We start from the raw sequence: 55,081 nt of genomic DNA on the forward strand, positions 1-55,081 counted from the left end.
AACGGACGCTTGTGCCGGGTAGTGACGTCAGGCAGGCGCGAAGACGGCGGTATCCGGACCTGCCGCAAGGTGCGCCATGACGGGCTGGCAAGCACGTGCTTCCACGTCATGGACGCGGGTTCAGGCGGAAATGGCGCACCCGACAAGATTCGAACTTGTGACCTCTGCCTTCGGAGGGCAAAGGTATAGGAATTTTGGCTTCCAGCGTGCGCTAGTGATATCCTGTCTTTTTCATTATATAACAATGAGATGATGTGTTAGTGCTTTGATATCGAGTGCGATTGAGTTAGACGGACTTTGCTCTTGTGATTGGGATATGATTGGGATAATTCCAATCGGAGTGACTTTTGCCCGCTGCGCCCCTTGGGTGCCTTCAAGCCTCCCGGAGCACGTTCCGATGCCCAGACAAGCCTCCCGTAAAGCCAAGCTGACCAAGACCTACATTGAGAGCCTTAAGCCTGAGGTGAAGCGCTATCGGGTGTTGGACACCGTCCAGCCCGGCTTCTGTGTTTTTGTGGCGAAGACCGGCAGATGCACCTTTGCCGTTCGCTATGTGACCGCAGAGGGCAAGAACTCTGACAAAGTGCTGGGCGACTACCCGTCCCTGCTCCCGGACAGGGCAAGGGAGCTCGCCGCAGAGGCCCGCACGGACGTAAGGGCGAAGGGCGCAGACCCCGTCATTCAAGCGCGTTCCAAGCGCAAGGAAGGCACGGAGCGCCGCCAGCGGACACTGGAAGCCCTCGTCGAGGTATACCTGAAGGACGCAGAAGCTCGTGGCAAGAAGCGGCCCAGCACCCTCGCCAAGGAGCGGGCGCACCTCAATAAGAACATCCTGCCCCGGCTGGGCAACCTCCCGGTGGACAAGATCACCGCCATGGACGTCACGGAGGCGCTGGCGGATATCAAGGCCTCAGCCGCCAGACGGGGTAGCGGCGACGGCAACGCAGCAGCGAATGACTGCAGGAAATACCTGATGCTCATCCTAAAGTTTGGGGGCAAGCGTGGTTGGTTGGCTGCCAACCCGGTAGTGGACGTTGAGAAATACCCGGAGAAGCCCCGGACGCGGATAGCCACCGATGCGGAGCTGCGGGCCTTGTGGAACCAATGGGAGGCTCAGAAGGCACCCAAAAGCTCCTCAAAGCGTCTGGCAGGCGAGGGCGAAGCGCGGGGTAAGGGTTGGGTCTCGGCCAGTGCGCTTCAGTTCCTGACGCTTACCCTGCAGCGGGGCGAGGAAGTGGCCAGCATGCGCTGGAGTGAAGTCGACTTCGAGGCGCGCCGGTGGACCATACCGGCTGAGCGCAAGAAGGAAAACCGCAGCGCGATTGTGCCGCTGTCCCCTCAGGCCTTGGCGATCCTCGAGTATGCACGTGAAGTCAACAAGGATGAGGAGGGGCCTTTCATGGGCAGGGCGGGGGAAGCTGGCCAAGACACAATTGAACGGGACAGCATGACCCAAGCCTTCGAACGCGCCTGCATCAAGCTGGGTATTGAAGGCCTCAAAGCCCATGACATGCGCCGCACGGGGCGCACCCGGCTGACGGATGGCGAGCGGCTGGGTTTCCCGATCCACGTTGGAGAGGTCGTCCTGAACCACAAGCACGGCGATAGTCTGGTGCGAAACTACGACATTAACGCCTACCTCCCGGAGAAGCGCGCCGCTCTAGAGGCTTGGGCAGCCTATGTGGAGCGCGTGGCCAGAGGCGAGCCGGGCGTGGTGCGGCCTGAGGGGAACGTTGTGGCTCTTAGCAAAGCGAAGATGCACGTTTAACTATTCAAGCTCTTGATGCCCCCGCGCCGTTCACCTGCTCGGCCTGACAGACCCGCCGCCGCAGACCGCAAGAGCGCGGCTTCTGGATCGGCTGAACGTCGCCGCAGCCGCGCTGACGGACGAGGAACGGCGAACCATCGTCACCCAGACCGAGGCGCTCGCAATTCAGCGCCCGAAGAAAACTGGCAAGAAAATCGCTCCAATTTCAGGGGTCTAGGCTTTCCGTTCCGAAGGCCAAACCGTCGCCGCACCGAAATTAATGGGGGCAAGCTACTCCGCTGCTTTCGCGGCCTGTGCCATCAGCTTCATGCGGGCGTGCTCTATGCGATGGCAGGTTGGGCAAAGCAGGGCGAAATCTCTGACGGTCGTGTATCTGACACCTTCCTCTAGGGGGTGCTTGTGATGCACGTCGATCAGGCTACGCGGTCGAACACCGCTACCGGGAAAGCAACGGGCGGGGTCAAAACCGCAAGCATCGCAGATCAGCGTTTCGGCTCTAATTCTGTCTCGAACAAACCGATCTGCAAGCCATGCGGCGCGTTTCCTCACTTTTGCCTTTCGCTCTTCGGTCATGCCTTCAAGGGCATTGCCCGCCATGTCCCTTTCGATCTCACGCTCGGTTCGCTTCGGAATATCGCTCAGTTCGGCGTTCTGAAACTCGTCCTCGATGGCAATCCAAGCATTACTAGCGGCCACAGGCTCAAGGTCCAGATCGGCAAGCGAGGCCCGTTCGGCGTCATTGAGCGGGCGAAGGGTGGCTGAGGAATGGGCGAACAGGCGTCGATAACCCTCTTCGCCCAGAACGTCCTTGGCCTTTGGCTGGCCAACGATCCGGTAAGTCTCGACGATGGGGAAGGCCACGGACCAGCGCCACCGATTTTGCCCCCGCGCCCACATGTCTTGCAGCCGCTGATACTCGGCCGGGCCAAGGATCGTGGCTAGCGACCGGGATGAATATCTCAGCTTGTGCACTGCAATGAAGCGGCCAGCTTGCTCCTTGTGGGTTTGCCGTTCAGCCAAATAGTCGGGGTCGTTTTCAAATCCGGGGTTCGGTTTCTCGTGCGTTTTGACGATGTATTCGATGATGTAGCCGTCATCCGCCTGCCGCTGGATGGTCTTGGCGCACTTGTTGCGCGTATCCTGACTGTCAGTCCCGGGCGTGAAGCCGATCCAAGTTGTCGCTGCCAGCCAGTCGGCCTTGGCGGCTTTGATCGGCGCAGGCAGGTCTTTGACCTTGATCGTCTTCGCCACTGATTACCTCACACAATTCAGGAAACGCATAACAACGCGATATGCGGGCTCGTATGCCCTGAAAGCACGTTCGTCCGGCTGTAATTCGCCGTGAAGCAAGGAGTTTCGCAGCGCGTAGATCACCTCGATAAGGCCAAAGAACAACTCCTCCTTAGTGCAGCGAAACTCAAACTCACCTGCTACAATCGGGGGCTCGTCCCCCACGAATAGGTTGCTCAAGGGGCGAGGGCAGCAGTCTTGATAGAGGCCGCGCAGGTGCGCCTGCATAGTTGCAGAAAGAGCGGTGAATTCCGGATGTGCGACAAGGTTCGCTTCGTCATAGTCTGCCTGAGGAATTGTCGCCGTAACATGACCAGCTCGATTGGTTACCGTCGAAAGCCACTGTCCGTTCTGCCTGTCCACAGTGAAGGTGATCGAACGGCTGACCGCTGATTGTGGGAGTTGGACGCGCGGTCGAATAGCAACCGAAGTGAAGGTTATGCGCTCCAAAACGTCATTTTCGCGAACGACCTCGATCTGGTAGTTCTCGAGAAAGCGGTGCAGTTCAGCGATCATCAGCTTCAGTTCCAGCGCCTCCTCGCTGTCTGGACGCGGGCGGCCATCTGGTCTGTTTTCGCGAGGACGCAAGAGCGGAATAATCTCTGCTCGAACCGGATTGACCCGAGTTTTCACAAACTCCAGCCCCTCTCGATCCCGCCGAGTGCCTGCCTCTTCGCGAAACCATGCATTGAACGCGGCCCAGGCCTTAACGAAGGGGCCGATGTAGTCGATCTCCGCCCGCTCTTTCCAAAGCCGGGCGTTGTTGGGCAGGCGGGCCATCAGATCGCCTCCTCTGCTTGGTCAAGGTAGGCCATGGCGGCGGGTTCCCCGTCTTCAATCGCAATCTCGACGGCGCGTTTTGCCGCCTCCAACAGGCTGGCAGCACGGGCCTTTGCCGCCTTCGCTGCAATCACGTTCTGCGTCACCTGATCGGCCACAGCGTCCGGGATATGGGGCAGCGGCAGGTTGAAGATGTCGGCGTCGGTGATGGCCGGATACATGCTGGCGCTGGCGAACAGGTCCAGAAGTTCGCAGATCACCGGCAGGCGCAGGTAGGTCAGCAGAACCTCGGGCGCTATGTCGCGGGGCGTCACCACGACGAACCCAGACGAGCAGACGTAACCATCCTGCTCCGGAGTGATCTGGGCCGACAGGCGGCGGATCGGGCGCACGGTGGAGGTGATGATATCCCCCGCCCGCACATGCCATGTGGCGCGGCTGGGCGCGCCTTCCGAGGTAAGGCGGGTGCTGGTAGCCGCCCCGGCCCCGTCGATATCGCTGATCTCAATATAGTCGAAGGCAGCGCAGGCATCGGGGCGGAACTTCTCGCGCCGGGGGGCCGCCACGTCTGCGATTGTGCGCCCGTCCACGGCCAGCAGGTCAAGCAGGGCCTGAATGCGTGGGGCGAAAAAGCGGGCATCGAACCGGCCCGAGGCGAAGACATCCGACGCACGGGCGGTGTAGGCGAGCGGTTCCGGCGGGGTCCAGTTGGCAAGGCCGAGGAACCCCAAGAGGCTTTGCTCTGCCTCCGAAGCATTACTACGGGCTTGTCTCCGCTGAGACAGTGCCTGTTTCACTGTGCTCTTGATGCGCGACTGGAGCGCATCGCTCAAAATCGGGATGGGGATTTCACGAACCTTGGCGAGCGACATTCCCTGTTGGACCATTCCCGAAGAGTGCCGCGCAATGTGATCTTGGCCAAACTTGCTGTTCAGGTAGGTCAAGACGAATTGCGGCAGCAGGCCACTGCCCTCGGAGAGTGAAATTCGAGCGACATCTTGGTCTATGATCGAGGGGAGGGCTTCATCTGTGACGATCGCGCAGTTTCCGACAGTCCCTCTGGTCGAGAGGATCAGATCGTCATTTTCCAAAAATGACCGCTTATTTGCTTCGACAACCCAATCCGCCACGGTTTCCGCAGGTGAGCGATCAGCAAACCACGATCCGGCGCATTTTGCGGTCAACATTGCCGTTGGGGCATGTTCATCAACTTCGTGGTAGCCATGAGGCCCGTCAGTGACGAAGGCGGCCTTGCCAACGCGCTTTAGCTGATGTCGGTGTAGGGCTTGGTCTTCTGCGATGTATGCCTTTTGGAAGAACTGTGCATCAAAGCGCAGGTCTTGGGGCAATTCGATTGAGGAAACGACGGCGGCTTCAAGCCCCTCCAACAGACCGCTCAAGCGGCCTTGGTTGAAGGGGCGTCCCGAAAAAAACTGAAGCCTTCCTTGCGGGCGAACTCCTCGAAGGCCTCCGCGATCCCGTCCTCAGTTTGTCCATCGTGGTTGAAGAGGTCATGCGACACAACGAAATGGCCGTGTGTGTCGCGCATGAAGGTGCCGTCCGGGCTCTTGCGATAGACCTTGCGCCCTGAGTTATCGACGCTTTCCACCTGTTGCGTGGCAAAGAAGATGTCGTAGTCCTCGACTTTCGGGCACAGCGGCCCCTTGGCCGGATCGTCATTCCACTTCTGCACCAGCAAGACGCTGGTCTTGGTGCCGGTGTGCGGCTTGAAGGTGTTCGGGTGCAGCCCCACCACGGCAAGGATGCGGCAGCGTTCCATGATGAACTCACGTAGCCGCTTGTCTGACGAGTTGTTGAACCGCCCCTGCGGCAGGACAACGGCCATCCGACCGCCGGGTTTGAGAAAATCCAGATTGCGTTCAATGAACAGCAAGTCGCGTGCGACGGCTTTTTCCAGTTTGCCGTTCGTCTTGTGCGCGAGCTCATAGGGCGACAGCATGTCTGATTGCTTGATGTCGCCCGCAAAGGGCGGGTTTGCCATCAGCACATCGAAGCTAAAGCTGCGGTAGTCGGTCTGCCGAGTGCTCTCACGATGTTTGCGCAACCGTCGCCAGCCGTCGCCGTAAGTATCGAGCCATTCGTTCTGCTTGGCAGTCTCGTCCCACTTCGTCCAGTCGAGCGTATTGAGGTGCAGGACGTTGGTTTCGCCGTCGCCCGCGATCAGGTTCAGGCAGCGCGAGACCCGGACACTTTTCTCGTCAAAGTCGACGGCAAATACATTGTCGCGCACATAGTCGATGCAGCGCGGCGGTTTGGCGTCCATGGTGAACAGGTGGCTTTCCTCAAGCCCCAGCGCTCGAATGATCTGTCGCCAGACATGAAACATGCTGTGCACCGTGAACCCCGCCGAGCCGCAGGCGGTGTCGATCACCGTCTCGCCCTCTTGCGGGTTCATCATCTTGACGCACATATCGATCACCCAGCGCGGGGTGAAATACTGGCCCTTTTCGCCCTTTGAGGATTTGGACACCAGGTATTCAAAGGCGTCGTCGATCACGTCGAGGTTCGAATTGAACAGCTTCCATTCCTCTAGCGAACCGACACAAACTTGCAGATGGTCCGGCGACAGCCGGATGCGTTCATCTTCAAGAAACACGCCCGGCCACTTCTTCTTGGCCTCATCGAATAGGTTCTGGATCGCTGCCTTCAGTTGCGCCGCTGTGTTCTGGTTGCGGAACCGCAGGGCATTGCCCAGCCGGTGCGAGGTCATCTCGTCATAGAGCTTGGTGAAGATCAGCTTGAAGACTTCCTCGAAAACATCGACCCCGGCATTGGCCAGAACCTCGTCTTCCATATCCTCGATCAGGTCGCGCAGGGAGCGGGCAAACTTGCCCTCTTTCACCCGCTCCTCCTCAAGGTCGATCAGGGTCTGAATGGTCCACGGCTGATCCACGACCTGTTCGATGGTCTGGTCTGCGCGGGGCAGCTCGTGGATCGGCATGAAGTAGTTGGGGTTCTTGCGGTGCCAGACCTCGGCAAGAATGCCGTCACTCCAGAGTGCAAGAGGTGCGCCGGTAGCATGGGCGTAGGACCGGAGCTGCTCCTTGCCGTCTTTAAGCTTCTTCTGCTTCACCTCGATGATGATATAGGGCACGGTTGAACGATGTTCATCGAACACTACGATGTCAGCACGCTTCGAGGTGTCACGCCCGAAGGTTATTGGATACTCGACCGCTATCCTTGAGCGCCCGTAGCCGAGCTTGTCGATGAGCCGGTTGAGCCATAACTGACGCACTCGCTCCTCGGGCTTGAGCTGGACCTCCTTGCCGCGAACCCTGCACTCGATGACATCCACGGATTTGCCGCGAATTTCCTTCCTCTGGGCTCGACTATCGAGTGCGTCGTTCTCAGCCTCCGAAAAGAGAACAAATTCGTTGAACTCCGCTGCAGGCTTCTTCATCGCTGCCATCTTTTCCCCGTTTCAAACTCTAGAGCCCGGCCTCAACTCGCCATCGTAGCAAGCGGTTTGTTGGCCGCCTCGGCGCTTGAGTAACTGTCTCGTTTCGCGGGCAGGCTAGGGCGCGTTGCCGCGCCGCTCAACGATTAACGGCGCTAGCTGGCTAACTCGCTTCACCGGGCCGGGGTGGGCTGCGGAACGAATGCGCCGAAAGGGACCGTTGGTGCAGAGAACTTGCCTGCCGGTCTCCCCAGCCGCGAGTGCGTGGCGGAGCGAAACCGTCAGATAGTAGCGTTAGTGCAGAAGTATCTGCTTGTGTCCCTGCCGTGACGGCTGGGGCGTCTTGACCCTTCGCGGGGTGTAGCGCCTGACGGGGCGCAAGGGAACCTCAAGGCCCCCATCGGTTCGCCCGGTGGGGGTCTTGGCGTTTCTGAAGGCCACCGCGAGGGAAAACTTCAACCCGCGAACGAGAGCACAGACATGACCGATGCCTTGAACACACCGACCGACCTTGTCAGGGGCCAGGAAGCCAAAATCCCGCTTGATTGGATAGTCGCGGACCCGTCCATATCGGCGAGGAGTAAGGGTCTAAACCCTCAGCACCTCGGGGACCTTGTTGAGGCCCGGAAGAACGAAAAGCCATGGCCGCCTCTGAGCGTGGCGCTTGTGGGCGGCGAGGTGATCCTGATTGATGGATACCATCGCCATGCCGCCGCCTTGGAAGCAGAGGGAGCGAACGAGGATGAAGTGATCCTCAACGCGCTGGTGCATGTGACCGTTCACCCCGAAGCCGACACCTTGGAGGCCGCCCGCTACGCCGCGTGGCAACTCAACCGTGAAACCAAGCTGCCCCTGACGAAGGCAGAGCGGCAAGAGGAAGGCATCCGCCGATACTTCGCTGCGAACCAGCACAGGCTTGGCGACAGGCAGAGGGGAAACCCCAAGGCCATCCGGCAGATAGCGAGAGAGCTCGACCTCCCATATTCAACGTGCCGCAGGCTCATAAAGACGCTCGAGGCGGGCCGGTATTGGAAAATGATGCAGGACGACGCCCCCGAGGCCAAGAACACCGACGCGCCGGGCCGACATTGGCGGGCCAAGCGGAAGGCAGCAATCACGGAGGCGTCACGCATAATCGCCGCACTTGGCCGAAAGGAGCCGGAGCACGCTCGCGCTGCCCTTGAGCAGGCTTGGAGCCGTCTCCCGCCTGCCCCCCGAGGTGCCGCAGGGGAGACCCTTGGCGAATACGCTACGCGGCGGGAGGCGGACCCCTACGGTTTCCTCAACTAGGAGGCAGTCTGGGGAGCCGAACGTCCAGCTATAGCGGCGCTTCAGGCCCGGAAGTGGTTCATTTGGATCACCCTATAATCAAGGAGACGTGCGCCGCCGCGTTGGCATAGGCGATAAGGCGGGGGTGGTGCGCAACGGGAACCGGCTGAGAAACCAGAAGCGGACCCCAACATCGCCTTACGGTGAAGGGGTCCAAAACTGGCAAAAAAATGTGAGGCCCCCTGCAAGAGAGGGGCGGCTTCAATTACCCCCCATGGGGGTGCCAGCGCGGCGGTCATCGCCAAGGAAACCCGCGCCTTCTTCTCGATGCGCTTAGGCGCGGGGGCGATGGCTGTTTGGCACCCCGAGCCGCCGCCCTTCCTGCTTGTGGCTGCGCACCGGCCAAACAACAGGGCTCAATAGCCCTCTTCCAATATCAATCTTCGTGAGCCCGCCCGGTAATGCCGTGGCGGGTTTCTCGCGTTCAAGAGAGACAGACCATGCACCAACAGATCAACACGCCCCGCAAGGCTGCCCCAGCGGCCCCTGAGCCGTTCGTGGGTATCGAGGCGGTGGCAGAGTTCCTAGACGTTACCACCGCTGCGCTGCGCAAGTGGCGGGATCGAGGAGAGATGCCTTTCCCGTCCTATGCCATTGGCCGTCGGATCAAGTTCCGCCTGTCAGAGGTGGAGGCCTATGCGCTGGCCAGAGCGCACCGCAACGCCCCTGAGGCCCGCCGATTGGGATGGTCCTGAGTTCCTTCGGGATTGGGATATGATTGGGATAATTCGAAAACAGGCCTTTGATCGGCCCTTTCAAAATCACCTAACCTATTGAAAATAAATGGCGCACCCGACAAGATTCGAACTTGTGACCTCTGCCTTCGGAGGGCAGCGCTCTATCCAGCTGAGCTACGGGTGCGTCGAACCGCTCTCTTACAGGGCCGGGCGGGACTATTCAATGGACAGACGCCGCACAAGGCGCCGGGTATTCTGCCCGCGTTTGCAGCAGGGGTGTGTCTGCCGCCCATGACGGGCGGTGATCGCGCTTCCCTGCCTTGCCCCGACCGCCTATATCGGATCCATCATGGATACAGCCGAGCTCATCTTGCTGGCCGCCGCAGGCCTTGTCCTGCTGGCCATTGCAGGGGCTGCCGCCACGCGGCAGGCCGGGGCTCCGCTATTGCTGATCTTCCTGGTCATCGGAATGCTGGCAGGAGAGGAGGGGCCGGGCGGCATTGCCTTCCATGCCCACGATACGGCCTATCTCTTTGGCTCGCTGGCCCTTGCGCTGATCCTGTTTGATGGCGGCCTGGGCACCAAGCTGCGCCGGCTGCGCAGCGTGCTGCGCCCCGCGCTCAGCCTTGCCACGCTGGGCGTCATCATCACCGCAGGCATCACCGCTCTTGCGGCCAAATACCTGTTCGGGCTGGGCTGGGTCGAAGCAGCCCTGATGGGCGCTATTGTTTCCTCGACAGATGCCGCAGCCGTGCTGATGCTGATCGCGGGCAAGGACATCAAGGCGCGCCCGCGGGTCGCCACCACGCTGGAAGCGGAGTCCGGCTTTAACGACCCCATGGCCGTGATTCTTGTGGTCACTTTCGTGGCCTGGCTGACCGGGCAGGGCATTCCTGATCCCCTGATTGCAACCCTGTCGATCGTCTGGGCGATTGTGGCGGGCGGTGCAATTGGCTGGTTCGGCGGCCGCCTGATCGCCTATGTCGAGCGCAAGATCGGCCTGCCCATCGGGCTTTATCCCATCTTCGCTTCGGCCGGTGCGGTCTTCCTGTTTGCCTTTGCCGAAGTGGTTGGCGGTTCGGGCTTTCTGGCGGCCTATCTCGCTGGCGTGGCGATGGCCTCTGCGCCCAAGCGCCGCGCGGCGGAAGCCACGGCGCGCTTTTCCGACGGGCTCGCCTGGATCGCCCAGATCGGCCTGTTCCTGATGCTGGGGCTGCTGGTCACGCCCAGCCACGCCGCAGAGGTGGCGCTGCCCGCCCTCGGGCTTGCCTTTGTGCTCATTCTCATTGCGCGCCCGGTGGCAGTGCTTGTTTGTCTCGCGCCGGAGCGTTTCAGGATCAATGAGCGCGCCTTTATCGGCTGGATGGGCCTGCGCGGGGCGGTGCCCATCTTTCTTGGTGCCTTTCCGGTTCTGGCCGGGGTGGAAAACGCGAACCTGTACTTTTCCGCCGCCTTCGCGGTGGTTATTGCCTCTCTGGTCATCCAGGGCTGGACGGCCGGCCCGGTGGCGCGCCTGTTTAACGTGGCGCCGCCACTGGAGCGCGGCGGCAATCTGGCCAATGCCGGCATGATCGCGGCTGTGGCCATCGGGTTCACGCTGGCAAGCGCGCTGGTTTCGTTTGGCGCCAATGAGCGCGATGCGGGCCGCGAAGCCATTTCGCCGTTAAACATGCGCGAGCTGCTGGCCGTTCTGGGCCCGGACGGCTCCATGCGTGCGGTACGGCTGGAAAGCTTCCCGTCGGACTGGGACGCGATGGATCCGGCCGAGCGCCGCGAGACGTTCGGCCGGATTGCCGCCGGACTGGTGGCCGCCCAGAACGAGCGCATCATGGAAGAGCGCGAGCAATTACTGGTCATGCGTGCGCAGGAGGAGGCAGGCATCCCCTTGAGCCTGCCCCAGCAGGCCCGGCGCGATACGCTGGCACGGCGCTATGGCGGGCGGTATGACGACCTCGACGATCTGCTGGCGCGCGTCGATATTGTTCCGCCCTCTCTGGGCGCGGCCCAAGCCGCGCTCGCCACGGGTTGGGGCTCCAGCGCGGCGGCTCTCGAACGCAATGCGCTCTACGGCCGCACACCGCGCGAGGGCCGTTTCTCCAGCCTCACCAGCGCGGCAGCAGATTATGTTGACGTCTTCAACACGCACCGCGACTTCGCCAGCTTTCGCGCCGAACGTGCCCGGCTGCGCGAGCAGGGCGATCTGCTTGTTGGCCCGGCCCTGGTGGGCCAGATCGGCCCCTATGCAGAGAGCGGAGATGCGTACGCGGCGCAGGTCCGTGCTGTCATGAACAGTGGCGGCCTGACACGCTTTGATCCGGCCCGGGATGCAGGCTTCATCGAGGAAAGCTAGGGCGGCTCGCGCTAGGTTATCACGCGGGCGAGAATGAAACCGGCCAGCCCGCCCGCAATGATCAGCCCCCACAACCACCAGCGTACGCCCGGCTTGCGGGCCGGTTCGCTGTCGAGTTCCTCATCGGCGAACTCGTGGGCGATGTCAGGCATTGTCCAGGCCAGATAGGCGGTGGGCAGCGTGAAGCAGTAAAGCAGCACTCCCCAGAAGACCGTGTTCCAGTGGCTGTAGGTGGACGGCGCCCACAAGGCCAGACGCGTGTCATCATTGGCAACAGCGAGGTAGAAAATGAAAGCGGCCACCAGCCCTGTCAGCACGTGATAGGCAAACGCATAGGCTTTCTGGCGCAGATCGCGTTCCAGATCGTCCAGCTCGCACACCTGCTCGCCGATAATGCGCTGCATGTAGGATGGCGCAATGTAGAAGAAGGCGAGGACAGCCATCGCGATGATGCCAAGCCCGGCCATGGAAACCGCAAAGCTGGGCGAACCCGCCCCGGCCAGCGGAGCGTTCAGCATGACCAGGCCGCCAAGCGGATAGCCAAAGAGCGTGAGGCTTGTGGCCAGGCGCATCGCATTGCGGCTGCGCCGGGGAGTCTTGCCGTTGGCCGTACGCATATAGAAGGACATGTCACTGATCCCGTTGGTTCGCGATCCGCGAAAGCGGCTCGAACGGCTTGAGCGAAAAGATCATTTCTATCGGCAGGTCGAAATACTCGGCGAGCTTGAGGGCAAGCTCGAGTGAGGGGCTGTAATCGCCGCGTTCCAGATACCCGATCGTCTGGAAGTTGACGCCCACCGCATCGGCCAGCGCCTTGCGCGACAGGCTGCGTTCGGCGCGCAGCACGGGCAGGCGGTTATAGATGGGCGAACTCATCGGGGGACCTTCACACGAAACGCCGGACTCTCATGACGGCAAGCTATAATCGCGCCCTGTGCAGATCACAAGCGTTTTGTTGTATATGTATAACATTTCATATATCGGCAATTCTGTTCAGAGCAAGCCGTCTTCACCGCCGCTATCGTCGACGCCGCCGCTGCCACGCCGCAAGGACGCGTCGGGGTCATCCTCCTCGTCGCGCCGCCGCCGTGAAGCGCGGCCAAATCCGACGCCGGTGGCATAGCCTTCACCGTGGCTGCCTTCGCTGTCCTTGGGATAAAATTCTGCGCCCATCATCCAGCGATAGGCAATGAGGGCCGTGGCAAAAGCGGCAAGTGCCAGAAGGCCGAGCACGGCCCATCCTGCGAGCGAGACCGGCTGGATGTGGAAGATCAGGACAAATGCAAGCCCCAGTCCAATAGCGCACAGGCTCGCGGCTCCGACGGATTTGAAAAAGCGCATCATGGCCGGTTCTCCCGGATGGCTAGGCCCCCGTCAGCACTGCTGGTCAGCGCGCCGCCTTGGCCTCCTGCGCCCCAGCTTGCCCGCTATTATACGTAAGGGCGAGGAAAACATCCTCCAGGTCGGGTTCTTCGGTTCTCAGGTCGCGGATGCGCTGGCCGCTTTCATTGAAGCGCGCGATGAGATCGCCCACCGATGTCTGTCCGGCCCGGTAGGTAATGGTCAGCGCGCCATCGCGCAGATCAGCATCCAGCCTTTCAAACCCGGCCGGAATGGCTGACAACGCGTCCTCGGCCTCGATAATCAGCGTCTTGCGGTCCAGACGGCGCAGCAGGCTGTGCTTGGGTTCGCACGCGACGACGCGGCCCTGGTCGATAATGGCGATCTCGTCGCACAGCTCTTGAGCCTCTTCGAGATAGTGTGTGGTCAGGACGATGGTAACGCCCAGCCCGTTCAGCTTGACCACATACTCCCAGAGCTGGCGGCGCAGCTCGATATCCACGCCTGCCGTCGGCTCATCGAGCACCAGTACGGGCGGGTTATGCACCAGCGCCTTGGCGATCAGGAGGCGCCGCTTCATGCCGCCCGATAGCTGGCGCACATAGGCATTGCGCTTGTCGGCAAGGCCCATCACCTCAAGCAGTTCATCGGAGCGCCGCTCGCTCTTGGGTACGCCGTAAAACCCCGCCATCAGCTCCAGCGTCTCAAAGGGCGTGAAGAACACGTCCATATTGATTTCCTGCGGCACGACGCCGATCGAGGCACGGGCCTGACGCGCGGCTGCGGTGATGTCATGACCCCAGATGCTGGCCGTGCCGCCAGTCTTGTTGGTCAGCCCGGCGAGGATGTTGATGAAGGTCGATTTGCCCGCGCCATTGGGTCCCAGCAACCCGAAGATCGAGCCGCGGCGCACTTTCAGGTCAATGCCTTTGAGGGCCTGCTTGGGCTCGCGCTTTTTCGATCCGGCATAGGTCTTTTCAAGGCCTTCGGCGATGATGGCAAAATCGGGCAGGTTGGGCTGGGTCATGGCATTGAGGCCTTGGATGTGTGAGCCGGGCGCGGGCGTGATGATTGACGCGCGTAGCGGCTAAAACTAAAGCAGAGTGAACTTAAGGGGCTTGCGCACTGGCGTCCACGCTGGCGCACGCCTGAACTGCCATCAGGGGATATACATGGCCCGTACGCGCGAAAAGGCTCCTGCGGAAAAGGTGAAGTCACCCGTGGCTGCGCGGGCGGCTTTTCCTGCACCTGAAGTGATCGAGGTCACGTCCAAGCGCGTCATGTGCGATGGCGGCGGCGGTGCGCTCGGCCATCCGCGCGTCTGGTACGATATGGGTGATGATGATTTCGTCGAGTGCGGCTATTGCGACCGCCGCTTCGTGCTGAAAGCCGGATCAGACGGTCATTAGCGTCGCGCGCACTGTTGCCCTGACAGCGCCAAACCGGCTTAACTCCTGACGGGATGCGCCCGCGAGAAGAGGCGCGAGGTTAAACCGGGGGAGTTCATCACGTGAATTTTGCGTGGACACCGCGCCGTATCGGGCTGGTGACGGGGCTGGTGCTGGCCGTTGGCCTGCAGTGCATCCCTCTTCCTGACGGCCTTTCGCGCGAAGCCTGGCTGTGCCTGTCTCTGGCCCTGATGATGGCAAGCTGGTGGGCCAGCGAGGCTATTCCGATTGCTGCCACCGCCCTTGTTCCGCTTGCATTGTTTCCCCTGTTCGGCATTGCCAGCGCCCGCGATGCCGCCTTCCCCTACGCCGACCCCATCGTACTGCTATTGCTGGGCGGGTTTATCGTCGCGCTGGGCATAGAGCGCTGGAATTTGCACGCGCGTATCGCGTTGAATGTGGTGGCGGCCTTCGGCTCGCGCCCCTCGCTTATGCTTCTGGGCTTCATGATCGCGTCGGGCGTTCTGTCAATGTGGATATCCAACACCGCGACCACGCTGATGATGATCCCCATCGCGCTGAAAGTCGCCGAAGCGGTGGAGAAAGAAGGCGTCGACGCGAAAATGTTCGCGCCCGCACTGGCACTGGCGATTGCCTACTCAGCCTCCATTGGCGGATTGGCCACGCCTGTCGGCACGCCTTCCAACCTCATCGCCATCGGCTATCTGGAGCGCACTGTAGAGCGCTCGATCAGCTTTCCTGAGTGGATGATGCTGGGCCTGCCGGCTGCCGCGCTCATCATTCCTGCAGCGTGGATCATCCTGACGCGCTTCGCCTTCAAGATTCCCTCCCGTGCCGGCAGTGGTGATGGCCATGCGCTGGTCATCGCCGAGAAGAAGGCGCTAGGGCGCATGACAACGCCCGAACGGCGTGTCGCCATGGCGTTTGGCACGGTCGCGCTGCTCTGGATGGGGCGTGACCTGCCGGGCGTGCTGATTGGCATGCCCGATATAAGCTTTGGCTGGAATCCGCTCCTGTCATGGCTCTCGGCAGCGCTGAACCTGCCCATCACGCTCAGCCTGAATGACATGCAGATCGCCATGATGGGCGCGCTGGCCATGTTCCTCATCCCTGCCGGAGGGCCCGATGGCAAAGGCCGCGCCCTGATGGACTGGGAGACGACCCAGCGCCTGCCCTGGGGCGTGCTCATCCTGTTCGGGGGCGGCCTCTCACTGGCAGCGGCCATGGACGCGACGGGGCTGTCGGCATGGATCGGCTCTCATCTGGCGATCGTCGCGGCGTTGCCCTTGCCCATCGTCGTGCTGATCCTTGCCTTCATGGTCGTCTTCCTGACCGAGCTGACCTCCAACGTCGCCACCACGACGGCCTTTCTCCCCGTGCTGGGCGGTGTCGCGGCGGCGGCGGGTGTGCCAGCAGAGCATCTCATCCTGCCGGTGGCGCTGGCGGCGAGCTGTTCCTTCATGTTGCCGGTGGCGACCGCGCCCAATGCCATTGTCTATGCGTCCGGCGCGGTGACGATGGGGCAGATGATCAAGGCCGGTTTTCGTATCAACCTGGTGGCCGCGCCGCTCATCGCGATGCTGGCCAGCTTCCTGGCGCCCTTTGTCTTTCCCGCCTGATTACTCGCCCACGAGCTTTTTCAGATCATCAAGATAGGCGATCCAGGCCTTGCGTCCGGCATCGGTCAGGGCCGCATCGGTACGCGGCTTGCGGTCGACAAAGCGCTTGGTGATGGCGACATAGCCAGCGTCCTCCAGCTTTCTGAGGTGCGTGGACAGATTGCCGTCGGTCGCCCCGGTGCGGTCTTTCAGCTCGCCAAAGCTCGCCGCCTCGACGCTGGCCAGATACGCCATCAGTCCCAGGCGCATGCGCCCGTGAATGACGTCATCGAGGTCTGAGGAGTTGAAATCGGCCATGGCGCTACACCAGGTCCTTCGGTTCCCTGGTCATCACCCACAGGCCGGGCAGGAAGGTGCCAAGGAACATGCCCGCTGATGCAACCAGATAGGTTTCGACAGTCATCATCAGGGCGGCGCAGGCGAACGTGGCGGCGAACGATATGATCGCGGGTACCAGAAGCATACGTTGGCGCGAGATCAGCGCATCAATCATCCATCCCATGCCGTAACCGGCAAACCCTACGGCCAGCATGCTGTTGAAGAAGACGGCTGGCAGCCCGCCCACATAAACTCCGGCCAGTATCCCGAAAAAATAGGCCATCAGGGCGGCGCCCACGGACGGCCAGACGACGGCCTGCACACGGTTTCCCATTGAGCCTGCGCCCGGCTTGCGGCGTACCGTCCGGACCAACAGGAACTGACCGAAGCTGCCCACTACCATGAAGCCGACCCACATCGGAAGCAGTACGCCCCAGCCCAACGGCAGAATGTCGGCAATGACGGCCCAATGGGTCAGGAAGGTCAGGCTTGCCAGTCCGCCCCACCAGACCATGAAGCGCCCGCCCAGAAGGGGCGCCTTCGCACCGGCTTCTGCCATCTCGCGTAAGTAAGCCAGATCGGCGCTGGCGGCGGTCTTGCGGTCGGTATTCATGGGTGCGCCTCCTTCACACGGCGAATGCGCTGATTCGGGTCAGCTCGCTCTTTCATGGCACAGAACAAATTACTTTGCAATGCAAAGTTTGTGGGAAAGGATGTGACAAGAAGGTCGGAAGGGGAAGAAGGGCGGGAAATTGTTTCGTTGCGCGCAGGGCTGGAATGACGAAGGGAGCCGCGGCAGAGCACTACCCGCCAGCCGCCCGCCTCGCCCTTGGATGCGTGGCCGCGTGCACCGACAAAAGGCGCGCTGTATCCACCTCGGCATAGATTTGCGTGGTCGAGAGCGAGGCGTGACCCAGCAATTCCTGTATCGCGCGCAGATCCCCGCCCCCAGCCAGCAAATGCGTAGCGAAAGCGTGGCGCAGGGCATGGGGTGTAGCCGTCGAGGGCAGGCCAAGAGCGCCGCGCATACGCTCGACACAGCGCTGCACCGCGCGCGCATTCAGCGCCCCGCCGCGCGCACCCTTAAAGAGCGGCTGGTCTGCGGCCAGCGGAAAAGGGCAGACGGTGACATAGGCATCCACCACCTCGCGTACTGGTCTCAGCACCGGCACCAGCCGCGTGCGTCCGCCCTTGCCGGTGATACGCAAGGCATCCGCCAGCGGATAATCACGGCCCATAAGCGAAAGCGCTTCGGACACGCGAAGCCCCGCCCCGTAGAGCAGGGCCAGCACGGCCGTATCGCGTGCGCCATGCCAGGCTTCGCTATGGGCAGTCCCTGCATCGTCCAGCATCGCCTTTGCCGCCGCTTCGCTGACGGGCCTTGGCAGGCGGCGCGGCGCGCGCGGCGCTTCGACCAGAGCCAACGCTGCATTGTCGATACCGTGGCGGGCGCGCACGAAGGCGTAGAAGCTGCGCACGGCGGAGAGAGCCCGTTGCAGCGTGCGCGGACCAGCCCCGTCCCTGCGCCGGTCAGCCAGCCAGGCCCGCCAGTCTGTGCCGGAGAGTTCAGAGAGGTCTTTTGAGGTAACAGCGCGGCCCTTGTGAGCGGTCAGGAAGGCGAGCCACTGGCCCAGATCGCGCTCATAAGCCTTTACCGTGTGGGCGCTATAGCGCCGCCCGCCCTCAATATGCGTGAGGAAACCGGCCACAAGGGCCGTGGGGGCAGCGCCTTGCGTCATCGCGGCAGAAGGGCCTCCAGCCGGCGTTCGAGAATACGGGCCAGGAAATGAGCCAGATCGGCCGCATCGCTGGGCCGGAAGGCGTCCCGGCGGGCAGAGCCAAGGCACACAATGCCGGAGAAGCCGCGCCCCTCAAGTGCAATGACGGCTTCGCTCGCCACACGGCTGGCCTGCACACCATAAATCGGCCCGGAAAGGCGTGGATCAGGCGCGCCAAGGCGTTCGGACATCTCTCCCAGCATGGTCATTTTCAGGCCCGGCGCAGCAGGCAGTATCGCAATCGCGCGCGGCAGGGCGGTGATACCCTCAAGACATACCCGCACAGCCTCAAGGCCCAGCGTGGTCGCCGTATGGCCCGCAAGGCGGCGGTCGAGCGCGGCCAGTGTCGGCTCGTCCATCAGGCCCATCACAGCAGCATGTGCGCTTGCCTGAGCGGCCAGATTGCCCCGCAGCATGTCCTGCAAATCTTCCTTGGCTGCTTTCAGCAGGGTGATTTCGCTCTGCAGGCGCGCGCGGGCCGCCGCATTGAGATCGGCGATATTCCCGTCATGGCGTACGCCCAGCAGCGCATTCATCAGCTCGCCATCAGCCAGCACGCGCGACGGATCGGCCAGTATGGCGCTGCGCCAGTCCGGCGTGTCGTCTGCATTGCAGGTTGTGGGCATAGCGTTGCTGCGCATGCGTTTCATGCCGATCATTATCCATCCATCCTGTTTGTCTGCCCCTCTTGGCGGGGGCGCTTGTCTATGCAGGCACTTTTGCATGAGACCGGTTCCAGATGCGTTAACTCACCTGCACGAACTGCGCGGCGCCGCTAGGATGGCCGGATGAGCGCGAATCGAGACCCGTCCACCCCTCAGATCGCTACCGTCCTGCTGCCCCTGCCCTTGCCGGAGGCATTCGACTACGCCGTGCCGGAAGGCATGGAGCTGAGCGAAGGCGATCATGTCGTGGTGCCGCTAGGCAAACGGCTCAGCCATGGCGTCGTCTGGGGAGTGCGTGACGGAACCGGCGGCAACCGGCCCCTGAAGCCCGTGGCCGAGCGCCTGGACGCGCCGCCCTTTACCGCCGCCATGCGCGATTTTGTCGACTGGACGGCGCGCTATCTCGCTGAAAACCCCGGCCTCGTCCTGCAGGCGACATTGCGCAGCCGGGGCGGCCTCGCGCCATCTCCCACCGAGACGCTTTACCATCCTACAGGCGCAATACCGGATCGGATGACGCCTGCGCGTCAGGCCGTGCTGGATGCGGCCACGCAAGAACCGGCCAGCGGCGCCGAACTCGCCCGGCGCGCAGGCGTATCGCCCGGCGTGGTGAAGGGACTCGCCGATGCTGGCGCGCTGCGCGCCGAAGCGCGCGATGTCGACCAGCCTTTTCCTGCGCCTGACCCCTATCGCGATGGCCTCACGCTCAATGACGGGCAGGAGGCAGCGGCCAGCCAGCTGCGCCGTCTTGTTGCCGCGGGTGGCTTTCAGGCGGCGCTTCTTGATGGCGTGACGGGCTCAGGCAAGACGGAAGTCTATCTGGAAGCCATAGCCGAGCTGCTGCGCCGTGAGCCCGATGCGCAAGTGCTGGTGCTCCTGCCGGAAATCGCTCTGACACAGGCCGTTACCGCCCGGTTTGAAGAGCGTTTCGGGGTGCCGCCTGCGCTCTGGCATTCGGCTATCGGGCCAACGGAGCGCCGCCGGGCCTGGCGCGAGATCACGGCGGGGCGCGCCCGTATCATTGCAGGCGCGCGCTCGGCCATCTTCCTGCCCTATCGCAATCTGCGCCTGATCGTGGTCGATGAGGAGCATGACCCGACCTACAAGCAGGATGAGGGCCTGTCCTATCACGCCCGCGATCTGGCCGTGGCGCGCGCCAAGATCGAAGGCGCCGTGGCGATCCTTGCCAGCGCCACGCCCAGCCTTGAAACCCTCGTCAATGCCCGCGCGGGCCGCTACGGCCATATCCGGCTGGCGGCGCGGGCAGGCTCTGCGGTCTTGCCACAGATCGAGACGATTGATCTGCGCGAGCATCCGCCAGAGCAGGGCCACTGGCTGTCCCCGCCTCTGACCGCCGCCATGGCGGACACGATAGCGCGCGGCGAGCAGGTATTGCTTTATCTCAACCGGCGCGGCTATGCGCCGCTGGTCCTGTGCCGGGCCTGCGGGCACAAGATGAAAAGCCCGGATACCGACCGCTGGCTGGTGGAACACCGCTATACCGGGCGGCTCATCTGCCACACGACCGGGTTTTCCATGCCCAAACCGAAGGCTTGCCCGGAATGCGGCGCGATTGATTCGCTGACCAGCGTCGGCCCCGGTGTCGAGCGCGTGGCGGAAGAAGCCACCTTGCGCTTTCCTGAGGCGCGCGTGGAGGTGTTTTCCTCCGACAGTGCCGCCGGGCCCAATGGCGTGCGCGAGCTGATTGCCCGCATGGAGGCTGGCGAGATCGATATTCTGGTCGGCACCCAGATTGCCGCCAAGGGCCATAACTTCCCAAAACTGACGCTGGTCGGCGTGGTCGATGCTGATCTGGGCCTTAAAGGCGGTGATCTGCGCGCAGGGGAGCGCACCTATCAGACTTTGGTGCAAGTGGCGGGCAGGGCCGGGCGCGCCGACCGTCCGGGCCGGGCACTGCTGCAGACCCATGAACCGGAGCACGAGGCGATACAGGCGCTACTGGCAGGAGACCGCGACAGCTTCCTCGATCTGGAAGCGATGATGCGTGAGCAGCTCGGCCTGCCACCCTTCGGGCGGCTGGCGGCTCTGGTGATGTCCGGCACCGATGAGCGCCTGCTGGCCGAGACCGCGAAAATCGCGGCTGCAGCAGCGCCCTTGAGCGATGATGTGAAACTCTTCGGGCCAGCCGAACCGCCGCTGGCGGTTGTGCGCGGGCGCTACCGGCGGCGCTTTCTGGTGCAGGCCCAGCGCAATGTGGATGTGTCCGCCTTCATGGCGACCTGGATGGCGCGCTTCAAACTGCCTTCATCGATCCGCGCCCGTGTCGATATCGAGCCGTACTCGTTTTTATGAGACGGCATAAACGCGACATGATCTGACATTTTGTGTATCATTCCTGTCAGATCATGGAGGCAGACATGCATATCTCGCTCACCGAAACGCTCGAAAAATGGGTCCGCGAGAAGGTGGAAAGCGGCCTTTATTCGAACGCCAGCGAGGTGATCCGCGAGGCTCTGCGCGAACGCATCCGCGCTGAACGCACCGAGGCCGAGGATATCGAAGCCCTGCGCGCCCAGATCGATATCGGCCTGCAACAGGCCGAACGCGGGGAGCTGCTGGACTGGAACGCGAAGGACTTTATCGCCGAGCTGGACCGTGAGCGGCGTGGCTGAGCTTCGTCTCTCAGCTGAAGCCAAGGCCGATTTGCGCGATATTGCACTCTACACCGAGGCGATGTGGGGCCGGGATCAGCGCAACGCCTACATTTTCGAACTTGAAGCCGTGTTTGTGAGGCTGGCCAGCATGCCCGGCCTTGGCCGTCAGCGCGGCGATGTCCGGCCCGGTGTGTTCAGCTTTCCGGCTGGCCGCCATGACGTCTGGTACCGGCAGATGCCTCCAGGCATCGAAATATTGCGCGTCCTGCACACCCGTCAGAGCAGCCGGGATGCATTTTCCTGAAGCGCCGCCTGCGCCGTTTGCGCGCGGGCAGGTTGCCGCCCTCAAACCCTTGTGCTAGGTGGGCGCCGGACTGAACGGGACTGTCCTTGCACGGCCAAGGTGGTCTTTTGAAAAACCTCAATATCTCAAGTGCTTGGGTCTGATCTTTCGGCCAGACCCTATTTGGCGCTAACCACAGAGAAGAGAGCGGGCGAAAAACGGTGACAAGCGCCGGTAACGCAATTTCAAACGAAGCCGCGCAGCGCTATGCGCGCGCGCTGTTCGATCTGGCCCTTGAAACCAAGGCGCTGGCGAAGGCCGAGGCCGACATGGCGTCTTTGGCTGAAGCTTTTGCCGAATCGGGCGAGCTCGCCCGCGCGGTTGCCAGCCCGATGCACAAGGCTGACGACAAGGTGAAGGCGCTTGGCGCACTGGCCAAAGCGCTCAAACTGTCGCCGCTCGGCACCAAATTCATCGGCGTCGTGGCCCGCAATGGCCGCGCGGGCGATCTGCCGGCCATGACGGTTGCTTTCGCCGCGCTGGCCGCCGCGCATCGCGGCGCCGTTACCGCAGATATTGCCAGCGCTGACGCGCTGACCGCCACGCAGCTCAAGGAGCTGACGACGGCACTGAAAACCGCCCTCGGGCGGGAAGTTGAGATCCGGGCCGAAGTGCGGCCGGAACTCATTGGCGGGCTTACCGTGAAGGTAGGTTCGCGCATGTTCGATTCTTCACTCCGGACCAAGCTGGACGGCGTGAAACAGGCGATGAAAGAGGCTTGAGAACCGCCATGGACATCCGGGCAGCTGAGATTTCTGCGATCCTGAAGGATCAGATCAAGAATTACGGTGCGGAAGCGGACGTCTCTGACGTCGGCCAGGTGCTCTCCGTCGGTGACGGTATTGCGCGCGTTTACGGCCTCGACGAGGTGCGCGCTGGCGAGCTGGTGGAATTCCCCGGCGGCGTCAAGGGCATGGCCCTGAACCTGGAAAGCGACAATGTCGGCTGCGTGATCTTCGGCGATGACCGGGGCATCAAGGAAGGCGACACCGTCAAGCGTCTGGGCTCCATCGTTGACGCCCCCGTCGGCAAGGGCCTTCTGGGCCGCGTCGTTAACGCGCTGGGCGAGCCGATTGACGGCAAGGGTCCGATCAAGGACGTGGCCGAGCGCCGCCGCGTGGACGTGAAAGCGCCGGGCATCCTGCCCCGCAAATCCGTGCACGAGCCGATGGCAACCGGCATCAAGGCCATCGATGCGATGATCCCGGTCGGCCGTGGCCAGCGCGAGCTGATCATTGGCGACCGCCAGACCGGCAAGACCGCCATTGCGCTCGACACGATCCTGAACCAGAAGCAGATCAACGAAGGCGATGACGAGAGCAAGAAGCTCTACTGCGTCTATGTCGCCATCGGCCAGAAGCGCTCCACGGTCGCCCAGATCGTGAAGACGCTGGAAGAAAACGGCGCGATGGAATACTCCATTGTTGTCGCCGCGACGGCCTCTGACCCGGCGCCGATGCAGTTCCTCGCGCCCTTCACCGCCTGCGCCATGGGCGAGTATTTCCGCGATAACGGCATGCATGCTCTGATCGTGTATGATGACCTCTCCAAGCAGGCCGTCGCCTACCGTCAGATGTCGCTGCTGCTGCGCCGCCCGCCGGGCCGCGAAGCCTATCCTGGCGACGTGTTCTACCTGCATTCCCGCCTCCTGGAGCGCGCCGCGAAGCTCAACGAGAACCACGGTTCGGGCTCCCTCACCGCTCTGCCGATCATCGAGACGCAGGCCAATGACGTGTCGGCCTACATCCCGACCAACGTGATCTCGATCACGGACGGCCAGATCTTCCTGGAAACGACGCTCTTCTATCAGGGCATCCGTCCTGCCGTGAACGTCGGCCTCTCGGTCAGCCGCGTGGGTTCCGCCGCGCAGACCAAGGCCATGAAGCAGGTTGCCGGCAAGATGAAGGGCGAGCTTGCCCAGTATCGCGAGATGGCGGCCTTTGCCCAGTTCGGCTCTGATCTCGATGCCGCTACCCAGCGCCTTCTGGCCCGTGGTGAGCGCCTGACCGAGCTCTTGAAGCAGCCGCAATTCTCGCCGCTGTCCATGGACGAGCAGGTCTGCGTGATCTTCGCCGGTACGCGCGGCTATCTCGACAAGATCGCCACGAAGGATATCGGCCGCTTTGAGACGGAACTGCTCCAGCACCTGCACGCCGACAAGGCCAAGCTGCTTGATGCAATCCGTTCAGAACAGAAGCTGTCGGATGCGTCGGAAGCAGAGCTGGTCAAGACGCTTGAAGCGTTCGTCACCCGGTTCGCGGGCTAGGGTGCAGGGGCAAGGCTGACCGAGGCATAATCGATGGCGAGCTTGAAAGAACTGCGCAGCCGGATTTCCTCCGTGAAATCCACGCAGAAGATCACCAAGGCCATGCAGATGGTGGCCGCAGCCAAGCTGCGCCGCGCGCAGGACAGCGCGCAGGCAGCGCGCCCCTATGCGCAGAAAATGGCGCAGGTCATGGCCAATCTCGCCAATGGCGTTGTGGCCGGCCCGGAAACGCCGCGCCTGCTTACCGGCACGGGCAAGTCCGATACGGTGCTTCTGCTGGTGCTCAGCGCTGACCGTGGCCTGTGTGGCGGCTTCAACACCAATATTGCCCGTCTGGCGCGCGAACGTGTCGCGACGCTCGTCAGCGAAGGCAAGGACGTGAAGATCATCACGGTCGGCAAGAAGGGGTTTGATGCCCTCAAGCGCCTGCATCGTGACCGGATCGTCAGCGCAATTGAGCTGAAAGATGCCGCCAGCCCGGCAGCGCTCGCCGCACGCGTCGGCGACGAGCTGCGCAAACTTTTTGAGGCGGACGGGTTTGACGTGTGTGAGCTGGTCTCTTCGGAGTTCATCTCGGTCATCAGCCAGAAGCCGAAGGCCCGCACGCTCATTCCGGCCCGTGAAGCCATTGATCCCGATGCGCCTGCCCCTGATCTCAAGGGCGCCATCTATGAGTACGAGCCGGACGAAGAGGCCATTCTGGCCGCTCTCCTGCCGCGCTATGTCGACACCGTGATCCTCTCCGCCCTGCTGGAGAATGCGGCGGGCGAGATGGGCGCGCGGATGGCCGCAATGGACAACGCCACGCGTAATGCCGGCGAGCTCATCAACAAGCTGAACCTACAATACAACCGTACCCGCCAGGCCAAGATCACCACCGAGCTTACGGAGATCATCTCCGGGGCCGAGGCGGTCTAGGGCAGCGGGTCACACACATTAGAGAACGCCTCCTGCAAAGCGCAGGGGATTGGTAAAAGAGGCTGAGACGATCATGAGCAATCTCAAGGGCCGTATCGCACAGGTGACAGGCGCTGTTGTCGACGTGAAGTTCGAAGGCGGTCTGCCCCCCATCCTGAACGCGCTGGAAACCATGAATGGTGACCAGAAGCTGGTTCTGGAAGTGGCCCAGCACCTCGGCGAGAGCATGGTGCGCACTATCGCGATGGACGCCACTGAAGGCCTGCAGCGCGGCGGTGAGGTCGTGGACCTCGGCTCGCCGATCACCGTGCCGGTCGGTCCGGGCACGCTCGGCCGCATCCTCAACGTCACCGGCGAGCCGATCGACGAGGCAGGCGATGTCGTGTTCGACCAGCGCGCCCCGATCCACCGTCCGGCCCCGGAATTTGACGAGCAGTCCACCGAGGCTGAAATCCTGCCGACCGGCATCAAGGTCATCGACCTGCTCTGCCCCTACGCCAAGGGCGGCAAGATCGGCCTGTTCGGCGGCGCGGGCGTCGGCAAGACCGTGCTGATCCAGGAACTCATCAACAATATCGCCAAACTGTTCGGCGGCTACTCCGTGTTTGCCGGCGTCGGCGAGCGTACCCGTGAAGGTAACGACCTTTACTGGGAGATGATCGAGTCCGGCGTGAACAAGGACCCGAAGGAAAACAACGGCTCCACCGAAGGTTCGCGTTGCGCCCTCGTGTTCGGCCAGATGAACGAGCCTCCGGGCGCGCGTGCCCGCGTGGCGCTCTCCGGCCTCGCACAGGCAGAATATTTCCGCGATGAAGAGGGCAAGGACGTGCTCTTCTTCGTCGATAACATCTTCCGCTTTACGCAAGCTGGCGCCGAAGTGTCCGCGCTTCTGGGCCGTATCCCGTCGGCGGTGGGCTATCAGCCGACGCTGGCCACCGACATGGGCGCGCTGCAGGAGCGTATCACCTCGACCAAGAAAGGCTCGATCACGTCTGTGCAGGCCGTTTACGTGCCCGCCGACGACCTGACCGACCCGGCACCGGCCACCACCTTCTCCCACCTTGATGCGACGACGGTGCTCAACCGCGCCATCTCGGAAAAAGGTATCTACCCGGCCGTGGACCCGCTCGATTCCACCTCGCGCATTCTTGAGCCGCGCATCGTGGGTGAAGAGCACTACGCCACCGCCCGCCGCGTGCAGGAAATCCTTCAGCGCTACAAGGCTCTGCAGGACATCATCGCGATCCTGGGCATGGACGAGCTGTCTGAAGAGGACAAGCTGACCGTGGCCCGCGCCCGCAAGATCGAGCGCTTCCTCAGCCAGCCCTTCGACGTCGCCGAAGTGTTCACCGGCTCGCCGGGCATCCAGGTGCCGGTCGAGGAGACCGTGAAAGGCTTCAAGGCGATCTGCGATGGTGAGTATGACCACCTGCCGGAGCCTGCCTTCTACATGGTCGGCACGATCGAGGACGCGGTGAAGAAGGCGCAGAAACTGGCCGCCGAGGCCGCGTAGGCGTAAAATGGCCACTGGCCGCCCCACGCTGCGGATTGAGGATTGCGTCAATGACGTATGTCCATGGTCGGGCAAGCCGGTGAGCGAAGACTCGCTCACCGTCTATCGCGGGGCGGTTATGGGCTTCTGCAATCCCGGCTGCCGGGACAAGTTTGAAGCGGCGGCCGGCGCGTTCGATCGCGCTCTTGCTGCAAGGGACGATGATAATGGCTGACAAGCTGCAATTCGACCTCGTTTCGCCCGAGGCCCGTGTGTTTTCCGGGGCGGTGGACATGGTCGTGGTGCCGGGCACGGAAGGCGATTTCGGCGTGCTGCCCGATCACGCGCCGTTCATGGCGACAATCCGCACCGGCGCGATCGAGGTCCACAATGATGGTGTGGTCAGCCGCATTTTCATCCATGGCGGCTTTGCCGAGGTGACGCCTCAGGGCCTGACCATCCTCGCCGAGGAAACTGCAGAACTCGCCACGCTTGATGCCGCTGACATCCGCCAGAAGCTGGAAGCGGCGCGCCTGCGTGCCAAGGATGCCGGTGACGACATCACACGCGATCAGGCTGAGGCCGAGATCGCCAAGCTGGAAGCGATGCAGGCAGCCATGGAGCTGACGCACTAGAGGCGTTGAGGTGCTCGAAGTTTCAAAAGGCCCCGGTCTCCAGACCGGGGCCTTTTTGCGTTACGGGATCATCGCTGGCCGAAGCTGGAAAACGCCTGCACCACGTCCTCATAGACAGCGCGTTTCCACGGAATGATGAGCTCCGGCACGCGCTCCAGCTTCTCCCAGCGGAAAGCTTCAAACTCCTGCGGGGGCACGGCGGTCAGGTCAAAGTCGGCATCGGTGCCCAGAAAGCGGAAAGCAAACCAGCGCTGGCGCTGTCCTTTCCAGTTCTTCTTGCGCAGAGCGAGGACTTCCGGCGGGAAGTCATAGGCCAGCCAGTCCGCGATGGTGCCGAGCAGCTCCACCTGATCGCTGCGGATCCCGGTTTCCTCATATAGCTCGCGATAGGCGGCCGCCTGCGGGTCTTCGCCCGCATCCATGCCCCCTTGCGGCCATTGCCACACCCATCGTCCGGCTTCGCGGTAGCGGCGGCCGATCCAGGTCAGGCCCTCGCGGTTGAACAGGACAATCCCGGCATTGGGCCGGTAAGCAGCAAGCGCCGCCGGGTCATTCAGCGTGCTCATGTGTCCTGGCCGGTGCGCCCGGCCCGGATATTGGCGACATGCGAGGCAGGTGCCAGCTGATAGCCACGCCGTTCAAGGCCCTCAGCCCAGCTCTGCAGCGCGCTGACGGTCACAGGATAGGCAAAGCCGGAACCCAGTGAATGGCCGTTCTGGATGGCCAGTGCCTCCAGCTCAAGAAGCCGGGCGTCGATCGCCCGGGTGCTGGGGTCGCCATCAATGACCCGATCGGCAAGGGCCAGCGGCGCACCAGCGCGCGCGGCTGCTGCTGAGGCAGCGCCCGGACGCCCGGCCCCGTCATGGAAAATGGCAAGCCCGCGCCGTTCAACCTCGCCATAGATGCGCGCCAATGCGGCTTCCGAGCCGGTCAGGCGCGCGCCCAGATAGTTCGTGACCGCGAAATAGCCAGATGCCCGCGACAGCAGCCAGTGCAGCCGGCGCATGTTCTCCGCCTCGCCCGCATCGGCCAGCAGGGTATGGGGGCCGGGATCGTTATTGGGATAATCAAACGGCTCCATGGGCAGCTCGATCATCACCTCATGCCCGGCGGCCCGTGCGCGGTTCATCCAGCTCTGCAGGTCCCGCGCATAAGGCACGAAAGACAGGGTGATCTCGGGCGGCAGCGTGTCTATGGCGGCCTGGGTGAGGGACTCACTCACCCCCAGACCGCCGACAATCACGGCGATGACCGGCACTCCCGGCTCTCCCTCAAAGGGGCGTGCATAGGCCGAGGAGGGGCGGCGTCCATCAGACGCGATGACGGGAAGCGGTCCGCCCGGACCCTCCTCGAAGAGGCCGGCATAGGGAACATTGGATGCCCGCTGGAGGGCCAATGCACGCGCCGCATTGCTGCCAGGAGGCGGCTCCACCTCGCCGCCCAGCACATCGTGCGTTTCGCGCACGCCCGGAAGGCTTAAGGTTTCATCCGCCTCGCCTTCAGCGAACACGAGCGGGCTGGCGGGCGGCACCGCGGCGACCTCGATAACTGCCTCCTCCTCGCCGGGCATGTCCAGCGCGGTCCGTGCGGCCGAGCCGGTCTGCGGTGCCGGCGCCAGGAATACAATGGCTGCGAAAGCCAGCCCGGCCACAAAAAACAGGCAGGCAGCCGCAATCAGGGGGTTACGCAAGGGCGGCGTGTCGGATGTCTGGCGGGCGGGCATGGTGTCCGGTTTGGCCTGAACAGGTGAAGGCGTGCCGGAGAGCAGAACTCACTGGCACACTGACGCGCAAGACCATTCAATGCGCCGGGGTAAGGAAAGGTTAACGCACCCGCCGTCAGGCGTGTGGCGATTAGCCTACCGGTTGCCGCCGCCTGACCGAACGCGGGCCTCCCGCCGCTCCATCATGCTGGAAAGCTGTTCAATGGCCCGGTGGAGCTGATAGTCCTCGTCCTCGGCCCAGTCTTCTGGCGGATACTCCATATCCTCACGCTCGCGACGCTCGGCGCCTGCCTCATTGGTCAGCGCATTGCGCAGATTGGCTTCGCTGAAGCGCGCAATTTCGCCTTCACGCGGGCGGCGGAAGGCCACCGCAATATCCGGTTCGACGCCTGTGGCCTGGATCGACGTGCCAGAGGGCGTGTAATAGCGCGCCGTCGTCAAGCGCAGCGCCCCGTCGCGCCCCCCCCGCAGCGGTATCACCGTCTGCATGGAGCCTTTGCCAAAGCTGTTGGTGCCCATCAGCACGGCGCGCTCACGGTCGCGTAGCGCGCCCGCCACAATCTCCGACGCGCTGGCAGAGCCCGCATTGATCAGTACCACGATAGGGGCGCCGTTCAACACATCACCCGGCCGGGCATTGAAGCGATAGGTGTTGCGCGCATCGCGCCCGCGGGTGGATACCACCTCGCCGCCGCTCAGGAACAGGTCGGAGATTGAAACCGACTGGTCCAGCAAGCCACCAGGATTGGAGCGCAGGTCGAGCACAAGGCCCGGCAAGGGGCCGCCATTGGCTTCGCGCAGATCATTGAGCGCGCGCACGGCAGCCTCGGTCGTGTGTTCGTTGAACGTGGTGATGCGCAGGTAAGGCGTGTTGTTCGCTTCCATGCGGTAAATCACCGAGCGTACCTCAATGATGGCGCGCACAATGGTGACATCGAAGGGTTCCACCCCGTCGCGCGCAATGGTGATGGTGACAGGCTCGCCGGCTGGTCCGCGCATGCGCTCCACGGCCACATCAATGCCGGCGCCGATCATGGACTCGCCGTCCACCGCGATAATGCGGTCTTCAGGTTCGATCCCCGCCCGGTCGGCGGGGGTTTCCGCGATGGGGGAGACGACGGTGACAAAATCGTCGCGCAGCGTCACTTCAATGCCGAGCCCGCCATACTCGCCGCGCGTGCTGACCTGCATATCCTGAAACGCCTGGGCGTTGAGATAGGTTGAGTGAGGGTCAAGCGAGCCCAGCATGCCGTTAATGGCCGCCTCGATCAGCTCAACCTGGTCCGGATCGCTGACATAGTCGGACTCGATACGGCTCAATATGTCGCCGAACAGCTCAAGCTGCCGGAAGGTGGCATCCCGGCCGCGGTCATCACCCTGCGCCGAAACGGCCAGTGCCGCAGCGCCGATACCAAAGGCGATGGCCGAAGCGATAATGTGCAAGCGCATGTATGTGTCCTGTCTGTCAGCGGCCCCGGTATTCGTCTCTCAACCAGTTTGCGGGGTTTTCGGCAGTCCCGTTACCCCGTCTTACCTCATAATATAGGTGTGGCGGCGGAATTTCACGCTCCGGCATGAGTCCGACAGGTTCCCCTGCCAGCACACTTTGCCCTTCTTCAGCATAAAGCAGGCCAATTCCGCCAAGAATAAGGGTGTATCCGTCACTCGTATTGATCATCACCACCGCTTCAAAGCTCTGGAACGGTCCTGCAAAAACCACCACGCCGTCAAATGGCGCTGACACCTGTCCGCTGCTGCGCGCGTCCAGCCACAGGCCTTCGCGGCGGATTCCATCCGGTCCGGGCGTGCCGGCCGGGCTTGCCACACGGCCCTCCACAGGCGGCCTCAGGCGCCCACGCATATCGCCAAACCCGGGTCCTGCAGAGACGGTTTCCACTGGCAGCGCCGAGAGCAGGGTTTCACCTTCCAGCATCGCGACATCGGCCATCATGGCGGCCCGCCGTTCACGTAAAGGTGACAGGCGAGGCGATATGTCAGCGAGCTGCGTGATCTCCTCCCAGAGCTGGCGCAGGGACCGGGCCTCGGCGGCTATCCGCGCGGCCTGGCTGGCGAGGTCGCCCGCCTCGCGCCGCAAGGCGGCTTCCGCCTGACGCCGCTCTGCGATCAGGGTCTCAACCTGTGCCCGGACGGTGGCGAGTGCTTCGCGGGCGGTTTCAACCGTTTCACGCTGCCCCGAAAGCTCTTCACGCAAGCGTTCCAGCGCCTCTATATCGCTGCGCACGGCGCGGGCCCGCCGCTCAAGTTCCGGCGCGATGGCGGCCAGCAGTCCGGCAGCGCGTGCCGCCTCGCTGGCATCATCCGGGCTGACGGCCAGCGCTGGCGGCGCGTTCATCTCCAGCCTTTGCAGGGCAGCCAGCACTTCGGCAAGGCTGGCGCGTTCCCGGGCCAGGCGTGTACGCAGCTCGCCTTCTTCGGTCTCCAGTTCCGAAAGCCTCGCTTCGGCCGCGCCCGCATCGGCCTCACGTGCTTGCACGCGCGAGCCAGCCTCCACCAGCCTTGCCTGCAATTCCGCGATTTCCTGCCGCAGGGCATTGGCTTCAGCTTCGCGTGCCTCACTGATCGCCCGCGTTTCACGGGCGGTTTCCTCCATCGCCTCGATCTCCTGCGGATCAGGCGGTGTCTGCAACAGGGCGATGGCAAGGAGAAGCGCGCTCATGGTGCCAGCCTTCAGTCCCGGTGATAGGGCGCGCCAGACAATAGCGCGCTGGCCCGGTAAATCTGCTCGGCCAGCATGACCCGCACCAGCTTGTGCGGCCAGACCATGCGCCCGAAGGACAAAAGCCTGACATTGCCGGGCAACAGGCTATGGTCAAATCCGTCTGCGCCGCCGATCAGAAAGTACATCTCCCGTGTGCCCTGATCGCGCTCGCGCCCGATCATCTGCGCAAACTCGCGTGAATCCATCTGCTTGCCGCGCTCATCAAGCGCGATGACAATGCCGGAGCCCAGCCCTTCGATGAGCGCGCGGGTTTCTGCTGCCGCGCCGGACAGGGAACGTGTATCGAACTCGCGCTCGCCAACCGGGCCAAGCCCGGTGGCGCGCCCATGATGGTTTGCGCGCTCGATATAGGTGTCGGCAAGGCTGCGTTCCGGACCCGGCCGGATGCGGGAAATGGCCCGGATCTCGATGCGCAAGGCTGGATCAGGCCGCCGTTTCCGGCGCCCCGCCCCACATCTTCTCCAGATCATAGAAGCTGCGCACTTCCGGGCGGAAGAGGTGGACGACCACATCCCCGGCATCGATAAGCACCCAGTCGGCGGCCTGCAGGCCTTCGACCTTTACATGGGCGTGCCCGCTCTCCTTGAGAGCCTGCAGCAAATGGTCGGCAAGGGCGCCGACATGGCGGTTCGACCGTCCGCTCGCGATCACCACGAAATCGGTAACGGACGACTTGCCGGTCAGGTCGATGGATACGATTTCCTCTGCCTTGTCATCATCAAGCGTTTTGACGACGAGGGCTTCGAGGGCTTCACTTTGCTCCCGGCCGCCTTTGAGGCTTACCGGGGCGGGCGCAGTATCATTGCGTTGGCGTTCGACGGGCAGTGCCGGAGCTCCTGTTGAATGGACTAAAACCAGATAGGTCAGTCTAGCACGCTTCGTCCGCCGGTTCGAGCCAGTGCATGGAAAAGGGTTCACGGCCCGAAACCCAGGCCTTGCGCGACTTCAGACCGGCCTTTGCCGCCAGATCATGAAACGTGTCCAGCGTGAATTTGTGGGAATTCTCCATGTGGATGGTCTCGTGCTTGCGGATCACGAAGCGTTCGCCAGCAACCGTGAAATGCATGTCGCGCACGGCCATGAGATACATCTCTACGCGCGAGCGGTACGGGTTCCAGAACGCCTGGTACTGCAGGCCGTCGGCGTCGATATCTCCGTCCAGCTCGCGATTGATCCGGGCGATGAGGTTGAGATTGAAGGCGGCTGTAACGCCTGCCTTGTCGTCATAGGCGGCCTCAAGCGTTTCGGACGCTTTGCGCATGTCCGTGCCGATCAGGAGCGCATCGCCTTCGCGCAGCCAGCTGCGCAGGGTTTTGAGAAGCCCAAGCGCGTCTATCAGCTCGAAATTGCCAATGGTCGATCCGGGGAAGAACACCACCCGCCGCCCTGCGTGGGCCTTTTCTGACAGGGGCAGGGCGTCCACATCCAGTTTTTGAGTAAAGTCGTGGCAGAGCGCGCCGATCTCCAGCTCCGGGTAGTCAGCCGCGAGCTCTTCGCATGCCGCGCGCACATGATCGCCTGAAATGTCCATCCCGACAAAGGCGGCCGGACGCTCCAGCGCGTCCAGCAGTGTGCGGATCTTCACGCTTGACCCCGCACCCGGCTCCAGAACAACTGCGCCCTCGCCCGCCAGTGCCGCCAGTTCCGGGCCGATCGCGCGCAGCAATTCCAGCTCCGTTCCGGTGACATAGTATTCGGGCTGTTCGGTGATGGCATCGAACAGGCGCGAGCCTTCCTCGTCATAATAGTATTTGGGGGGCAGCGCCTTTTGCGGCTTTGACAGGCCAGCCAGAATATCGGACCGGAAATCGGCCGCCGGCGGATGCATGTCCTCATAGAAGGACAGGCTGGGCGTCTGGCCCGTCTTCAGGCTGGTATCGGTCATGGCGGATACTAGGGGGCGGCTTCGGACGAGTGGGCTGGCGAGGCGCATGAGAGACAGGAATGCCAGCGGAGAACGCCGGGTCGCAGCTTACCGTTCCCGGCGCAGGATCGAGGATGCTTCAGCATGTAATGGCGCGGTGATATATGTCCACCCCGGCGCGCCGCGTTCTACGAGGGCTCTGGCGGCAACCGGCTGGACACGCGCATGCGCCAGATGACGGGCTGCCCGGCCCAGCCGCCATTTCAGCGGCGTGCCGCCGCGCGCGATCACGCATATTGGCACCCGCGCGGCAATCTCGCGCCAATGCCCCCAGCGATGAAAACTGCCAAGCCCGTCTGCGCCCATGATCCAGACAAAGCGGACTTGCGGATGGCGCTTTGCCAGATGACGGATAATGTCGATCGTGTAGCGGGTGCCGAGACGGCTCTCGATCGTGGTCACGACATGGCCCGGTTCCGGGATCAGCGCACGGATCGCGGCAACGCGCGCTTCAAGTTCGCCGGGCGCATGGCGTTTGAGCGGGTTGTGTGGCGAGACCAGCCACCATACCGCATCAAGGCCGAGGCGTTTGCTCGCTGTCAGCGCCACATGGCGGTGCCCGGCATGGGGCGGATCGAAACTGCCCCCGTACAGCCCGACGGTCATGCCCGGCGCAAGCATCTCCGCCTTGCCGGCGGCGAAGCGGGGCGTCGCTGGCATCGGGTTCATGGTGTCCAGCTATCGTCCTCATCGCCGCGTGCGAGGCGCTCGGCCTTGGCCTTGTCGGCGGCGCGCTGGCCCTCGATGGCGGCCTCGATCCGGTAAAGCAGCGGACGCATGTTCTCGCCGGTAACGGCCGACACCACAGCAATCTCGCCTTGGCTGCGGCTCTCAAGCTCTGCTTTCAGCTCTTCCAGACGTTCCGGGCTGACCGTTTCCATCTTGGAGAGAACCAGTATCTCCGATTTCTCCGTCAGCCCTGCGCCATAGGCTTCCAGCTCGCCGCGCACGACATCATACGCCGCGACGGGGTCTTCCCCGCCCGCATCGACCAGATGGACCAGCGTGGCGCAACGCTCGATATGGCCAAGGAAACGGTCGCCAATACCGGCGCCTTCGTGTGCGCCTTCGATCAGGCCTGGAATATCCGCGAGCACAAAGCGTTTGCCTTCGCCTGTATCCACAACGCCCAGATTGGGGTGCAGCGTGGTGAAGGGATAGGCTGCGATCTTCGGGTTGGCCCGGCTGCAGGCCGACAGGAAGGTCGACTTGCCCGCATTGGGCAAACCCACCAGCCCCGCGTCCGCGATGAGTTTCAGGCGCAGCCACAGCCAGCGCTCCTCGCCCTCCTCGCCGGGCTGGGCGTGGCGCGGGGCCTGCTGGCGCGATGTCTTGAAATGGGCATTGCCCTTGCCGCCGCGTCCACCGCGCGCCAGCAACACCTTCATGCCCTCTTCGGTCATGTCGGCGAGCACTTCCTCGTTGTTCTCGTCGAGGATCTGCGTGCCCACCGGCACTTTCAGGATGACATCCTCGCCATCGGCGCCGGTGCGGTTTGCGCCCGCGCCATTAATGCCGCGCTGAGCCTTGAAATGCTGCTTGTAGCGGTAGTCGATGAGCGTGTTGAGCCCGTCCACGGCCTCTGCCCATACATCGCCGCCCTTGCCGCCATCCCCGCCATCGGGACCGCCAAACTCGACATATTTCTCCCGCCGGAACGAAACACATCCCGGCCCGCCATAACCAGACGCGATGAAGACTTTGACCTGATCGAGAAATTTCATGGGATGTGTGCACTCTGAAATTGGGACTTTGAGGTCCGGTTATAACGTGCTGGCGCCGTTGCGCACCATGCGCGGGCAGGGGGCCGATGCCATGCGGCCAGATGAGAACAGCACTGGCACCTCGCCATTATAGATAAAGCCGCATTTCTGCAGAACGCGGCCTGAAGCCGGATTATCGGCATAATGCCCGGCGACGATAGGTGCGATGCCGGCCAAGTCGGCCGCAGCGAGAAGGCATTGCGCCGCTTCGCTGGCATAGCCTTGCCCCCAGAAGGGTTCTGCCAGCCAGTAGCCGAACTCGAAGGCGCCGTCTTTTCGCGGGTGCAGGCCGATCATGCCGATGCCCTGCCCGGTGCCTTTGAGCGTAATCGCCCGCACCCGGTCACCCCTGTTGGCCTCTGCCGCCTGGCAGGTGAGCACGTAAAGCTCGGCCCCCAGCGGGGGATTGGGATAGGGGATGCGCCCGGTCATGTCGGTGACCTTGCGGTTGGTCGTGCCGGCCGAAATCCAGCCCGCATCACCAAGCTGCAGGGGGCGCAGTTGCAGCCGCGCCGTCTCCAGCGTCCTCGTCCAGTCCAGTTCTTCGGCATCGGCGTGCATGGCCGTCTCCGGACGCTGGCCGGGAAAGGGTCCGGCGCAACGAAAAAAGGGGAGCGGGATGATCCCGCTCCCCTTTCAGAGCTCTTGCAGCCAGTGCTGCCCGGGATCACCTTTTCTTGCGAAGGGCGATCCCGGCTTGAAGCGTGGGAAGGCCCCTATTCGGCGGCGTCGCTAAGCGGGGCGACCGACACATACATGCGGTCATCGCGCTTGCGGCGGAACTCCACCTTGCCTTCGGTAAGGGCGAACAGGGTGTGATCCTTGCCCATGCCGACATTGGCGCCGGGATAATACTTCGTGCCGCGCTGGCGAATGATGATATTGCCCGGAATCACGGCCTGACCGCCGGCCTTCTTGACGCCAAGGCGCCGGCCTTCACTGTCGCGTCCGTTGCGGGATGAACCGCCTGCCTTTTTGTGAGCCATTGTCTGCTCTCCTCAGATTCTGTCTGCTATCAGAACGGCGCGGGGGCTTAGCCCTTCGCCAGTTCCTTGGCCTGTTCCACCCAGTCGCCGGTCTCGGCTTTCGCCTTGATGCCGGGGATTTCCGCGTCCAGCGCGTCCAGATCGGCCGCCTTCCAGGCAGCGACCTGCGCAAAGCTCGTCACGCCCGCCTCGTTCAGCTTCTTGGCATAGGCCGGGCCCACACCATTGAGCTGGGTCAGATCGTCATTGCCTGCGGCCTTGGCTTTCGGCGCGGCTTTCGCGGCGGGCTTTTCAGCCTTCGGGGCGGCTTCGTCAGCTTTGGCCTTGGGCGCAGCTTTCGCCTTGGCAGCCGTTTTCGGCTTGGCGCCCGGCAGCACGATCTCGGAGATCGCAACGAACGCTTCCCACTGGCGGTGGCCTTTGGTGCGGCGGTAGTTCTGACGGCGGCGCTTCTTGAAGACGATGACTTTCTCGCCCTTGCGCACTTCCACCAGCTCGCCGATCACCTGCGCGCCGTCGATGAGGGGGCTGCCGACGGTCACGCCGTCCGTGCCGCCCAGCATCAGCACTTCGCCGAACACGATCTGATCGCCGGCTTCGCCTTCAATTTTTTCAACGGCGAGGCGGTCGCCTTCGGCAACCTTGTACTGCTTCCCGCCGGTCTTGATTACCGCATACATCTCTCAATCACCTTTTCTACGGCCAGATCTCCCAAACCCTTTGGAAGCCTTGCCCTTTTTCTTCGCCAGCTTCTTTGCAAGATGGCGTTGTCAAAACAAAGCGCCCGCGCTCAAGGCCTGAGGCGGGCATCAGAGGCGCGGACTTATACCCATGAGCGCGCGTGAGTCAATCGCGCGAGGGCGCTGCCAGGCCTGTACATGCACGGCTGGAAGGCCCTCTGGGGCGGGCGTGCAGGGGCGTCCGGGCCTTGCCGCTTCTCATGCACATTACCCGCTTGCAGGGGGCAAAGCTTGTCGCTAGGTTCCGCGCCTTCGCGGAGAGGTGCCGGAGTGGTCGAACGGGGCGGTCTCGAAAACCGTTGAGCGCGCAAGCGTTCCGAGGGTTCGAATCCCTCCCTCTCCGCCAGTTCCTTCAAAACAAGTCCATGCAGCCCGGCGCGCGGCGCGTGAACCCGCTTGGCATAACGCGCTTGCGCGGATTGGGCTGTTGATTCCGCTATACGCCCTCTCCCCTCACGAACGCCGCGATTTCATCGGCCAGCTCATCATTGCGGCCGAGCCAGATATGGCCGCCCGTGGGATAGATGATGAGCCGGGCAACAGCGATCCGCGCCGCAATGATACGCGCCGTGCCGGCGGTCCCGAAGCGGTCGTCCTCCGCTGACACGATGAGGGTAGGGGTGGTGATGGCATTCAGATCAATGTCCGCAGGGCTGCCTGCATAGTGGCCGTCATTGAGCATGCCGCGCGTGCGTGCACTGACAGGCATGATCTCGTGCAGGATGAGCCGTGCCCGCTCACGCTCGGCCTGAGATACGGTCCGCAGGAGTCTGGGATCGGTAGCCAGAAGCGAGCCGATAAGCTGGTCTGGCGTGGCCCGCGAAAGCAGCCAGAACCAGACGTCCGAGGTGAGCAGCTGGTTGACAACAAGGCGCTGGAGCGGCGTGAATTCGACCGGGTCCTCGCCGGTCAGGTTCATGGCGGGGACCAGCAGGATCAGGGCCGAGCAACGGTCGGGATGGCGCAGTGCGAACTGCGCTGCGCTTAATGCTCCTGCCGATCCGCCCGCTACCGGCAGGCGCTCGATCCCCAGATGATCGAGCAGCGCGGCAAGCGCATCAGCCTGACGGGCGGGCGATGGGTCTGAGGGATAATCGCTACGCAGATAGCCAAAGCGCGACGGCGCGATGATATTGAAGCCTTGTGCCATGACGGCCTGCCCAAAGCGTAAACCTTGGTCGAACCCTCCGCCTGTGCCGTGAATCATGAGGAATGGATCGCCATGACCGGCCGCCGCGTACTCCAGGCCCCCGAAAGGTGTGCCGATCAGCTCGCTGACTTGCGTCACACGTTGTCTGGCAGTGCCAAGAGCGGCTTTGTATGAAGCAAAAGCGTAACCGCTTGCTCCAAGCAGCGCGGCACCTGCCGCCCCCAGCAAGACTGAGCGCCGAGATAATCCAGCCATGCCTTCCCTGCCCTCGATTGCCATAAGGCGGAAACTACGCCGCCGCAACAAAGCCGGCGAGAGGGCCCGGTGGCGGGCCACGCGAGCCTATTTCGCGCCGATATGGACCAGGCTCTCCACGTCGATGCGCTCATCACCCCCGCACACGCCGATAATCAGGGCCTCATCACACCCCTCTCCGACCAGGTAAGCATGGCCCATCGAGCTGTCGAGATAGAAGGATTCCCATTTCTCCAGCACGACCGGGTCATAGAACTCGGTGTGCACTTCCACGCGGCCTTCCAGCACGAAGATGAACTCTTCCCCGCCATGGCGTATCAGTTCGCCGAACTCTTCGACGGAGCGGGCGCGCACCTTGGTGAAAATGGGGATCATGCTCTTCTTGCGCAGCTCGGTGCACAGATAGAAATAGTCATAATTGTCTGTCTCGACGCGCATGCCGGTATCCAGCGTGCCCTTGGCGCGCCGCCCGGTCACCGGGCCGGAGGCGGGCACGCTGTCCTGCGCGGGCACGCTGAACAGGTCTGACAGCGGAATGTCCAGCCGCTGGCTGAGCTGCAAGAGCTTGTCATAGGTCAGGGTCAGCCTGTCATGCTCGATCTTGGACAGGGTTGAGAGCGGAATGCCGGAGCGCTCGCTCATCTCTTTCAGGGTCCAGCCATTACGCTGCCGTATGGCGCGCACGACCTGACCGAGTGTCGTGTGGGTGTCGGCGGCGGAATTGTTCATTGCAGGCCCCTGATTGATCTGATTCTCAAAATAACCAGAACAGACCCGTTCGGAAAACCGATTTCCATCCGGGACTTGCAAATGTCCGGTCAAATTCGCTGTGCCGTCCTGCGGCGACCCTGACGGGGCGAGGCGTTCACCCGAGACGACAAAAACCATCCTGATTAGAAAATTTCGTTGACAATTCTCTTATCGGGATCGACGTTGGGTTCACAGGCCTGATCTGATAGCTGCGGGCTTCTGATCGCGGCCATCAGTCTGTCAGGGCGCAACCATGAACGCAAAGTTCAGGAGGGGAGAGTATATCATGATCAGGAATTCACTGCGTACGGGGCTTCTGGGCACGGCCGCCATGGCCATGTGTGCGCCGGCGCTCGCGCTTCAGGACGCGCCGGAGGAAGAGGCGGTCGCCACCTCGCAGGGGCGCGAGGTCATCACCGTCACCGCGCGTTTCCGGGAGGAGTCAGTCCAGAATATCGGTGCCAGTATCGCCGGTCTTTCGGAAGCCCAGATCCGCGAGCAGGGCATCTATGATATTGAGGATCTGGCACGTACAGTCGCCGGTCTGGAAAATGTCAGGTCGCGCCCGAACGCCAACAATATCGCCATCCGCGGCGTACGTACGGCGGGCAGCGGCTATGAAACCAGCTCCGTGTTCAGCGTGTTCCTGGACGATGTCTCGGTGACCGGCGCGGGCAGCATCCGCGATTTCAGCTCGGTTGACCTCAACCGTATCGAGGTTATCCGAGGGCCTCAGCCTACCCTGTTTGGTGAAGGCGCGGTTGGCGGCGTCATCCGCTACTTTACCAACGATCCTGATCTGGACGGGCCGACCTTCGAGGGCGTGGCCTCTGGGCGGTATGAGACGATTACCGATGGCGGCTTTGCACACAGCGTGGACAATGCACTGTCGGCAATCCTTGTTCCCGGGCGTCTGGGTATCCGCGTTTCGGGCTTCCATCGTCAGGATGACGGGTTCATCGACAATCCCAGCGAAGGCTCTGACGTCAACGACTTCCAGTCCTATGGCGGACGTGCGGTTTTGCTGGCGCGCTTTTCGGACGATCTCGAGCTCCGGCTCTCCGCGTTCGTGACGCGCGACGAGGCAGGTGAAGCAACGCAGGTGGATCCGGGGTCTGACCCCCGCGACCTGACATATTCCGCTTCGCCGCTCTCTGGCACCTATATCGATGATTTCGATCTTTACTCGGCTCGGGTTTCCTATAGCGGGCTGGACTGGCTCGATATCACCTCGATCACCGGCTATTATAACAGGCGCACCAGTTCCGCGCTGTTTAGCGCCGGCAATTCCTTTGGTCTCGCCCCGTTCTTCCCGACCGTCGATACGACTACCTACAATACGGGTTCGGGTAACACCCGGCAGTGGTCGCAGGAATTCCGGTTCGTCTCCAATCTTGACGGCCCGCTCAACTTCACATCGGGCCTCTACTACCGCGACCGTGAGAGCAGCAGCGGCCAGTTTTTGACCTGTGTGGGGTGCGCGGCTGTGACCACGCCCCAAAGCGAGAGTCTCGCAAGCCGTCTTTCGACCACGCATACCGAGCAGTATTCTGCGTTCGTGGAGCTGACCTATGAGCTGACGGACCGCCTGCGCCTTATCGGTGGCGTGCGCTATGTGAACGATACCGTCACCAGCGTCCTGCAGCTGGACAACACGGTGAACCTCGTTCCGCAATTTGACGGCAGCGGCAATCTCATCCCGTGGACGGAGACCAATCCGATCGGTTTCGTCAGCACGCTGGACGTCCTCAGGGGCGCGGGCGTTGGCACGGAGTTCCGTTTTGATCTGGAAGAATTCCTGCCACGCGTCGGGATAGAGTTCGATCTGTCCGATTCCATCCTGCTTTATGCGAACTATGCTCGCGGCGTGCGTAATGGCGGCATCGGCAATGCGCTGGCGGCGCTAGGCGCGTCCGGTGGCAATCAGGATGTTTTCCTGGCCAACCTGTCCTTTGATGCCGATGAGGTGATCTCCATCGATGGCGGCGTGAAAGCGTCCTGGTTCGGTGGCAGTCTCGTCACCAATCTGGGTGTGTTCCACACTACCTATAACGACACCCAGATCCAGGTGAACACGCCGGCGAACAACACCGTGAACGGTCCGCAGCAGACCATTCTCGGGCTGGAGTTTGAAACCACCTTCCAGGTCAATAGCGACCTTTCCACCTTCTTCAACGCGTCAGTTATTGATGCGGAATTCCAGGAGGGCATGCTCATCACCTCCGCACCGGGCGGCGTGGTTGGGCCATTTGATCTGCGCAAGGGCAACAGCCCGTCCAACATTCCGGGCCTTACCCTGACTGCCGGCTATTCCTACTCGCGCCCGGTTGGCGGCGGAGAGTGGTCGTTCAACTCGAGCGGCTCGTTCCAGTTCATCGATGAGCGTTATTCCAACGTTCAGAACTACCGCTCAGCCCGGCTGAACACGCTCGAATACCTCAATCTGCGTGCCGGCTTCTCGAACGATGTCTGGTCGATTGATCTGTATGGCGCGAACCTGCTGAACGACGTCGAAGCTGTGAATATTGGCTCAAACGCGCTCCAGCAATTCATCACGCCCGAAGGCGAACTGGATGCGCCGATTATCGCGACGAGTGTCAACCGGCCGCGCAGCGTCGGTATAAGCGTCCGCCTTCGCTACTAGGCCTCGCGGGTGTTCCGGTGTGCGGCGGAGGGCTCCGGCCTTTCGCCGCACACTGGCCAACAGCCTGCGTTAACGCAACGATACGCGAAGCGGCCGGCAGCTGCCGGAATCGGGACAGGGAAGGAAACACGATGATCAAGAACGCGATGCGGGGCGCCTTGGCGGCGCTGCTGGCCAGTTTCGGCCTGGCGGCGGCCAGTGCCCAGGTGCCGGATATCGATCCGCGTGAGGAAGAGCAGATCGAGCTGCCGGAGCTTCCTGAACAGGAATCGCCGTTAGCCGCACCGGGCGTCATCGACCGGGCCGATCTTGAAGCCTGGCTGGACGGTTTCATGCCCTACGCGCTGGCACAAGGCGACATCGCCGGAGCTATCGTGACAGTTGTGGCGGACGGGGAAATCCTGCTTTCGCGCGGGTTTGGCTATGCGGACGTTGAAACCCGCAGGGCCATTGATCCCGAAACGACGCTCTTCCGCCCTGGCTCAATCTCCAAGCTCGTCACCTGGACGGCCGTCATGCAGCTCGTCGAGCAAGGGCTGATCGATCTGGATGCTGATATCAACACCTATCTCGATTTCGAAGTCACGGGTGTCGAACGCCCGATCACCATGCGCCATCTGCTTACCCATACACCGGGCTGGGGCGAGCAGGTGCGTGCCCTCATCATGGATGACCCGGAGCGTCTGCAGCCGCTGGACGAATATGTCCGCAACAACATCCCCGCGGCGGTTTACCCGGCGGGAGAGGTGCCTGCGTATTCCAACTACGGCACGGCGCTGGCCGGTCATGTCGTGGCACAAGTATCAGGCCAGTCATTCGACGATTATGTCGACGAACATATCTTCGCACCGCTTGGCATGCAGCACTCCTCCATGCGTCAGCCTCTGCCCGAACACCTGCAAGGCCTGATGTCCTCGGGCTATATGCGCGGTTCGGATGGCGAAGGACGTGCTTTCGAGATCGTGACGGCTGCGCCCGCAGGTTCCATGTCGGCCAGTGGCAATGACATGGCCCGCTTCATGATCGCCCACCTCAATCGCGGCGAAGGGTTGCTGTCACCGGAAACGGCTGAGCAGATGCACACAACCGCCGACCGCAAGCTGCCGGGCGTCAATGCCATGCTGCTCGGCTTTTACGAGCAGAACCGCAACGGCCAGCGCATTATCGGCCATGGCGGCGACACCACGCTCTTCCACTCGAACCTGCACCTGTATCTCGACCATGGTGTCGGGCTCTATATCTCGATGAACAGCACCGGGCGCGGCGGAGCCACGGGCCGTGTCCGTCAGGCGCTGTTTGAAGGCTTCACGGACCGCTATTTCCCGGCAGACGCTCAAGACCTGCCCACCCTCGGCACCGCCGAAGAGCATGGCCGCATGCTGGTTGGCAATTACGTGATATCTCGCCGTGCCCATCAGAACTTCGTGGCCGCGACCGCGCTTCTGGGCCAGCCCAGCGTGTCGATGAACGAAGACCATGAAATCAGCCTGTCCATCCTGACCGATGCGTCGGGCACGCCGTTGCGTTTCCGCGAGGTGGAGCCTTTTGTCTGGCAACAGGTGAATGGTGGCGAACGCCTGTCTGCCCGGGTGAACGAAAATGGCGAGGTGGAGATGTTCTCCGCCGCCTTCTTCGCGCCCTTCATGATGTTTACGCCGGTCGAGTGGTGGCGCAATGGCGCGCTTCTCATGCCGCTGGCGGGTATTGCCGCCGCCGCGCTTCTGCTGACCGTTCTGTTCTGGCCGGTCCGCGCGATCGTCCGCTGGCGGTTCAAGACGCGTTTCGCGCTTACTGGCCGTCAGGCAATGGCCTACCGGCTCTCCAATATCGGTGCGTTATTGCCTCTGGTCTATGCGGCCGGCTGGCTGGTCCTCATCACTCACATGATGGGTGAACTGCACAGGCTTGATGGCCGGCTGGATGGCGTGATCGTCTTCATGCAGTTCATGGCCGTCCTGCCGATGCTCGCCCTGCTGATCGCCCTGTGGAATGCCTTTGTGGTGTGGACGGGCGGTGCAAGCTGGTTTGCCCGGCTCTGGAGCCTGGTGCTCGTTGCTTCCACGCTGGTGATGATCTGGTTCGTGATAGCCGCCGGCTTCTTCAATTTCGGTCTGACCTATTAGGAAGGGGCACTGCACATCATGTCCGTCGCCAAGCCGCTATCTATGTCGGCCCGGATCGATCCGGTCCGCCTGAAAACACCGTTCCGCATCACGGGCCATGTGATGGACAAGGTCGACCTGGTGGTCTGTACGCTGGCGCGTGCCGGTCGTGAGGGGCGCGGCGAGGCGACAGGCGTCTATTATCACGCCGAGACCGGGGCCAGCATGCTGGCCCAGATCGAGGCTGTGCGCTCGCAGATCGAGGCCGGCATTACCCGCGAGGCGCTGCAAACGCTGCTGCCCGCTGGCGGGGCCCGCAACGCGGTAGATTGCGCGCTCTGGGACCTGGAGTGTGCCGAGTCTGGGGAAGCGGCGTGGAAACGGGCCGGCTTGCCTGCGCCGTCCAACCTGTTGACCACCTTTACGCTGGGTGCCGACACGCCTGACGCCATGGGCTCGAAGGCGGCCGGTCTGAAAGAGGTGAAAGCGCTCAAGCTCAAGCTTATTGGCGACGGGCTCGATGCCGAGCGCGTTCGGGCCGTGCGGGCAGCAGCGCCCGATGTCTGGATCGGTGTGGACGCCAATCAGGCGTTTGACCGCGCAGGCACGGAAGCCTTGATGCCGGTGCTGGTCGAGGAGAAGGTAAGCCTGCTGGAACAGCCCTGTGCGATTGGCGCCGATGAAAGCCTTATCGGGCTTAACTCGCCCATCCCGCTGGCCGCAGACGAAAGCGCGCAGACCAGCGCCGATATCGCCCGGCTTGCGCCCATCTACGACATTATCAATATCAAGCTCGACAAGTCCGGTGGCCTTACTGAAGGGCTGAAAATGGCGCATCTCGCGCGCGAGCACGGGCTGGGTGTCATGGTCGGCAACATGGTCGGCACCTCGCTCTCATGCGGTCCGGCGGCCATTGTCGGGCAACTCTGCGATGTGGTGGACCTTGATGGTCCCTGGCATCTGTCTGCCGACCGTGACCCGGCGGCTATTTACGAGAATGGCTATCTCTTGTGCCCGCCTCGCGGCTGGGGCCTCCCGGAAAGGAAAGCGGCCTGATGAGTGTTCTCTCCCTTCCACGGCCCTATCTGCTGTTTCTGGGCGATGTGACTGATCTGTCCTACGCCAAGACGGCGGCGGGCCTGCGTGACTGGGTGCCAGACCAGTGCGTCGCGGAGTGGGCCCTGCCGGGCAATCCGCTGCGTCTGGGGCTGCCCGTCATGAACCCGGCGGAGGCTGCGCGGGCAGGTGCACGCGCGCTGGTAATCGGCGCAGCGACCATGGGCGGCGCCTTGCGTCCGGCCTGGGTGCCCGCCCTTCTGGAGGCCATGGAAGCCGGTCTCGACATCATTTCCGGCATGCACATGCCGCTGGCCAGCATTCCGGCTCTTAAAAGCGCCGCCGAGCGGCTTGGGCGCCAGCTCATTGATGTCCGGCGCCCGCCGGCTGACCTCCCGCTTGGCACGGGCCGCAAACGCACCGGCAAGCGGCTGCTGACCGTCGGTACCGATTGCGCGCTGGGCAAGAAATACACCGCTCTGGCATTGGCCCAGGGGTTCACGCGCGCCGGAGCCAAGGCAACCTTCCGCGCCACCGGCCAGACCGGCATTCTCATTGCGGGCGGCGGTGTACCGATGGACGCGGTGATCAGTGATTTTCTGGCAGGCGCCGCCGAGGCCTTGTCACCGGACGCGCCAGCCGACCACTGGGACATTGTCGAAGGACAGGGCTCGCTCTTTCACCCCTCCTATGCGGGTGTGTCGCTGGGCCTTCTCCATGGCAGCCAGCCCGATGTGCTGGTGATCTGCCATGAGTTTGGCCGCAAACGGATCATCGGTCTCGACGCGCACTACCCCATCCCCTCCATTGAGGAGGTGATAGAGCTCAACCTCCTGCACGCCCGCCGGGTGAACCCGGATGTGCGGGTGGGCGGGATCAGCCTTAACACCTCCAAGCTGTCAGAAGACGAGGCCCGGCGCGCCATCGAGACTGAAAGCCGCCGGACCGGCCTTCCTTGCGCCGATCCGATCCGCGGCGGCGCAGCCTTCGACCGGCTTGTCGAGGCTTGCCTGGAACCAGAAGCCGCCCTCGCCCAATGAGCGTGAGCCCCAGCCTCTTTCAGCGCCTGATCCTGCCGGGTCTTGCCTTCAAGGCAGTGGTCATCGGCGGAGGCTATGCTACGGGGCGCGAACTGGTTGAGTATTTCATGCCATCCGGCCCGGTGGGCGGATTGCTGGGGCTCATCCTCGTCACGGCTCTGTGGAGCGGCATTTGCGCCCTCACGTTCGTTTTCGCGCACGCTACGCGCAGCGGGAACTATCTAACCTTCTTCAAGGCGCTGCTCGGCCCGTTCTGGCCGCTCTTCGAGATCGCCTATCTGCTCTTTCTGTTCCTGATCCTCGCCGTGTTCGGCGCGGCGGCAGGCGAGATCGGCGCAGCGCTGTTCGGCCTGCCCAACCTTGTCGGATCGGTGGCGCTCGCGCTCTCCATCCTTGTCTTTACAGCGCTGGGGCAGGAGAGCGTGGAACGGCTGTTCAAATACGCCTCGCTCTTCCTGTATCTGGTCTATCTCGTCTTTGTGGTGATGTGCTTCACCCAATTTGGCGGGGACATTCTCGCCGGTCTTGATGCCAGCATTCCGGCAACGGGCTGGGTGTCCGGCGGCATCACCTATGCGGGCTATAATGTGATCGGTGCTGTGGTGATCCTGCCCATGCTGCGCCATCTGACCAGCCGCCAGGACGCAATTGTTGCAGGCGCGCTGGCCGGACCTCTGGCCGCGCTTCCGGCCATTCTCTTCTTTGCCTGCATGATCGCCTTCTACCCGGAGATTTCTGGCGCGGCCCTGCCGTCAAACTATATCCTCGAACGCCTCGGCTCGCCGGTCTTCCAGATGGCGTTCCAGTTCATGGTGTTCGTGGCCCTGGTGGAAACCAGCGTCAGCGCGGTCCACGCTGTCAATGAACGTATCTCGGCGGTGCGGCCACGTCCCATCGGGATACGTACCCGTCTTGCAGTCACTGGGGCGCTGCTGCTCGCCGCCATGGTGGTCGCGGACCGGTTCGGTCTGATCGCTCTTATCGCCAATGGCTACCGCATGCTGGCGTTCGCGATCATCGCCGTCTTCGTGCTGCCACTTCTGACGCTCGGCGTCTGGAAGCTGGTGCGGTTACGGCGGGAGGCGGAGTAATCCCTACTCCGCCCCGCTTGCCACGGTTCCCCGGACCGGGCGGCCGGGCAGGACGGAGGTGTCCAGCTCCCCGCCATCGACCAGCACCGTGCCGTTCACGATCACATAGTCAAAGCCGACGCTCGCCTGAGCGGGCCGCTCGAACGTCGCCTGGTCAGCCACCGTTTCGGGGTCGAACACCACGATATCGGCGTCCATGCCCGGCTGCAGGCGGCCCTTGCGGCGCATCTGCGGCACGGCGTCTGAAAGGATGCGGGCAGGATAGAAGCTCGCCTTGGCGACGGCTTCCGGCCAGTCGATCACGCCGCGCTCTCGCGCATAGATGCGCAGGAAGCGGGCGTAGGTGCCCGCGCTGCGCGGGTGGGAATGGGCGTCCTCCGGAATTGGCCAGATATCGCCGGTCAGGCGCTCGCTGCCCAGTGCCCACGGCCCGCCGTCAGAGGCTATTGCCCCGCCCGGGAAGAGGATGGAACGGTCAAGGTAAGCCTGATGCTCGGGGCGTTCATCGGGGTTCAGGAAGTGGACGACAATGCCGGTGCCAGGCGCATTTTCCTGCAGATCGTTAAAGCGCTCCTCGTCCAGCGGCACGCCTTGAACGGTGAAGTCGGAATACTCGATACCGCCCATGCGGTCGCGCCAGTTATCGCCCCGGAACATGGCCGCACCAATGCCGGTTGCGCCTGCGCCATAGGGATAGGCTTCCACGGTGATGTTCACGCCATTGGCCTGCGCGCCCTCGATCATCTCGGCAATGCGGTCAATGTCGGACAGGCTGATCGAGTTCAGGTGGCTGATATGCATGTGCGCGCCGGTGCTGGCGGCCACGGCGACCATTTCCTGAAAGCCCTCATAGGAGCTCTGCGGCTCGATGGCGCTCAGGAAGCGTGCATGGGTGAAGGTGGGAACATCGCGCGCTGCGGCCAGCGCGTTGACGGCGTGATACTCGCCCCGGCTGATGCCTGGCGCATAGCCCAGAAGAATGCCGACGCCCAGCCCGCCTTCTTCCAACCCGGTATTGATGTGGCGCAGGATCGCCGACAGGCGCTGATCGTCCGCCAGCTCGGTCTGCCAGCGCGGATCGCCGATATAGCGGAAGAACCAGTATGTGTCGGCGTCGGGCTCGACATCCATAACGGCGGCGATGCGCGCATGCGCCCAGCTGGCTGCCGCGCCGTAATTGATCGGGCGGCCTTCCTCGGCGGCGCGGGCGTAGAAGTCCGACACAGGCAGCACACCGGATTCCAGTTCCAGCGTGGTCGTCACCCCGTCCAGCGCCTGCATGCGCCCGGAAGGCGTGTTCTGGCCATGTCCGTGCAGATCAATGAAGCCCGGCGCCACGATGCGGCCCGTGGCGTCAATCGTACGCGCGCCTTCCAGCGGGGTTTCGGAGATGATTGCGATCTCGTCGTCCCGGATCCCGACATGGCGGATCGCGTCCAGCCCGGTTTCCGGATCAATGACCCGGCCATTATTCAGAACAAGGTCATAATCCTGCGCCAACGCGGCCGGGCTGAGCGCCAGAGCGCCTGCCAGGGCCAGCTTCGTGATGATACCAGTCATGGCCGGTCTCCCCATTTTCATTTTCTCTATCAATTCTCTTATCAGAGAAAATTAGCCCTGTCAGGTTTGTTTGCGCAAGGGGCGTGGCGGGAACCCGATTGCACGCGGCGCGTTTTCACCGCATGAAAAAGCCAGTCGTGATTATCCCCTACGCCCGCAGCCTCATGTCGTTGACGGTGGCGGAATCCTGCCGCGAGCTTGCGGGGCGCATCGTCGCGGTCGACAGTGTTGACCTCACGCCGCTGGGCTTCTCGAAGAATTGTGATGAGGCGGCTGTCACAGCCGATTGCCGCAGCGATCCGCAAGGCTTTATCGACGACCTTGTTGAGGTGTGTGGCCGCTTTGCCGGCGAACCGGTCGTCATCATGCCTGTATTCGAAGAGATGGAGCTACTGGCGCGCGAGCGGCATCGGTTTCCTGCCAACGTCACAATCGCCGCGCCTGAGGCAGAGGCTATCGCCAAGGTCACGCCCAAGCACAAACTGGCCGAGACCATTTCCGGCACGGACATTCCTGCCCCTGCTACCGAGATCATAGGAGATGGCAAATCCGGGCTGAAAGAGCCGGAGGGCTTCACCTATCCCTTCCTCGTCAAACCGTCCGAAGGGGCCGGCGGGCGCGGCATCAGCAAGGTGGAAAGCCGCGATGAGCTGGACGCCTATGCGGCAGGCCTTCGTGAGAAGGACGTAATCCTGGCCCAATCCCTCGCTCCGGGTGAGGACTATTGTGTGTCCGCTCTTTGCCGGAAGGGCGAGCTGGTCATCTGCTCGGCCTACACCAATCTGGAGCAATTTCCCAAAGAGCACGGGGCCGGTGTGGTGCGTGAAACGGTGGATGCCGCGCCCTTTGTGGAAGCGGTACGCAGAATTGCGCGCGAAACCGGGTGGGACGGCATCTTCGAGGCCGATTTCATGTGGACAGGCGAGGAGGCGGACACGCCTTTGCTGATCGAGATCAATGCCCGCTTCTGGGCAGGCGTGCGACATTCCAAACTGTCCGGCGTTGACTATCCCCGCCTGCTGCTGGAGCAAACCCTGTTTGGCGAGATCCGTTCCGACCCCGGAGCGCCGGAAATCGGTCACCGCTCCAAAGTGCCCATGATCTGGATGCCCTCGGCTGTCACAGAAGCCTTTTCCGAGACGGAGTATGCCGAGAAGCTGTCCGATGCCTGGGAACATCTTCAGACATCGGATGGAAGCCTGCTTGAGCGCGTGGGCCGTTTTCTTGGAACGCTGGGCAGCGCCAAATCGGCCGGTGAAGCGATCGACGATATCATGTTCCGGCTCACCGACAGGTCTGACCTTGATATCGATCTGATCGCCGAAGATGATCCGCGTTCCGCATTGGGAGTGCTGTTCATTGCCTCCCATCTCGCGCGCCACGGCAAGCTGCCGCCGGAAATTTCCTACAAGCCCATGGACTAGTCCCTGTTGAAACCTGTTATCGGATATATCGGCGCTCCGGACGGTGACCGGCTGGTCGGCGCCCTGACCTCACTCGTCATCCGCTTTTCGGGTGGCAAGCCAGTACGCCTGCGCAAACCGCCCGGTACGCGAGAGCGCCATATTGACGGGCTGATCCTGCTGGGCGGTCTGGACATACATCCCAGCCGTTACAACGCTGAGATCGAGGTCGAAAGCCAGTTCGACCTGCAGCGGGACGAGCTCGAGCTGGCGTGGCTGGATGTTGCGTTTGAGAGGTCCATACCCGTGATGGGCATTTGCCGCGGGCTGCAAATGCTCAATGTGAAGGCGGGCGGCGACCTTCATCAACGCCTCGACCCTGAGGTAACGAAAAACTGGCCGAGCGGCCCGGTCGGCTATGCGCTGTTCCGCAAGCCGGTCGAGGTGTTACCTGAAACCTTCCTGGCCCGCGTGTTTGGTCCAGGGTCGCTGCGGGTGAACAGCCTGCACCGGCGAGCCGTACGTAATGTGGCGCCGGGCTTCAGGGCGGCCGCCTGCGGAGAAGGGGGCGGCGTGCAGGCCATCGAAGCGCACGGGGACGTGCTGCGCTTCGGTGTTCAGTTTCATCCCGAGCTTTTGCCCCATCGCAAGGATATGCGCCGTCTGTTCCGGCGGTTTGTGGATGCCTGCAGGCCCTCGAACCAGACAGATAATTGAAACCTGATGGCGGCAGGCGCGTTTACCTCCACATTGGAGGTATAGCGCGATGCACATGGCTATCGGATCGACAATCGCCGCAGCGCTGACAGGTCTTGCCGCCAGCACAGCGGTGATGCTCGCTGACCCGCAAACCGGGCGCAGCGGCGTCCTGGCTGCGTCTGCAGCGCCTGCAGATGCGCTCGAGGGCATGCGCGTCCAGCTTGCCGAAGGGCGCGCCTATATCGATCAGGTGCATTATGGCGAGGCAGGTTCGCCTGTCGCATTTACCGTGCGCGTTGGCGCCGGTTCGCGCACCGCAGCGCGGTTCGTACCTACACTCCCTGCCCGTGTCGATGCAGCCGACATCCATATCGATCCCGAACGCGGCATCGCTCTTGCCGCCTACAGTGAGGGCGCCCTGCTGGCACAGCAGATGTCATCAAGCGTGGAGATTGCCGATAGCGACCAGGCGGCGCTTGCTGGCGCTCCGGTCATCACCGACCGGGGCCATCGGTTCGGAGAGGTGGAAAGTCTCGCGGCAGAGCCGGGCGCCGGGCTGGTGCTGATGGTTCGCCTTGGTGGCGCTGGCGGCGGTATGCAGCCTGTCCCGTCCTCGTGCGCTGCTTTTGTCCGAGAGACAGGGCTGGTCATCGTGCGCACCTGCAATCTCGGCACCATCTGAGTAAGGGCTAGTCGTCCCAACTCTTGCTTATGGGGAAGTCCACGGCAGCCTCATAGCCGCCCAGCTCGCTGACACGGGTTTCAAATTGGCCGCCCAACTGCTGGGCAAAAGCGTGCATCAGGGATGAACCCGTGCCGGCACTGGCCGAAGGATTAACGCCGGTGCCGTCATCGCCAATCGAAATCAGGCACTGATCGTCTTCTCCGCACGTCAGGCGCACCAGGATGCGCCCCGAATCCCGGCCCGAGAAAGCGTGTTTGAAGGCATTGGTGACCGCTTCGGTCACGAACAGGGCCAAGGGTGCTGCCTGGTCGGGGCTCAATGCCAGCTCCTCGCAATCCACATCCACCCTGATCTTGCTGTCATGTCCGCCCAGAACGTCGCCGAGATTGCGGATCAGATCATTCAGGAACGGGGCAACCTCAATGAATCGCAGGTCATCGGTCTCGTAGAGACTGCGGTGAACCAGGGCGAGCGCATTGATTCGCCGGCGTGCATCCATCAGTGCCTCTGCCGCTGCCGGATCGCTTATCCGGCCAGATTGCAGGTTCAGAAGGCTGACAATGACCTGGAGGTTATTCTTGACCCGGTGATGAATTTCCCGGAGCAGGCCCGAGCGCTGGTCAACGGCGTCTGCAAGCTCCGTACGTTGCTCGTCCAGCGAGGCTGCCATCTGTTCCATCACTGCTGCAAGCCGCGCCACCTCCCGCGGGGCCTTGCGCGCACGCTGCGGCACCAGATCCAGACGCCCTGCAGCGTATAGCTGTGCGATACGCTGCAGATAGGTCAGCCAGCGCAGGATGAAGTAGTCCACCGCCACCCAGACACACACCAGCACCAGCAAGGTCATGAGGGCCGGTATCGCGAACGTGCTGATGACGCTGATCCCGCTCCAGTTCTCAAACACGCGCGCCGGTGCCGCGATAGCGACGCCGAGCCGTTCGGGGATCAGCGAGGCAACGATCACTTCATAACCGGACCGCACGCCTGTGCCTTGCGCGCGGATCGCCTCACCGGGCCGGGCCTGTTCCAGAAGTGTGCCGACAGCAACATTCTCGAACAGGTCATCATTGATGCCGCTGCCTTCTAGTTTCAACGCGCCCTGGCGGCTGATCAGCGCGATCTGTGCGTCTGCGCTGAGCCGTTCGCGCCGGACAAGGCGTGCCGCGGCATTCATGTCCGTTGCAACCGCAACTACACCGGCAAACGTGTCTGACTCTGTCCCGTCAATCGCAGGGGCTGCGCGCAGGCGCCGTACGGTCAACACGACCTGGCGCTGGGACATTGCGCCAAAAACGACATCGCTATGGGTCCTGTCCGCGCCGTCACGTAACGCCTGAAACCAGTCCCTCGAGCTGAAATTGCGTTCGTTATTGGCAGGCGGCACGGCAGAGCAGACTAGCCCGCCCTCCGCATCCAGAACGGCGATGTTCGAGACCGTGTCGTCTGCCTGCGTCATGTGCTGGAGTGTCCGTTCGCACGCGGCCGGGTCGTCCATCAGCGCAAAAGACCAGGAGGCAATGGCCCCTGCCTTGCCATCGGCACGCGAAAAGGCTGCCGTGATGGCTTCTGATGCGGTAAGGGCTGCTGCATGCAGGCGGTCAATTTCGCGTTCGCGCTGCTGCTCATACTCCATCAGGCCCTGGACGCTCGACAGGACGAGCAAGGGCATGAGCGCGAGGACCAGGACAGCCAGCAGCTGTATCCGCAGACCTCTGCGCGATCCGTTTTCCAGTGCTTCCGAGACGCCCCCCAGCAATACCGTCAGGCCCCCGACGTGAGGGATTTGACCTCGGCCATGATCAGATCAGCCGATTCAGAGGGCTTTATGTCGTCGCCTGCAGAGCGCTGCTTGGGTCCAGATTCCAGTATAGCGGCCAATGCAGCGCGCGCCCGGCTGACCCGGCTTTTCACGGTTCCGACCGCGCAGCCGCAGATATTGGCAGCTTCTTCGTAGGAAAAGCCGCCCGCTCCGACCAGGATGATCGCCTCGCGCTGGTCGTCGGGAAGCTCGAGCAGGGCGCGGCGCGTTTCGTCCAGCTCCATTACGCCGTTCATTGACGAGGGGCCTGTCAGCGTGCGGTCCGCCTGTTCCTGGTCCCAGGCCACCTGGCGCCAGCTCCTCCTGCAATTCGAGTAAAACTGGTTACGAACAATCGTGAATATCCATGCCCGGAAGTTTGATCCTGCGCGAAAGCGCTTGCGCGCATTCCAGGCTTTCATCAGCGCATCCTGGGTCAGATCGTCTGCCGCGCTGTCATCGCCTGTCAGCGACCGCGCAAAAGCGCGCATATAGGGAATGGCTTCAGCCATTTCCCGCTTGAATTCAGCGACGGGCAAGGGTTCGGCAGGCGCGTCTGCGGCCGTATCGCTATCAGGGCTAACCATGTGTCAGCCCTCATTCCCGTTGGAGCCGTTCTTCACCGAGCCGCTCTGCTCGTCCAGCTCGTCCAGCGCCGCCAGCATCTGCTCGAAATCGTCCGGCACGCCTTGACGCACGACATCGTCGTATACGGCCTGGAGGCGCGCACCTATGACACGCTGACGGCTCTTGACCGCCTGCGCATCCGGTTTGTCATCAGACTTGTTCATTGCACTCATACTTGCTCTTTGCGGTTATGCTTGATTCCGGCTGCACGGCAGTACCGCATAGCGCCTGAAGCATCTTGTTGTATCGTCCCCATCGAGGCACACAACGCGCCTGCATGAAAGGGGTTCCGTTGATCAGCTGCAATTGTCAGCTGCGATGGAACGGGTATCGGCCGCGCGCGTTATCAGCACAGGTTCCGTCCGGAGGAGACTGATGAGTTTTTCGAATGCTATTCGCCCGCATCTGCCATATTTGCGGCGCTATGCCCGTATTCTGACCGGGTCCCAGACAAGCGGGGATGCTTACGTACGCGCTTGCCTGGAGGCTGTTCTGGCCAATCCGCAGGGTTTTGACCGGGAGCAAAGTCCGAAGATCGCGCTCTATCAGCTTTTCCACGCCACCTGGGATAGCTCGGGAGGCTCGGAGTTCACGTCGACGCTGGACAGGCGCCTGTCTGAGATAACCCCCCTTCATCGTCAGGTGATGCTGCTCACCTCGGTCGAGGGGTTCAGCGTTGAAGATGCCGCCACCATCATGCGCATTAGCAAGGAGCAGGCGGAGGGCGCTCTGGTAAGCGCGCAGAAAGAGCTGGAGCAGGGGCTTGCAACCTCGGTACTCATTATTGAGGACGAGCCGATTATCGCCCTCGATCTTGCCACCGTGGTCGAGCGCCTGGGTCACCGCGTCTGTGATACCGCCCGCACACGCAGCGAGGCCGTGCAAAAGGCGCAGCAGCATCGCCCCGGCCTGGTGCTCGCCGACATTCAGCTGGCCGATAATTCTTCAGGCATTGATGCGGTACGTGACATACTCGCCGCTCAGGACGTACCCGTGATCTTCATCACCGCGTATCCTGAGCGTCTGCTCACCGGCGAGCGCCCGGAGCCGACCTATCTCATTACCAAGCCGTTTATGCCGGAAACCGTCGCCGCGACGATCAGCCAGGCGCTGTTTTTTGCGGCGGAACCCGCTGAAGCCTCTTGAGCTGGAAGGGATAAGACCATGTTTGGCTGGGCCCTACTGTTCCTGATAATCGCCATTGTGTGCGCGGTATTGGGCTTCATGACACTTGCCGGAGCGGCCGCGACGATCGCTCAGGTGCTGTTTGTTATCGCGTTGGCGCTTGCTGTCTTGTCAGCGGTCATACAGGCATTTCGTGGACGCCCGCCTGT

At 62.7% G+C, this 55,081-nt stretch carries 55 protein-coding genes and 2 tRNA genes (1 of these 57 cut by a window edge); 26 read left to right on the top strand and 31 right to left on the bottom strand.

All coding sequences use genetic code 11. From position 1 onward, the window contains the following. Positions 1–397: 397 nt before the first annotated feature. Positions 398–1,768 (top strand): tyrosine-type recombinase/integrase, encoded by a 1,371-nt coding sequence (locus ACTIGC_RS01325; RefSeq protein WP_439632693.1) that lies wholly within the window; start codon positions 398–400, stop codon positions 1,766–1,768. A gap of 270 nt (positions 1,769–2,038) precedes the next feature. On the opposite strand, the gene ACTIGC_RS01330 is transcribed toward ACTIGC_RS01325, so the two are convergent. From ACTIGC_RS01330 to ACTIGC_RS01345, 4 genes are read right to left on the bottom strand one after another with little or no spacing between them, the layout of a single operon-like run. Next, the gene (locus ACTIGC_RS01330; protein ID WP_439632694.1) at positions 2,039–3,019 is read right to left on the bottom strand and encodes an HNH endonuclease; all 981 of its coding nucleotides are present in this window, start codon (positions 3,017–3,019) and stop codon (positions 2,039–2,041) included. Positions 3,020–3,022: 3 nt separating this feature from the next. Next, positions 3,023–3,838, bottom strand: a complete 816-nt coding sequence (locus ACTIGC_RS01335; RefSeq protein ID WP_439632695.1) for a hypothetical protein — start codon at positions 3,836–3,838, stop codon at positions 3,023–3,025. After that, on the bottom strand, positions 3,838–5,238 hold the full coding sequence (locus ACTIGC_RS01340) for a hypothetical protein (protein WP_439632696.1): 1,401 nt from the start codon (positions 5,236–5,238) through the stop codon (positions 3,838–3,840). Before ACTIGC_RS01340 ends, ACTIGC_RS01335 begins: the two co-directional genes overlap by 1 nt. Further along, a complete protein-coding gene (locus ACTIGC_RS01345) occupies positions 5,235–7,259 on the bottom strand; it encodes an N-6 DNA methylase (protein WP_439632928.1) in 2,025 nt (674 codons plus the stop codon). The genes ACTIGC_RS01340 and ACTIGC_RS01345 overlap by 4 nt, the downstream gene beginning before the upstream one ends. A gap of 477 nt (positions 7,260–7,736) precedes the next feature. On the opposite strand from ACTIGC_RS01345, the gene ACTIGC_RS01350 reads away from it, so the two are divergent. Beyond that, positions 7,737–8,546: a hypothetical protein gene (locus ACTIGC_RS01350; protein WP_439632697.1), complete on the top strand. Its 810-nt coding sequence runs from the start codon at positions 7,737–7,739 to the stop codon at positions 8,544–8,546. A gap of 479 nt (positions 8,547–9,025) precedes the next feature. Continuing rightward, positions 9,026–9,280 (top strand): helix-turn-helix transcriptional regulator, encoded by a 255-nt coding sequence (locus tag ACTIGC_RS01355; RefSeq protein WP_439632698.1) that lies wholly within the window; start codon positions 9,026–9,028, stop codon positions 9,278–9,280. Positions 9,281–9,369: 89 nt separating this feature from the next. Here the strand turns inward: ACTIGC_RS01355 and ACTIGC_RS01360 are convergent. After that, positions 9,370–9,446: transfer RNA gene (locus tag ACTIGC_RS01360), tRNA-Arg, on the bottom strand. Positions 9,447–9,563: 117 nt separating this feature from the next. On the opposite strand from ACTIGC_RS01360, the gene ACTIGC_RS01365 reads away from it, so the two are divergent. Next, positions 9,564–11,612: a potassium/proton antiporter gene (locus ACTIGC_RS01365; RefSeq protein ID WP_439632699.1), complete on the top strand. Its 2,049-nt coding sequence runs from the start codon at positions 9,564–9,566 to the stop codon at positions 11,610–11,612. Between the two features lie 11 nt (positions 11,613–11,623). Here ACTIGC_RS01365 and ACTIGC_RS01370 read toward each other — a convergent pair whose 3' ends face one another. The 4 genes from ACTIGC_RS01370 to ACTIGC_RS01385 all read right to left on the bottom strand — a co-directional run bounded on the left by ACTIGC_RS01370 (position 11,624) and on the right by ACTIGC_RS01385 (position 13,980). Beyond that, positions 11,624–12,241, bottom strand: a complete 618-nt coding sequence (locus tag ACTIGC_RS01370) for a hypothetical protein (RefSeq protein WP_439632700.1) — start codon at positions 12,239–12,241, stop codon at positions 11,624–11,626. 1 nt (position 12,242) lies between these two features. After that, positions 12,243–12,488 (bottom strand): helix-turn-helix transcriptional regulator, encoded by a 246-nt coding sequence (locus ACTIGC_RS01375; protein ID WP_127565218.1) that lies wholly within the window; start codon positions 12,486–12,488, stop codon positions 12,243–12,245. Positions 12,489–12,605: 117 nt separating this feature from the next. Next, on the bottom strand, positions 12,606–12,956 hold the full coding sequence (locus ACTIGC_RS01380; protein ID WP_439632701.1) for a hypothetical protein: 351 nt from the start codon (positions 12,954–12,956) through the stop codon (positions 12,606–12,608). Between the two features lie 43 nt (positions 12,957–12,999). Then, positions 13,000–13,980 (bottom strand): ABC transporter ATP-binding protein, encoded by a 981-nt coding sequence (locus tag ACTIGC_RS01385; RefSeq protein ID WP_439632702.1) that lies wholly within the window; start codon positions 13,978–13,980, stop codon positions 13,000–13,002. A gap of 145 nt (positions 13,981–14,125) precedes the next feature. On the opposite strand from ACTIGC_RS01385, the gene ACTIGC_RS01390 reads away from it, so the two are divergent. After that, entirely contained in the window at positions 14,126–14,362 is a 237-nt protein-coding gene (locus ACTIGC_RS01390) for a zinc-finger domain-containing protein (RefSeq protein ID WP_439632703.1), read from the top strand. Positions 14,363–14,463: 101 nt separating this feature from the next. Beyond that, positions 14,464–15,981, top strand: a complete 1,518-nt coding sequence (locus ACTIGC_RS01395) for an SLC13 family permease (protein ID WP_439632704.1) — start codon at positions 14,464–14,466, stop codon at positions 15,979–15,981. On the opposite strand, the gene ACTIGC_RS01400 is transcribed toward ACTIGC_RS01395, so the two are convergent. The 4 genes from ACTIGC_RS01400 to ACTIGC_RS01415 all read right to left on the bottom strand — a co-directional run bounded on the left by ACTIGC_RS01400 (position 15,982) and on the right by ACTIGC_RS01415 (position 18,718). After that, the gene (locus tag ACTIGC_RS01400) at positions 15,982–16,278 is read right to left on the bottom strand and encodes a winged helix-turn-helix domain-containing protein (RefSeq protein WP_439632705.1); all 297 of its coding nucleotides are present in this window, start codon (positions 16,276–16,278) and stop codon (positions 15,982–15,984) included. It lies immediately after the preceding gene. A gap of 4 nt (positions 16,279–16,282) precedes the next feature. Beyond that, a complete protein-coding gene (locus ACTIGC_RS01405) occupies positions 16,283–16,912 on the bottom strand; it encodes a hypothetical protein (RefSeq protein ID WP_439632706.1) in 630 nt (209 codons plus the stop codon). Positions 16,913–17,102: 190 nt separating this feature from the next. Further along, a complete protein-coding gene (locus ACTIGC_RS01410) occupies positions 17,103–18,038 on the bottom strand; it encodes a tyrosine recombinase XerC (RefSeq protein ID WP_439632707.1) in 936 nt (311 codons plus the stop codon). Next, positions 18,035–18,718, bottom strand: a complete 684-nt coding sequence (locus tag ACTIGC_RS01415; protein ID WP_439632708.1) for a DUF484 family protein — start codon at positions 18,716–18,718, stop codon at positions 18,035–18,037. Before ACTIGC_RS01415 ends, ACTIGC_RS01410 begins: the two co-directional genes overlap by 4 nt. A 147-nt stretch (positions 18,719–18,865) precedes the next feature. On the opposite strand from ACTIGC_RS01415, the gene ACTIGC_RS01420 reads away from it, so the two are divergent. From ACTIGC_RS01420 to ACTIGC_RS01460, 9 genes are all read left to right on the top strand, one after another. Further along, complete coding sequence (locus ACTIGC_RS01420) at positions 18,866–21,055, top strand: primosomal protein N' (RefSeq protein ID WP_439632709.1); 2,190 nt, start codon at positions 18,866–18,868, stop codon at positions 21,053–21,055. Positions 21,056–21,120: 65 nt separating this feature from the next. Then, complete coding sequence (locus ACTIGC_RS01425; protein ID WP_439632710.1) at positions 21,121–21,375, top strand: type II toxin-antitoxin system ParD family antitoxin; 255 nt, start codon at positions 21,121–21,123, stop codon at positions 21,373–21,375. Beyond that, complete coding sequence (locus tag ACTIGC_RS01430; RefSeq protein ID WP_439632711.1) at positions 21,368–21,661, top strand: type II toxin-antitoxin system RelE/ParE family toxin; 294 nt, start codon at positions 21,368–21,370, stop codon at positions 21,659–21,661. The genes ACTIGC_RS01425 and ACTIGC_RS01430 overlap by 8 nt, the downstream gene beginning before the upstream one ends. Before the next feature lie 200 nt (positions 21,662–21,861). Continuing rightward, entirely contained in the window at positions 21,862–22,422 is a 561-nt protein-coding gene (locus ACTIGC_RS01435; protein WP_439632712.1) for a F0F1 ATP synthase subunit delta, read from the top strand. Between the two features lie 8 nt (positions 22,423–22,430). Beyond that, complete coding sequence (gene atpA, locus ACTIGC_RS01440; protein ID WP_439632713.1) at positions 22,431–23,966, top strand: F0F1 ATP synthase subunit alpha; 1,536 nt, start codon at positions 22,431–22,433, stop codon at positions 23,964–23,966. Positions 23,967–23,999: 33 nt separating this feature from the next. After that, entirely contained in the window at positions 24,000–24,884 is an 885-nt protein-coding gene (locus ACTIGC_RS01445) for a F0F1 ATP synthase subunit gamma (RefSeq protein WP_439632714.1), read from the top strand. Positions 24,885–24,957: 73 nt separating this feature from the next. Beyond that, positions 24,958–26,397 (top strand): F0F1 ATP synthase subunit beta, encoded by a 1,440-nt coding sequence (atpD, locus tag ACTIGC_RS01450; protein ID WP_439632715.1) that lies wholly within the window; start codon positions 24,958–24,960, stop codon positions 26,395–26,397. Between the two features lie 7 nt (positions 26,398–26,404). Next, entirely contained in the window at positions 26,405–26,611 is a 207-nt protein-coding gene (locus ACTIGC_RS01455) for a glutathione S-transferase (RefSeq protein WP_439632716.1), read from the top strand. After that, positions 26,604–27,011, top strand: coding sequence for a F0F1 ATP synthase subunit epsilon (locus ACTIGC_RS01460; protein ID WP_439632717.1), 408 nt, complete (start codon positions 26,604–26,606; stop codon positions 27,009–27,011). The genes ACTIGC_RS01455 and ACTIGC_RS01460 overlap by 8 nt, the downstream gene beginning before the upstream one ends. 68 nt (positions 27,012–27,079) lie before the next feature. Here the strand turns inward: ACTIGC_RS01460 and ACTIGC_RS01465 are convergent, their stop codons facing one another. From ACTIGC_RS01465 to ACTIGC_RS01520, 12 genes are all read right to left on the bottom strand, one after another. After that, the gene (locus ACTIGC_RS01465) at positions 27,080–27,577 is read right to left on the bottom strand and encodes an RNA pyrophosphohydrolase (protein ID WP_439632718.1); all 498 of its coding nucleotides are present in this window, start codon (positions 27,575–27,577) and stop codon (positions 27,080–27,082) included. Beyond that, positions 27,574–28,734 carry a divergent polysaccharide deacetylase family protein gene (locus ACTIGC_RS01470; RefSeq protein WP_439632719.1) on the bottom strand — a complete coding sequence of 387 codons (1,161 nt, stop codon included), beginning with the start codon at positions 28,732–28,734 and terminating at the stop codon, positions 27,574–27,576. Before ACTIGC_RS01470 ends, ACTIGC_RS01465 begins: the two co-directional genes overlap by 4 nt. 135 nt (positions 28,735–28,869) lie before the next feature. Further along, positions 28,870–30,183, bottom strand: coding sequence for a S41 family peptidase (locus tag ACTIGC_RS01475; protein WP_439632720.1), 1,314 nt, complete (start codon positions 30,181–30,183; stop codon positions 28,870–28,872). Positions 30,184–30,199: 16 nt separating this feature from the next. Then, positions 30,200–31,411, bottom strand: a complete 1,212-nt coding sequence (locus ACTIGC_RS01480) for a murein hydrolase activator EnvC family protein (RefSeq protein ID WP_439632721.1) — start codon at positions 31,409–31,411, stop codon at positions 30,200–30,202. 11 nt (positions 31,412–31,422) lie between these two features. After that, positions 31,423–31,890, bottom strand: a complete 468-nt coding sequence (locus tag ACTIGC_RS01485; RefSeq protein ID WP_439632722.1) for a 23S rRNA (pseudouridine(1915)-N(3))-methyltransferase RlmH — start codon at positions 31,888–31,890, stop codon at positions 31,423–31,425. A 7-nt stretch (positions 31,891–31,897) separates the two neighbouring features. Continuing rightward, positions 31,898–32,392 carry a ribosome silencing factor gene (gene rsfS / locus ACTIGC_RS01490; protein WP_439632723.1) on the bottom strand — a complete coding sequence of 165 codons (495 nt, stop codon included), beginning with the start codon at positions 32,390–32,392 and terminating at the stop codon, positions 31,898–31,900. Further along, positions 32,343–33,359, bottom strand: a complete 1,017-nt coding sequence (gene egtD, locus ACTIGC_RS01495) for an L-histidine N(alpha)-methyltransferase (protein WP_439632724.1) — start codon at positions 33,357–33,359, stop codon at positions 32,343–32,345. Before egtD ends, rsfS begins: the two co-directional genes overlap by 50 nt. A gap of 87 nt (positions 33,360–33,446) precedes the next feature. Further along, complete coding sequence (locus ACTIGC_RS01500; RefSeq protein ID WP_439632725.1) at positions 33,447–34,067, bottom strand: nicotinate-nucleotide adenylyltransferase; 621 nt, start codon at positions 34,065–34,067, stop codon at positions 33,447–33,449. Continuing rightward, on the bottom strand, positions 34,064–35,122 hold the full coding sequence (gene obgE / locus ACTIGC_RS01505) for a GTPase ObgE (RefSeq protein WP_439632726.1): 1,059 nt from the start codon (positions 35,120–35,122) through the stop codon (positions 34,064–34,066). The genes ACTIGC_RS01500 and obgE overlap by 4 nt, the downstream gene beginning before the upstream one ends. Before the next feature lie 39 nt (positions 35,123–35,161). Further along, positions 35,162–35,722 (bottom strand): GNAT family N-acetyltransferase, encoded by a 561-nt coding sequence (locus ACTIGC_RS01510; RefSeq protein ID WP_439632727.1) that lies wholly within the window; start codon positions 35,720–35,722, stop codon positions 35,162–35,164. A gap of 155 nt (positions 35,723–35,877) precedes the next feature. Continuing rightward, entirely contained in the window at positions 35,878–36,147 is a 270-nt protein-coding gene (gene rpmA / locus ACTIGC_RS01515; RefSeq protein ID WP_127565245.1) for a 50S ribosomal protein L27, read from the bottom strand. Positions 36,148–36,194: 47 nt separating this feature from the next. After that, entirely contained in the window at positions 36,195–36,827 is a 633-nt protein-coding gene (locus ACTIGC_RS01520) for a 50S ribosomal protein L21 (protein WP_127565246.1), read from the bottom strand. 316 nt (positions 36,828–37,143) lie between these two features. On the opposite strand from ACTIGC_RS01520, the gene ACTIGC_RS01525 reads away from it, so the two are divergent. Further along, positions 37,144–37,233, top strand: a tRNA-Ser gene (locus ACTIGC_RS01525). 90 nt (positions 37,234–37,323) lie between these two features. On the opposite strand, the gene ACTIGC_RS01530 is transcribed toward ACTIGC_RS01525, so the two are convergent. Together ACTIGC_RS01530 and ACTIGC_RS01535 are read right to left on the bottom strand one after the other, a co-directional pair. After that, the gene (locus ACTIGC_RS01530) at positions 37,324–38,175 is read right to left on the bottom strand and encodes an alpha/beta fold hydrolase (RefSeq protein WP_439632728.1); all 852 of its coding nucleotides are present in this window, start codon (positions 38,173–38,175) and stop codon (positions 37,324–37,326) included. Positions 38,176–38,379: 204 nt separating this feature from the next. Continuing rightward, complete coding sequence (locus ACTIGC_RS01535) at positions 38,380–39,021, bottom strand: helix-turn-helix domain-containing protein (protein WP_439632729.1); 642 nt, start codon at positions 39,019–39,021, stop codon at positions 38,380–38,382. Positions 39,022–39,328: 307 nt separating this feature from the next. On the opposite strand from ACTIGC_RS01535, the gene ACTIGC_RS01540 reads away from it, so the two are divergent. The 5 genes from ACTIGC_RS01540 to ACTIGC_RS01560 all read left to right on the top strand — a co-directional run bounded on the left by ACTIGC_RS01540 (position 39,329) and on the right by ACTIGC_RS01560 (position 46,975). After that, positions 39,329–41,686 carry a TonB-dependent receptor gene (locus ACTIGC_RS01540; RefSeq protein WP_439632730.1) on the top strand — a complete coding sequence of 786 codons (2,358 nt, stop codon included), beginning with the start codon at positions 39,329–39,331 and terminating at the stop codon, positions 41,684–41,686. A gap of 131 nt (positions 41,687–41,817) precedes the next feature. After that, the gene (locus ACTIGC_RS01545) at positions 41,818–43,809 is read left to right on the top strand and encodes a serine hydrolase domain-containing protein (protein ID WP_439632731.1); all 1,992 of its coding nucleotides are present in this window, start codon (positions 41,818–41,820) and stop codon (positions 43,807–43,809) included. An 18-nt stretch (positions 43,810–43,827) separates the two neighbouring features. Next, positions 43,828–44,844 (top strand): dipeptide epimerase, encoded by a 1,017-nt coding sequence (locus ACTIGC_RS01550; RefSeq protein ID WP_439632732.1) that lies wholly within the window; start codon positions 43,828–43,830, stop codon positions 44,842–44,844. After that, positions 44,844–45,884: a DUF1611 domain-containing protein gene (locus ACTIGC_RS01555; RefSeq protein ID WP_439632733.1), complete on the top strand. Its 1,041-nt coding sequence runs from the start codon at positions 44,844–44,846 to the stop codon at positions 45,882–45,884. Before ACTIGC_RS01550 ends, ACTIGC_RS01555 begins: the two co-directional genes overlap by 1 nt. Beyond that, positions 45,881–46,975, top strand: a complete 1,095-nt coding sequence (locus ACTIGC_RS01560) for a YkvI family membrane protein (RefSeq protein ID WP_439632734.1) — start codon at positions 45,881–45,883, stop codon at positions 46,973–46,975. The genes ACTIGC_RS01555 and ACTIGC_RS01560 overlap by 4 nt, the downstream gene beginning before the upstream one ends. Positions 46,976–46,978: 3 nt before the next feature. Here ACTIGC_RS01560 and ACTIGC_RS01565 read toward each other — a convergent pair whose 3' ends face one another. After that, positions 46,979–48,535 (bottom strand): amidohydrolase family protein, encoded by a 1,557-nt coding sequence (locus ACTIGC_RS01565; protein ID WP_439632735.1) that lies wholly within the window; start codon positions 48,533–48,535, stop codon positions 46,979–46,981. A gap of 122 nt (positions 48,536–48,657) precedes the next feature. Between ACTIGC_RS01565 and ACTIGC_RS01570 the strand changes: the two genes are divergently transcribed. From ACTIGC_RS01570 to ACTIGC_RS01580, 3 genes are read left to right on the top strand one after another with little or no spacing between them, the layout of a single operon-like run. Beyond that, positions 48,658–49,959 (top strand): ATP-grasp domain-containing protein, encoded by a 1,302-nt coding sequence (locus ACTIGC_RS01570; protein ID WP_439632736.1) that lies wholly within the window; start codon positions 48,658–48,660, stop codon positions 49,957–49,959. 6 nt (positions 49,960–49,965) lie between these two features. Continuing rightward, entirely contained in the window at positions 49,966–50,655 is a 690-nt protein-coding gene (locus ACTIGC_RS01575; protein WP_439632737.1) for a gamma-glutamyl-gamma-aminobutyrate hydrolase family protein, read from the top strand. Between the two features lie 55 nt (positions 50,656–50,710). Beyond that, complete coding sequence (locus ACTIGC_RS01580) at positions 50,711–51,319, top strand: hypothetical protein (RefSeq protein ID WP_439632738.1); 609 nt, start codon at positions 50,711–50,713, stop codon at positions 51,317–51,319. 7 nt (positions 51,320–51,326) lie between these two features. Here the strand turns inward: ACTIGC_RS01580 and ACTIGC_RS01585 are convergent, their stop codons facing one another. The 3 genes from ACTIGC_RS01585 to ACTIGC_RS01595 all read right to left on the bottom strand — a co-directional run bounded on the left by ACTIGC_RS01585 (position 51,327) and on the right by ACTIGC_RS01595 (position 53,920). Then, positions 51,327–52,991 carry a sensor histidine kinase gene (locus tag ACTIGC_RS01585; RefSeq protein WP_439632739.1) on the bottom strand — a complete coding sequence of 555 codons (1,665 nt, stop codon included), beginning with the start codon at positions 52,989–52,991 and terminating at the stop codon, positions 51,327–51,329. Between the two features lie 92 nt (positions 52,992–53,083). Further along, positions 53,084–53,707 carry a sigma-70 family RNA polymerase sigma factor gene (locus ACTIGC_RS01590; protein ID WP_439632740.1) on the bottom strand — a complete coding sequence of 208 codons (624 nt, stop codon included), beginning with the start codon at positions 53,705–53,707 and terminating at the stop codon, positions 53,084–53,086. A gap of 3 nt (positions 53,708–53,710) precedes the next feature. Next, on the bottom strand, positions 53,711–53,920 hold the full coding sequence (locus ACTIGC_RS01595) for a NepR family anti-sigma factor (RefSeq protein ID WP_439632741.1): 210 nt from the start codon (positions 53,918–53,920) through the stop codon (positions 53,711–53,713). Positions 53,921–54,122: 202 nt separating this feature from the next. Between ACTIGC_RS01595 and ACTIGC_RS01600 the strand changes: the two genes are divergently transcribed. Beyond that, entirely contained in the window at positions 54,123–54,893 is a 771-nt protein-coding gene (locus ACTIGC_RS01600; RefSeq protein ID WP_439632742.1) for a response regulator, read from the top strand. 18 nt (positions 54,894–54,911) lie between these two features. Continuing rightward, on the top strand, positions 54,912–55,081 hold the 5' portion of the coding sequence (locus ACTIGC_RS01605; RefSeq protein WP_439632743.1) for a DUF1328 domain-containing protein. The gene runs 4 nt beyond the window's last position; 170 of the gene's 174 nt are visible here — the first part of the coding sequence; its start codon is at positions 54,912–54,914; its stop codon lies off the right edge, out of view.

The sequence above is a fragment of the Glycocaulis sp. genome (genome assembly GCF_051859565.1).
Lineage (GTDB): Bacteria > Pseudomonadota > Alphaproteobacteria > Caulobacterales > Maricaulaceae > Glycocaulis.

Excerpts from the sequence above, each read along its gene's own strand:
- ACTIGC_RS01500 (WP_439632725.1), bottom strand. The coding sequence starts at position 34,067 with ATGAACCCGATGCCAGCGACGCCCCGCTTCGCCGCCGGCAAGGCGGAG.
- rpmA (WP_127565245.1), bottom strand. The coding sequence starts at position 36,147 with ATGGCTCACAAAAAGGCAGGCGGTTCATCCCGCAACGGACGCGACAGT.
- ACTIGC_RS01550 (WP_439632732.1), top strand. The coding sequence starts at position 43,828 with ATGTCCGTCGCCAAGCCGCTATCTATGTCGGCCCGGATCGATCCGGTC.
- ACTIGC_RS01445 (WP_439632714.1), top strand. The coding sequence starts at position 24,000 with ATGGCGAGCTTGAAAGAACTGCGCAGCCGGATTTCCTCCGTGAAATCC.
- ACTIGC_RS01585 (WP_439632739.1), bottom strand. The coding sequence starts at position 52,991 with ATGCCCTTGCTCGTCCTGTCGAGCGTCCAGGGCCTGATGGAGTATGAG.
- ACTIGC_RS01405 (WP_439632706.1), bottom strand. The coding sequence starts at position 16,912 with ATGAATACCGACCGCAAGACCGCCGCCAGCGCCGATCTGGCTTACTTA.
- ACTIGC_RS01345 (WP_439632928.1), bottom strand. The coding sequence starts at position 7,259 with ATGAAGAAGCCTGCAGCGGAGTTCAACGAATTTGTTCTCTTTTCGGAG.
- ACTIGC_RS01415 (WP_439632708.1), bottom strand. The coding sequence starts at position 18,718 with ATGCGCAGCAACGCTATGCCCACAACCTGCAATGCAGACGACACGCCG.
- ACTIGC_RS01350 (WP_439632697.1), top strand. The coding sequence starts at position 7,737 with ATGACCGATGCCTTGAACACACCGACCGACCTTGTCAGGGGCCAGGAA.
- ACTIGC_RS01570 (WP_439632736.1), top strand. The coding sequence starts at position 48,658 with ATGAAAAAGCCAGTCGTGATTATCCCCTACGCCCGCAGCCTCATGTCG.
- ACTIGC_RS01380 (WP_439632701.1), bottom strand. The coding sequence starts at position 12,956 with ATGATGCGCTTTTTCAAATCCGTCGGAGCCGCGAGCCTGTGCGCTATT.
- ACTIGC_RS01385 (WP_439632702.1), bottom strand. The coding sequence starts at position 13,980 with ATGACCCAGCCCAACCTGCCCGATTTTGCCATCATCGCCGAAGGCCTT.
- ACTIGC_RS01465 (WP_439632718.1), bottom strand. The coding sequence starts at position 27,577 with ATGAGCACGCTGAATGACCCGGCGGCGCTTGCTGCTTACCGGCCCAAT.
- ACTIGC_RS01325 (WP_439632693.1), top strand. The coding sequence starts at position 398 with ATGCCCAGACAAGCCTCCCGTAAAGCCAAGCTGACCAAGACCTACATT.
- ACTIGC_RS01400 (WP_439632705.1), bottom strand. The coding sequence starts at position 16,278 with ATGGCCGATTTCAACTCCTCAGACCTCGATGACGTCATTCACGGGCGC.
- ACTIGC_RS01540 (WP_439632730.1), top strand. The coding sequence starts at position 39,329 with ATGATCAGGAATTCACTGCGTACGGGGCTTCTGGGCACGGCCGCCATG.
- ACTIGC_RS01590 (WP_439632740.1), bottom strand. The coding sequence starts at position 53,707 with ATGGTTAGCCCTGATAGCGATACGGCCGCAGACGCGCCTGCCGAACCC.
- ACTIGC_RS01535 (WP_439632729.1), bottom strand. The coding sequence starts at position 39,021 with ATGAACAATTCCGCCGCCGACACCCACACGACACTCGGTCAGGTCGTG.
- ACTIGC_RS01425 (WP_439632710.1), top strand. The coding sequence starts at position 21,121 with ATGCATATCTCGCTCACCGAAACGCTCGAAAAATGGGTCCGCGAGAAG.
- ACTIGC_RS01335 (WP_439632695.1), bottom strand. The coding sequence starts at position 3,838 with ATGGCCCGCCTGCCCAACAACGCCCGGCTTTGGAAAGAGCGGGCGGAG.
- ACTIGC_RS01355 (WP_439632698.1), top strand. The coding sequence starts at position 9,026 with ATGCACCAACAGATCAACACGCCCCGCAAGGCTGCCCCAGCGGCCCCT.
- ACTIGC_RS01460 (WP_439632717.1), top strand. The coding sequence starts at position 26,604 with ATGGCTGACAAGCTGCAATTCGACCTCGTTTCGCCCGAGGCCCGTGTG.
- ACTIGC_RS01560 (WP_439632734.1), top strand. The coding sequence starts at position 45,881 with ATGAGCGTGAGCCCCAGCCTCTTTCAGCGCCTGATCCTGCCGGGTCTT.
- ACTIGC_RS01390 (WP_439632703.1), top strand. The coding sequence starts at position 14,126 with ATGGCCCGTACGCGCGAAAAGGCTCCTGCGGAAAAGGTGAAGTCACCC.
- ACTIGC_RS01420 (WP_439632709.1), top strand. The coding sequence starts at position 18,866 with ATGAGCGCGAATCGAGACCCGTCCACCCCTCAGATCGCTACCGTCCTG.
- ACTIGC_RS01475 (WP_439632720.1), bottom strand. The coding sequence starts at position 30,183 with ATGCGCTTGCACATTATCGCTTCGGCCATCGCCTTTGGTATCGGCGCT.
- ACTIGC_RS01455 (WP_439632716.1), top strand. The coding sequence starts at position 26,405 with ATGGCCACTGGCCGCCCCACGCTGCGGATTGAGGATTGCGTCAATGAC.
- ACTIGC_RS01410 (WP_439632707.1), bottom strand. The coding sequence starts at position 18,038 with ATGACGCAAGGCGCTGCCCCCACGGCCCTTGTGGCCGGTTTCCTCACG.
- egtD (WP_439632724.1), bottom strand. The coding sequence starts at position 33,359 with ATGACCGATACCAGCCTGAAGACGGGCCAGACGCCCAGCCTGTCCTTC.
- obgE (WP_439632726.1), bottom strand. The coding sequence starts at position 35,122 with ATGAAATTTCTCGATCAGGTCAAAGTCTTCATCGCGTCTGGTTATGGC.
- atpA (WP_439632713.1), top strand. The coding sequence starts at position 22,431 with ATGGACATCCGGGCAGCTGAGATTTCTGCGATCCTGAAGGATCAGATC.
- ACTIGC_RS01510 (WP_439632727.1), bottom strand. The coding sequence starts at position 35,722 with ATGCACGCCGATGCCGAAGAACTGGACTGGACGAGGACGCTGGAGACG.
- ACTIGC_RS01580 (WP_439632738.1), top strand. The coding sequence starts at position 50,711 with ATGGCTATCGGATCGACAATCGCCGCAGCGCTGACAGGTCTTGCCGCC.
- ACTIGC_RS01370 (WP_439632700.1), bottom strand. The coding sequence starts at position 12,241 with ATGTCCTTCTATATGCGTACGGCCAACGGCAAGACTCCCCGGCGCAGC.
- ACTIGC_RS01555 (WP_439632733.1), top strand. The coding sequence starts at position 44,844 with ATGAGTGTTCTCTCCCTTCCACGGCCCTATCTGCTGTTTCTGGGCGAT.
- ACTIGC_RS01565 (WP_439632735.1), bottom strand. The coding sequence starts at position 48,535 with ATGACTGGTATCATCACGAAGCTGGCCCTGGCAGGCGCTCTGGCGCTC.
- ACTIGC_RS01595 (WP_439632741.1), bottom strand. The coding sequence starts at position 53,920 with ATGAGTGCAATGAACAAGTCTGATGACAAACCGGATGCGCAGGCGGTC.
- ACTIGC_RS01375 (WP_127565218.1), bottom strand. The coding sequence starts at position 12,488 with ATGAGTTCGCCCATCTATAACCGCCTGCCCGTGCTGCGCGCCGAACGC.
- atpD (WP_439632715.1), top strand. The coding sequence starts at position 24,958 with ATGAGCAATCTCAAGGGCCGTATCGCACAGGTGACAGGCGCTGTTGTC.
- ACTIGC_RS01600 (WP_439632742.1), top strand. The coding sequence starts at position 54,123 with ATGAGTTTTTCGAATGCTATTCGCCCGCATCTGCCATATTTGCGGCGC.
- ACTIGC_RS01480 (WP_439632721.1), bottom strand. The coding sequence starts at position 31,411 with ATGAGCGCGCTTCTCCTTGCCATCGCCCTGTTGCAGACACCGCCTGAT.
- ACTIGC_RS01545 (WP_439632731.1), top strand. The coding sequence starts at position 41,818 with ATGATCAAGAACGCGATGCGGGGCGCCTTGGCGGCGCTGCTGGCCAGT.
- ACTIGC_RS01470 (WP_439632719.1), bottom strand. The coding sequence starts at position 28,734 with ATGCCCGCCCGCCAGACATCCGACACGCCGCCCTTGCGTAACCCCCTG.
- ACTIGC_RS01520 (WP_127565246.1), bottom strand. The coding sequence starts at position 36,827 with ATGTATGCGGTAATCAAGACCGGCGGGAAGCAGTACAAGGTTGCCGAA.